41 protein-coding genes (2 of these 41 cut by a window edge) are annotated in these 57,671 nt (G+C 39.9%); 18 read left to right on the top strand and 23 right to left on the bottom strand.

Annotation, left to right across the window (positions count from 1 at the left end; genetic code table 11):
• Positions 1 to 142 carry the end of a beta-N-acetylhexosaminidase gene (gene nagZ / locus CAL6303_RS27410; RefSeq protein WP_015201096.1) on the top strand. The gene continues 947 nt to the left of window position 1, outside the view, so the window shows 142 of its 1,089 coding nt (coding positions 948-1,089); its start codon lies beyond the left edge, outside the window; it ends in the stop codon at positions 140 to 142.
• A 109-nt stretch (positions 143 to 251) separates the two neighbouring features.
• Here nagZ and CAL6303_RS27405 read toward each other — a convergent pair whose 3' ends face one another.
• The 13 genes from CAL6303_RS27405 to CAL6303_RS27340 form a co-directional block, all read right to left on the bottom strand.
• The gene (locus CAL6303_RS27405) at positions 252 to 776 is read right to left on the bottom strand and encodes a hypothetical protein (RefSeq protein WP_015201095.1); all 525 of its coding nucleotides are present in this window, start codon (positions 774 to 776) and stop codon (positions 252 to 254) included.
• Positions 777 to 1,090: 314 nt separating this feature from the next.
• Positions 1,091 to 4,057 carry a DNA polymerase I gene (gene polA, locus CAL6303_RS27400; RefSeq protein ID WP_015201094.1) on the bottom strand — a complete coding sequence of 989 codons (2,967 nt, stop codon included), beginning with the start codon at positions 4,055 to 4,057 and terminating at the stop codon, positions 1,091 to 1,093.
• Between the two features lie 53 nt (positions 4,058 to 4,110).
• Positions 4,111 to 4,941, bottom strand: a complete 831-nt coding sequence (locus tag CAL6303_RS27395) for a TlyA family RNA methyltransferase (protein WP_015201093.1) — start codon at positions 4,939 to 4,941, stop codon at positions 4,111 to 4,113.
• Between the two features lie 220 nt (positions 4,942 to 5,161).
• On the bottom strand, positions 5,162 to 5,671 hold the full coding sequence (gene apcB / locus CAL6303_RS27390) for an allophycocyanin subunit beta (RefSeq protein WP_015201092.1): 510 nt from the start codon (positions 5,669 to 5,671) through the stop codon (positions 5,162 to 5,164).
• A 579-nt stretch (positions 5,672 to 6,250) separates the two neighbouring features.
• Complete coding sequence (locus CAL6303_RS27385) at positions 6,251 to 7,636, bottom strand: UDP-glucose dehydrogenase family protein (protein WP_015201091.1); 1,386 nt, start codon at positions 7,634 to 7,636, stop codon at positions 6,251 to 6,253.
• Between the two features lie 394 nt (positions 7,637 to 8,030).
• Positions 8,031 to 8,966, bottom strand: a complete 936-nt coding sequence (locus tag CAL6303_RS27380; RefSeq protein WP_015201090.1) for a UDP-glucuronic acid decarboxylase family protein — start codon at positions 8,964 to 8,966, stop codon at positions 8,031 to 8,033.
• Positions 8,967 to 9,852: 886 nt separating this feature from the next.
• On the bottom strand, positions 9,853 to 11,994 hold the full coding sequence (locus CAL6303_RS27375) for a cation:proton antiporter (protein WP_015201089.1): 2,142 nt from the start codon (positions 11,992 to 11,994) through the stop codon (positions 9,853 to 9,855).
• Positions 11,995 to 12,329: 335 nt separating this feature from the next.
• Positions 12,330 to 12,986 (bottom strand): HAS-barrel domain-containing protein, encoded by a 657-nt coding sequence (locus CAL6303_RS27370; RefSeq protein WP_015201088.1) that lies wholly within the window; start codon positions 12,984 to 12,986, stop codon positions 12,330 to 12,332.
• 472 nt (positions 12,987 to 13,458) lie between these two features.
• Complete coding sequence (locus CAL6303_RS27360) at positions 13,459 to 13,656, bottom strand: NAD(P)H dehydrogenase subunit NdhS (RefSeq protein WP_015201087.1); 198 nt, start codon at positions 13,654 to 13,656, stop codon at positions 13,459 to 13,461.
• Positions 13,657 to 13,863: 207 nt separating this feature from the next.
• Positions 13,864 to 15,171: a rod shape-determining protein RodA gene (gene rodA, locus CAL6303_RS27355; protein ID WP_015201086.1), complete on the bottom strand. Its 1,308-nt coding sequence runs from the start codon at positions 15,169 to 15,171 to the stop codon at positions 13,864 to 13,866.
• 298 nt (positions 15,172 to 15,469) lie between these two features.
• Positions 15,470 to 16,540 (bottom strand): Mrp/NBP35 family ATP-binding protein, encoded by a 1,071-nt coding sequence (locus tag CAL6303_RS27350; RefSeq protein WP_015201085.1) that lies wholly within the window; start codon positions 16,538 to 16,540, stop codon positions 15,470 to 15,472.
• A gap of 227 nt (positions 16,541 to 16,767) precedes the next feature.
• Positions 16,768 to 16,890, bottom strand: a complete 123-nt coding sequence (locus CAL6303_RS31580) for a hypothetical protein (RefSeq protein WP_255348439.1) — start codon at positions 16,888 to 16,890, stop codon at positions 16,768 to 16,770.
• Between the two features lie 390 nt (positions 16,891 to 17,280).
• Positions 17,281 to 17,805 (bottom strand): hypothetical protein, encoded by a 525-nt coding sequence (locus CAL6303_RS27340; protein WP_015201083.1) that lies wholly within the window; start codon positions 17,803 to 17,805, stop codon positions 17,281 to 17,283.
• A 679-nt stretch (positions 17,806 to 18,484) separates the two neighbouring features.
• Between CAL6303_RS27340 and hemF the strand changes: the two genes are divergently transcribed.
• Positions 18,485 to 19,522 carry an oxygen-dependent coproporphyrinogen oxidase gene (hemF, locus tag CAL6303_RS27335; RefSeq protein WP_015201081.1) on the top strand — a complete coding sequence of 346 codons (1,038 nt, stop codon included), beginning with the start codon at positions 18,485 to 18,487 and terminating at the stop codon, positions 19,520 to 19,522.
• Between the two features lie 467 nt (positions 19,523 to 19,989).
• Positions 19,990 to 20,361 (top strand): STAS domain-containing protein, encoded by a 372-nt coding sequence (locus CAL6303_RS27330; protein WP_015201080.1) that lies wholly within the window; start codon positions 19,990 to 19,992, stop codon positions 20,359 to 20,361.
• Positions 20,362 to 20,503: 142 nt separating this feature from the next.
• Here the strand turns inward: CAL6303_RS27330 and CAL6303_RS27325 are convergent, their stop codons facing one another.
• Complete coding sequence (locus CAL6303_RS27325) at positions 20,504 to 21,106, bottom strand: chromophore lyase CpcT/CpeT (protein ID WP_015201079.1); 603 nt, start codon at positions 21,104 to 21,106, stop codon at positions 20,504 to 20,506.
• 240 nt (positions 21,107 to 21,346) lie between these two features.
• Here CAL6303_RS27325 and psb29 point away from each other — a divergent pair, with 240 nt between their 5' ends.
• The gene (psb29, locus tag CAL6303_RS27320) at positions 21,347 to 22,054 is read left to right on the top strand and encodes a photosystem II biogenesis protein Psp29 (RefSeq protein ID WP_015201078.1); all 708 of its coding nucleotides are present in this window, start codon (positions 21,347 to 21,349) and stop codon (positions 22,052 to 22,054) included.
• A 216-nt stretch (positions 22,055 to 22,270) separates the two neighbouring features.
• Here the strand turns inward: psb29 and CAL6303_RS27315 are convergent, their stop codons facing one another.
• The 3 genes from CAL6303_RS27315 to CAL6303_RS27305 all read right to left on the bottom strand — a co-directional run bounded on the left by CAL6303_RS27315 (position 22,271) and on the right by CAL6303_RS27305 (position 24,317).
• Positions 22,271 to 22,633: a phage holin family protein gene (locus CAL6303_RS27315; protein WP_015201077.1), complete on the bottom strand. Its 363-nt coding sequence runs from the start codon at positions 22,631 to 22,633 to the stop codon at positions 22,271 to 22,273.
• A gap of 153 nt (positions 22,634 to 22,786) precedes the next feature.
• Positions 22,787 to 23,470 (bottom strand): ExbD/TolR family protein, encoded by a 684-nt coding sequence (locus tag CAL6303_RS27310; protein WP_015201076.1) that lies wholly within the window; start codon positions 23,468 to 23,470, stop codon positions 22,787 to 22,789.
• Positions 23,471 to 23,546: 76 nt separating this feature from the next.
• Entirely contained in the window at positions 23,547 to 24,317 is a 771-nt protein-coding gene (locus CAL6303_RS27305; RefSeq protein WP_015201075.1) for a MotA/TolQ/ExbB proton channel family protein, read from the bottom strand.
• Positions 24,318 to 24,535: 218 nt separating this feature from the next.
• Here CAL6303_RS27305 and CAL6303_RS27300 point away from each other — a divergent pair, with 218 nt between their 5' ends.
• From CAL6303_RS27300 to CAL6303_RS27260, 8 genes are all read left to right on the top strand, one after another.
• Entirely contained in the window at positions 24,536 to 24,835 is a 300-nt protein-coding gene (locus CAL6303_RS27300) for a YkvA family protein (RefSeq protein WP_015201074.1), read from the top strand.
• A gap of 524 nt (positions 24,836 to 25,359) precedes the next feature.
• The gene (gene pipX / locus CAL6303_RS27295; RefSeq protein ID WP_015201073.1) at positions 25,360 to 25,638 is read left to right on the top strand and encodes a transcriptional coactivator PipX; all 279 of its coding nucleotides are present in this window, start codon (positions 25,360 to 25,362) and stop codon (positions 25,636 to 25,638) included.
• Positions 25,639 to 25,654: 16 nt separating this feature from the next.
• A complete protein-coding gene (locus CAL6303_RS27290) occupies positions 25,655 to 26,326 on the top strand; it encodes a YggS family pyridoxal phosphate-dependent enzyme (protein WP_015201072.1) in 672 nt (223 codons plus the stop codon).
• 406 nt (positions 26,327 to 26,732) lie between these two features.
• Positions 26,733 to 27,338, top strand: a complete 606-nt coding sequence (locus CAL6303_RS27285; protein WP_015201071.1) for a cell division protein SepF — start codon at positions 26,733 to 26,735, stop codon at positions 27,336 to 27,338.
• Positions 27,339 to 27,423: 85 nt separating this feature from the next.
• Positions 27,424 to 28,236, top strand: coding sequence for a pyrroline-5-carboxylate reductase (gene proC / locus CAL6303_RS27280; RefSeq protein ID WP_015201070.1), 813 nt, complete (start codon positions 27,424 to 27,426; stop codon positions 28,234 to 28,236).
• 200 nt (positions 28,237 to 28,436) lie between these two features.
• Complete coding sequence (locus CAL6303_RS27275) at positions 28,437 to 31,121, top strand: DEAD/DEAH box helicase (RefSeq protein WP_015201069.1); 2,685 nt, start codon at positions 28,437 to 28,439, stop codon at positions 31,119 to 31,121.
• A 485-nt stretch (positions 31,122 to 31,606) separates the two neighbouring features.
• Entirely contained in the window at positions 31,607 to 33,148 is a 1,542-nt protein-coding gene (locus tag CAL6303_RS27270; RefSeq protein WP_015201068.1) for a reverse transcriptase domain-containing protein, read from the top strand.
• A gap of 237 nt (positions 33,149 to 33,385) precedes the next feature.
• Positions 33,386 to 34,006: an SLATT domain-containing protein gene (locus CAL6303_RS27260; protein ID WP_015201066.1), complete on the top strand. Its 621-nt coding sequence runs from the start codon at positions 33,386 to 33,388 to the stop codon at positions 34,004 to 34,006.
• A gap of 320 nt (positions 34,007 to 34,326) precedes the next feature.
• On the opposite strand, the gene CAL6303_RS27255 is transcribed toward CAL6303_RS27260, so the two are convergent.
• The 4 genes from CAL6303_RS27255 to CAL6303_RS27240 form a co-directional block, all read right to left on the bottom strand.
• Positions 34,327 to 35,634, bottom strand: coding sequence for a hypothetical protein (locus CAL6303_RS27255; RefSeq protein WP_015201065.1), 1,308 nt, complete (start codon positions 35,632 to 35,634; stop codon positions 34,327 to 34,329).
• Between the two features lie 140 nt (positions 35,635 to 35,774).
• Positions 35,775 to 37,541 carry a R3H domain-containing nucleic acid-binding protein gene (locus tag CAL6303_RS27250; RefSeq protein ID WP_015201064.1) on the bottom strand — a complete coding sequence of 589 codons (1,767 nt, stop codon included), beginning with the start codon at positions 37,539 to 37,541 and terminating at the stop codon, positions 35,775 to 35,777.
• A 91-nt stretch (positions 37,542 to 37,632) separates the two neighbouring features.
• Entirely contained in the window at positions 37,633 to 38,784 is a 1,152-nt protein-coding gene (ldpA, locus tag CAL6303_RS27245) for a circadian clock protein LdpA (protein ID WP_015201063.1), read from the bottom strand.
• Positions 38,785 to 38,952: 168 nt separating this feature from the next.
• The gene (locus CAL6303_RS27240; protein WP_015201062.1) at positions 38,953 to 40,788 is read right to left on the bottom strand and encodes a GGDEF domain-containing response regulator; all 1,836 of its coding nucleotides are present in this window, start codon (positions 40,786 to 40,788) and stop codon (positions 38,953 to 38,955) included.
• A 1,687-nt stretch (positions 40,789 to 42,475) separates the two neighbouring features.
• Between CAL6303_RS27240 and leuA the strand changes: the two genes are divergently transcribed.
• The 5 genes from leuA to CAL6303_RS27215 all read left to right on the top strand — a co-directional run bounded on the left by leuA (position 42,476) and on the right by CAL6303_RS27215 (position 53,331).
• Positions 42,476 to 44,146: a 2-isopropylmalate synthase gene (gene leuA, locus CAL6303_RS27235; RefSeq protein WP_015201061.1), complete on the top strand. Its 1,671-nt coding sequence runs from the start codon at positions 42,476 to 42,478 to the stop codon at positions 44,144 to 44,146.
• 542 nt (positions 44,147 to 44,688) lie between these two features.
• Positions 44,689 to 47,064, top strand: coding sequence for an ATP-binding cassette domain-containing protein (locus tag CAL6303_RS27230; RefSeq protein ID WP_015201060.1), 2,376 nt, complete (start codon positions 44,689 to 44,691; stop codon positions 47,062 to 47,064).
• A gap of 66 nt (positions 47,065 to 47,130) precedes the next feature.
• The gene (locus CAL6303_RS27225; RefSeq protein ID WP_015201059.1) at positions 47,131 to 47,937 is read left to right on the top strand and encodes an Rpn family recombination-promoting nuclease/putative transposase; all 807 of its coding nucleotides are present in this window, start codon (positions 47,131 to 47,133) and stop codon (positions 47,935 to 47,937) included.
• A gap of 550 nt (positions 47,938 to 48,487) precedes the next feature.
• Entirely contained in the window at positions 48,488 to 52,483 is a 3,996-nt protein-coding gene (locus CAL6303_RS27220; RefSeq protein ID WP_015201058.1) for a magnesium chelatase subunit H, read from the top strand.
• A gap of 296 nt (positions 52,484 to 52,779) precedes the next feature.
• On the top strand, positions 52,780 to 53,331 hold the full coding sequence (locus CAL6303_RS27215) for a transposase (protein ID WP_015201057.1): 552 nt from the start codon (positions 52,780 to 52,782) through the stop codon (positions 53,329 to 53,331).
• Positions 53,332 to 53,709: 378 nt separating this feature from the next.
• On the opposite strand, the gene CAL6303_RS27210 is transcribed toward CAL6303_RS27215, so the two are convergent.
• Positions 53,710 to 54,504, bottom strand: coding sequence for a nucleotidyltransferase family protein (locus CAL6303_RS27210; protein ID WP_041740972.1), 795 nt, complete (start codon positions 54,502 to 54,504; stop codon positions 53,710 to 53,712).
• Between the two features lie 107 nt (positions 54,505 to 54,611).
• Positions 54,612 to 55,787, bottom strand: coding sequence for a SpoIID/LytB domain-containing protein (locus CAL6303_RS27205; protein ID WP_015201055.1), 1,176 nt, complete (start codon positions 55,785 to 55,787; stop codon positions 54,612 to 54,614).
• 643 nt (positions 55,788 to 56,430) lie between these two features.
• Here CAL6303_RS27205 and CAL6303_RS27200 point away from each other — a divergent pair.
• A protein-coding gene (locus CAL6303_RS27200; protein ID WP_041740027.1) for a serine/threonine-protein kinase crosses the window boundary here: on the top strand, positions 56,431 to 57,671 show its 5' portion. Its footprint extends 553 nt past the window's final position; the window shows 1,241 of its 1,794 coding nt (coding positions 1-1,241); the start codon lies at positions 56,431 to 56,433; its stop codon lies beyond the right edge, outside the window.

Raw genomic sequence — 57,671 nt, 5'->3', positions numbered from 1 at the left:
CTTGCATGAGTCGGTTATTTCTAGTGCAAAACAAAGAATTGATGAATTACTTGCCATCACACCTCAATATTCTGTCAGTTTATTAGATAAAAATACCCTACTAGCTCATGCCGAATTAGCAATCGATTGTATGATGAATTAGACTTTTATAGGTTCGATATAGAGACAAGACATTTACCCTGAGCGTGTCTCGGCTTCGCTCGACAGCCGTAGTCGTAGGGTGTCGCGTCTCTCTTACTATTCAATTGTTTTTAAAAATTTTCACTATCTGAAGTAACCTTTGATTCCCCAGCCTTCATAGCTTCACTTTCATTTTTTTCAATAATCAAACCGTAGATATTGACTAACATTGCCGAAACATAAATAATAAAAGCTAGCCAAAATCCTAAACCATAGCTCACTAAAATTAGACCAGCCCCTTCCTTGGCAACTGTATCATCAATTTTTGTTTTCAACATTAATAACAGAATAAAACCTGCTGCTGCCGAACCTGTCGGGATAATACCACTTCTTTTAATTTTAATAAAGCTGCTTCCTAATCCCACCAATCCTGAAAGAATTGCCAGTGCCGCTAAAGGTTCACCAGGTATTTTTTCCGATTTTGATGGTGAACCTAATATACTTGGTGTCCTAACTTCCTTACCCCCAGCTAATTCAATTCCATTAAATGTTGTTAGCTGCTGTTCTTGGCAAGAAACTGTGGTAAATGGTAGGAAGAAACAAAATAAGCCGAGACTAAATAGCGCTGGTGAAGTTTTTCTGACGGCATTATTCATAAAAATTTACCTAATTTCAGATTTTAATACTAATTAAATACCAGTTTTTAGTATATTAAACTATTTTTTTTTACATTTTTTAGACTAGATTTCAAAAATTATACCAATTCAAAAAATGATTGCAACATATAGACAACCAGTAGGGGTTTAGCACTGCAAAAGCCTCACCCACTCATCTGTCTCATTCTTTCTGAAAATTGGTATTAATTCTGATTTAAGTACCTGGACAAAAATATTTACAGTCATTATGCTCGTAATGACATTCATTGTACAATTAATTCTATCCAACCACTTAAGTTGTTAAAATCCTAAACCTACTTAGTTTCCATCCAGTTGTCACCAGCATGAACTTCCACTAGTAATGGAACTGTTAGTTTGAGTGCATTTTCCATTGCTAATTTGATTTTTGGTTCCAATTCTTGCCATTCATCCGGTGGAACTTCAAATACTAATTCATCATGGACTTGTAATAATAACCGTGCTTGATAATCTTTCAAAACTTTGTGCATTTCAATCATGGCAATTTTGATGATGTCAGCACTAGAACCTTGAATTGGTGCGTTAGCTGCTGCACGTAATAATCCAGCATCGTAGGGACCCAAATTTTTTAATTTACTCAAGTCTATTTCATCAGGATTTACACCTTTGAGACTTAAGAGGCTATTCCCATTAAACTCTAAATAGCGACGACGACCGCAAATTGTTTCTACGTAACCTTGGGAAATTGCTTGTTTTTTTACCCCTTCTAAATATACAAAGATTTGGGGGTAGCGGGTGTAAAAACGCTTAATGAATTCATTAGCAAGATTTTTATCAATACCTGTTGAACGGGAAAATCTTAAAGAACCCATTCCATAAATCACACCAAAGTTAATTGTTTTGGCAACTCTTCTTTCATCTGCTGTGACATCATCTTTTTCTAGGATTAATTTGGCGGTAATTGTATGAATATCTTGATTATTTTGATAAGCTTCTACTAATACGGGTTCTTGGCTTAAATGTGCGAGAATTCTTAACTCGATTTGGGAGTAGTCAGCAGCTACCATCAACCATCCTGATTCTGGGATAAATGCTTTACGAATTTGCCGACTAAAGGCTGTACGAATGGGGATATTTTGTAAGTTAGGATTGGATGAAGATAACCGTCCGGTAGATGTGACAGTTTGGTTAAAATCAGTATGAAGTCGTTGTGTATCTGTACGGACTAATAATGGTAAAGCATCAACATAGGTAGATTTTAGTTTTGCTAGGGTGCGATTTTCTGTAATTAACTCAACTAACCCACTTTCATCAACATCACGTAACTTTTCTAATGTTGCTGCATCTGTAGAGTAACCTGTAGGAATTTTTCGAGAGTATTTAGTACTTAAACCGAGTTTTTCAAATAGAATTTGACTAAGTTGTTTGGGTGAACCTAGATTAAATGCTTCCCCTGCAATTTCGTAAGCTTGGATTTCTAGTTTTTTTAAGTCTGTTTCTAGTTGTTGAGAAAGTTCTGCTAAATATGCAGAATTTACCCTAATTCCTTGATGTTCCATTTCCGCTAAAACTGGTTCTAGGGGAATCTCGATTGATTCTAATAGTTGTTGCAGTTGGGGAAGTGTTTCCAGTTCAGCTTTTAATTTTCCTACAAGTTGGTATGTTGCATGAACTTGTAAGCAACAATAGTATCCAACTTTGGCAATATCAACATCACCTATGGTTTTACCTTTGGGAACTAAGTCTTGATAGCTAATTAGGGTTAAATCCAAATAGCGGCTGGAAATTTCATTTAAACTATGTTTTGCATCAGGGTTAATTACATAACTTACCAGCATGGGGTCAAATATGACTCCAGCTAAGTTAATTCCTTGACAACGAAATATTGAGCGGTCAAATTTTGTATTCTGAAAGGTTTTGGGATATTTTTCACTTTCGAGGATCGGTTTGAGAAAATTTAGAACAACTTCTTTATCTAAGTTATTACCTGCCGTGTGGGTAATAGGAATATATGCAACTTGATTAGGTTCGCTTCCCCAACAACAACCGACTCCAACTAATTCAGCATCACGAGGTTCTAAAGCACTGGTTTCTGTATCCCAAGCAACTGGTGTTTCTCGATTTATTAGTTTTTTGAGGATTTTAACTAATTCTAATAATTGATCCTCTGTATCAACTATCCAAGGTTTAACTAAAGCTTGAGTTGCAATGATGGAATTTCTCGCTTTATCGGTTTCTTCAGCACTCCAAAACCACAAATCAAAGTCATTACTATCGTTATAAATAACATCTTTTTGAGGTTGCTTTTCCTCTTCAGCTTTTGCAGTTGTACCCCCAAATCGTTGCTGAATCTGATTAATCTTCCCTAAAAAAGAGTTTAACTCTAGCTTTTCTAAAATGGGAATCAAATGACTTTGATCAAAACCTTGTAATTTCGTTTTTTCCAAATCGATATCTAAAGGTACATCTAAAATTATTTGTGCAAGATAACGGGATTTTTCCGCATCTTCCTTACCTTCTTGCAATTTCTTTTGAGTTGCACCTTTAATTTCATTTAAAGAAGCATAAATATTTTCTAATGAACCATAGGTATTGAGTAGTTGAACTGCTGTTTTGTCTCCAATTCCCTTAACACCTGGAATATTATCTGAAGTATCACCACAAAGAGCTTTATAATCAACTACCTGTGAGGGTAAAATACCCATGCTTTCTTTGACATCATCGGGACTAAATTCATTTCCTCCAGTTCCGTTGCGTCGCAGTCCTTCTTTATTCAGATAAAGAACAGTAATTTTTTGATTTGTATCTATGAGTTGAAATAAATCCCGATCGCCTGTGAGAATTTTAACTTGATACTGGTTTGCTACGGCTTTTTGAGCTAAAGTCCCTAAAACATCATCTGCCTCGTAGCCAGGAGATGTAATAATTTGGATATTTAGAGATGCTAATAACTCTTGGAGATTTGCCAAGTCAATAATAAAGTCTTCAGGTGTCTCTTTACGGTCAGCTTTGTAAGTTTCAGCAGCCTCATGGCGGAAAGTTGGTAAACTGAGATCGAATGCGATCGCTATATTCGTCGGTTGATGTGTCGCTATGACTTCTAGTAGAGATTTGATGAAGCCAAAACAAATACTCGTCGGAATTCCCGTCTTTGTCCGCAAACCGCGATCGCTTCCCTTTGCAAAGGCATAATAGGAACGGAATGCCAAGGAATGTCCATCTACTAAGATGAATGTGGGTTGGGGTGAGGAAGGAGAATCAGAAGTCAAATGATTTTCGTTGGTTGTTAAGGATATGTTCATATTTTAACCGTTACCTGTTCCCTGTTCACTGTTCCCTGTTCCCTGTCACCTATTCACTGTTTCCGAATTTCCGCGACAGCAGATTTTGTCAGTTCTTTAATTTCCCCTAACTCTGGAGATGGAATTACACTCTCCATCTTCAACCATAGTAAGTATTCGATATTACCCGCTGGACCAGTAATTGGCGACCAAGTTAAACCTTGATAACCCCAACCTAAGTTTTCTGCTGTTTGCCAAACTTGAAAAATCGCTTCTGCATGGTCGTTAGGGTCGCGGACAACCCCCTTTTTTCCCACACGTTCTTTACCGACCTCGAATTGTGGTTTCACCAGTAACAGGGCTTCTCGTGGTGCTTGGGAAAGTTGCCATAAAGCGGGAAGAATCTTGGTAGCCGAAATAAAAGATACATCTACGACAATTAAGTCTGCGTATTCTTCGGGATTCGAGTGCTGATTATTATATAAATCTGCGGCTGTCAAATGCCTGATATTAGTCCGTTCTCGTAGAACCACCCTCGCATCATTACGTAACTTCCAATCAACCTGTCCATAACCAACATCGACACCGTAAACCAACTTCGCACCAGCTTGCAGCAAACAATCTGTAAATCCTCCAGTGGAGATGCCTGCATCCAAACAGATACGTCCTGCCACATGAATATCAAAAACCGTCAAAGCCTTAGCTAGCTTCTCTCCACCACGAGAAACAAAACGGGATTTTTGCTTGATTTTGATTTGCGCGATCGCATTCACTTCTGTACCAACTTTATCCACTACCATACCATCAACCGTCACCTCCCCAGCTTGAATTAGTCGTTGTGCCAAACTCCGAGAAGGGCAAAGATTTAGTTCTACCAGTAAAGTGTCAAGCCGTTGTTTAGCCATTTGCGATGGAATGCGAAAAGCATTAAGTAACTTAAAGTAATATTCACACCAAATCCAGATAAAAAAGGGTACAGCATCACTGTACCCCCACAATTAGCTGACATAAGTAATCGCGCAGAATTATTTACACACAAGTATTTAGTCTGGATAAGGGTTTCATGCCTTAATATTGTGTAATTAATTTTGTTTAACTACTTACTATGTGCAGCTAACCAAATATCTAAATATCGGTCTCGCTCAACTCACGAGTAATATAATCAAAAGGCTCATCCACAAAGCCAGTATCAGCCACACCACTAGCTGCAACCTGCGCTTTGACAATATCCTTCATAATTTGGATTCCGCGAACCGTAGGACCGATGGGAACACCCAAAGAATTATAAGTTTCCCGCAAACCTTGTAACACGCGCTCGTTAAGTACATCCATATTTCCGGCAACCAATGCATAAGTTGCATAACGGAGATAATAATCCATATCCCGCAAACAAGCCGCATAACGACGAGTTGTATAGGCATTACCACCTGGACGAATCAACTCAGGCAGTTCATCAAATAAAGCTAAACCAGCTTGCTTGACAATTGCCGCAGCACTCCCATTTACTGTCGCTGCTGCCTGTACCCTTTCAGTACCGCTAGCAAAATAGGATTTGAGGCTATCAATGGCAGTGCGATCGAAATATTTCCCCGCAACGTCATAATTCTTAATTAAACTTGTGATTGCATCGCGCATTCCTTTATCTCCCAATCATTCCTATCTGTATGATGTGATATTCATTTAGCTGCTTTGATACAAAAAATGCATCCGCAACTGTTTTTATGCTGCTTTTGTGCCAGCCAATGTGAATTTTAGGCACAAAAAAATCATTGGTCTACTAAGGATTTTAAGGCAAAGTTGGTTCCGGTGAAATGCACTGAGATGATTTGTATGGTTATAGCCGGGTAAAGCTTAATATAAGCTTTAGAAAAAAATTCTGTATTTAGAAGTACAAAAGAACTCACTATTAATCTTTACCGTGGTTAAGGGTAGAAGGTCAATCTACTCATCAATTAACCAGCCTGCCATTTATCATTGGTGTCAATTTAAGCTACAGATGTCTTATTTGCTAGCTTCCATACCCGCCGAGGAGTTCATTCCTAGTCGGTATCTGGGTTTCGCGTTAAGTTTACACGTATGAGCATTGTTAAACCGCTACAGATTGTCTATGTGTTGCAATGATTTTTCAATCAGTATAATTACACATAAATTCACATAAATTATAAAGACGTAGCACTGCTACGTCTCTACGAAGTTTGTGGGGAAAAAATCAGTTTATCTGCCAACCCCAATATATTGGAAACCTGCTCTTGTCATAACTTCAGGATCGAGGAAGTTACGACCATCAATCATTACTGGGTGACTCATTAATTTTGCCATTTTGGCGTAATCCAAGTTGCTAAATTGCTCCCATTCTGTGACTAATACCAAAGCATCGCAACCATCAGCGAGTCTTTCGGCATCAGTTTCTACCAAAACACCAGAAAGTCCGTGACGCATACCAGTTTGGGAGATAATTGGATCGTATGCTTTAACTTTTGCACCTAGACGGTTGAGTTGTTCAATCAGATTCAAGGCTGGAGCATCGCGTAAATCGTCTGTGTCAGGCTTGAAGGTTAAACCAAGTAAACCAACGGTTTTTCCTTTGAGAATTTTTAGTGCTTGTTGGAGTTTTTCTAGGGCAATTAAGCGTTGACGTTCATTAACGCTAACAGCAGCTTTGAGAAGTTGGGCTTCATAACCGTAGTCATCAGCGGTATGAACCAATGCTGAAACGTCTTTGGGGAAGCAGGAACCACCCCAACCGATACCAGCATTGAGGAATTTGTTACCAATGCGGGAGTCTAAACCGATACCTTTGGCAACTTGGGTGACATCAGCACCAACGCGATCGCATATGTTGGCAACTTCATTAATAAAGCTAATTTTAGTGGCTAAGAAAGCGTTAGCAGCATATTTAATCATCTCAGCAGAGCTAAGATCTGTGGATAATATTGGGACTGGAGGTAAAGATTGATTCTCCGCAAATTTCCGCTCAACAATGGGAGAGTAGAGTTTCTCCATTAATGCGATCGCTTTCTTGCTATTACCACCTAAAACTATGCGATCGGGATTAAATGTGTCGTATACTGCTGAACCTTCACGTAAAAATTCAGGATTACTAATCACATCAAACTCAGCACTTTCTGGGAGACGTTCTGCGGGTGCGCTTCCAGCTGTAACTAGTTGTTTTTGGCGTTCAGCAATGCCATCTAGGACAATCATCCGTACCCAGTCACCAGAACCGATGGGAACTGTGGATTTATTTACAACGACTTTGTAACCACCTGTTAAATTAGCACCGATACTGCGAGCTACAGCTTCAACATAACGGGTATCACTTTCACCAGTTGGTAGTGGGGGTGTTCCTACCGCAATAAATAAAATTTCACCATGGGCAACACCCGCAGCAATATCACTACTAAACTCGATTTTGCCACTTTGAATCGCAGCCTGCATAATCTCTGAAAGTCCTGGTTCAAAAATGGGTGATTGCCCAGATTTCATTAACTTGACTTTCTCTTCGTTATTGTCGATGCAAATTACATCATGTCCAACATGTGCTAAACAAGCACCTGTCACCAAGCCAACATAACCGGTACCAATAACGCAAACACGCATGTTTTATTCCTCGCTGTTTAGGGGTGGTATTCAATAGACGGTTTTTCACTCGCCAAATTTTGGATAGAGTTGAATTCCCGCAGACAATTTAAGGATCTTGGGATCTAATGGATTGAAAATAGGAGATTGGAGTTAGGGTATTTCGACAAACTTCTTAGGATTCACAATTGAATAATATACATATCTTGTGGAATGGGCAGCGTTCGATGGTTCCTGAGCCTGTCGGAACGAAGTGTACCGGAGGTAAGGACTGAGCGCTCCTAGTTATGGAGATAGGATTGCCTACTCCACAAAATCAAAACTTGCATTTTATTTAATATGTATTCCTTAGTTAGATTGGTTGCCCTTTTGCTTGCTTTAGTGTACCCAAGTGATTGCCATTACTTCCCATCAATTACTGACTATTTTCGATCCGAGAACGGAAATCTTCTATTGTCAGTTTTAATCCTTCTTGGAGAGCAACAGTAGGTTCCCAATCTAACAAGGTTTTTGCCTTGGTGATATCGGGACGACGACGACGCGGATCATCGGATGGTAAAGGTTCAAAGTTGATATCTGAACCTGGATTTACCAAATCTCGGACAGCTTCTGCTAGTTGGAGTATTGTGTATTCTCCAGGATTCCCAATGTTGACAGGACCAACATAGTCACTGTTCATCAAGCGAATAAAGCCTTCAATTAAGTCGGAAACGTAGCAGAAACTCCGGGTTTGTGAACCGTCACCGTAAACTGTTAAAGGTTTTTTACGTAATGCTTGGGCAATAAAATTACTGACTACGCGACCGTCATTTTCTAACATCCGTGGTCCGTAGGTATTGAAAATTCGGACTACGCGAATATCTACCTTATTTTGGCGGTAATAATCGAAGGCTAAGGTTTCTGCAATACGTTTTCCTTCGTCATAACAGGAGCGTATACCGATGGGATTGACATTACCCCGATATTCTTCGCTTTGGGGATGAACGTCAGGATCTCCGTAAACTTCGCTGGTGGAAGCTAAGAAAAATCTGGCTTTGACACGCTTTGCCAAACCCAGCATATTCATAGTCCCCATGACGTTGGTTTTCACGGTTTTTACTGGGTTGTACTGATAATGTACCGGGGATGCGGGACAAGCCAAATGGTATATTTGATCTACTTCTAACCTAATTGGTTCTGTAATGTCATGACGGATCAAATCGAAGTGGGGATTTCCTAGCCACTTCATAATATTTTCCTTGTTACCTGTATAAAAGTTATCTAAGCAAATAACTTCATGTCCGGCATTCATCAATCGATCAATAAGATGGGAACCCAGAAAACCAGCTCCACCCGTCACCAAAATTCTCATAATTTCCTTACTGCGTATAGAAGTTCGAGCTAGCGCGATCGCTTAGTAAATCCCAAGGAGTATCGCTTTTCCTTAGAATACCCAGCTATGTCGTAAAAATACAGCATAAACACGGTGTTCTTACTCATTTCTCTAGGATGACTTATGAGTAATGACTGTGGTTTTGTACTTTTTTTACTAGTATAGCTAGTCACCATAGATGCTAAAATAAATACTACTTAGGCAGTTAAAAAACAAGTAATGAGTAACAACCAATAAGTCTCCTTTGTAACCGGGATTTAGACAAGTTGCATCTGTGGGGGAAGTTTCCCACAAAAAGCCACCGTCCCTACCCAAAACGATCTGCTGTCGTTAGGCAGAGGCTTAAACCCGCAAAATTTACAGTTATTTATGTTATTAATTTTGACGGAGTGGTAAGACTATTAATCTCACCACTTCACTAAGTCAGATGAAGTTCCTCACCGAAAAACGCTGAGGTCTTTGTGACACGTCATAAATAATTACATAGATGGTAGGATTTTAGACAAATTTGATTTGATATCAACCTCGTCTACTTTAAGAACTGTAGTTTTTCACAAAGACCCTCAGTAGGCGTAGCCAGCCCTACGGGCTTATGTTAGTCTGCAACAAGCCGCTTTGCGTCTAGCTTACGTCACAATGACGCATTTGAATAGTTAGCAACTACAGGTTTCATCATGGATGAGGTTTAGTTGTGTTTTGAAATTTTGTTTTGAATGAAATATCACTAGCAAAATACCAAATATCACTGACCCTTGACCTCAAAAATTGTGATAATTTATAAAGTCTTTAACTAGATAAAGTTCAGGTAATTTATATTTAAATTTTCCTGATGATTAAATTCTAAATATCTTGACAAAATTCGTACTTACTGATAACCAATAACTGCCGTAGTGCTGACAACTCCGGGAGATTGTGAAGGAATTTGATGGCGTTGTGGCTCTCCCAGCATGATAATTGAGCAAGTAAGTTGTCGGGCTAACTGGGTTGTGACATCACTGATTCCCAAACCATCCGAGATAGCGCGGTTACGGGTAAAGGGTAGTACCACCAAATCATACAACCTTGCAGCTTGAAGAATTGCTTGGGAAGCATTTTCATGGGCAATAATTTGGATATCTGGAGGGTTGGTCAGTGCCAACTTTGATATGATTGAGGTTAAATGCGATCGCGTAGCTGCAATCTTGCTAGAACTGGTTCGGCGATCGCATACATTTAAAACAGTAACCTGGGCTTGGTTTGTTTCTGCCAAAATCTGAGCCAGTTTAACAGGTTCTAAAGTTGGAGAGGTCAAATTTTCCACTGGTACCAAAATTCGCTGAATTTTGCTCGGTGACTCCACTAAGCGTGTCACCGCTACCGGGCAGTGTGAAGCCCAAAGTACACTATCAATCACATTTCCAAATAATCGCGCTCTAATTCCGGTGCGTTTTCCCCACCCCATGATAATTAAATTTGCCTGCTGTTCCCTAGCAGCGTGACAAATTCCTTGAGCAAAAGCATCATCAATTCGTAATAACGGCTCCGATTTTACCTCCAAAAGCTGTGATAATGCCGCAGCCTTAGTCAATAATCTTTCACTGCGCTGTAACGAAATTTCCAGATGTGGTGCATCCATATGCGCCGCCGCAGTAGCGATCGCTAAAGGTATAATCTTACCATTTCTGTGTTTTGCCACTAAGGCTGCCATCTCAATCAAATTTTGATGGGTTTGGGGATTGGAAATTGGTACTAAAATTCGATAATTGCTCTCTCGGACTGCTGCTGTTGCATATCCTGGATGTGGCTGAGACTGTAACTTGCTTGCTGGAATAACTAAACCCACTGCAACTTGACTGGTAATCAAAGGTGCCAAAATAGATGTCATCACCATGACTGCAATCACGCTATGAAAGACTTCTGATGATAGTAAACCAACTTGATAACCAACAAATGTAATTGCTACTGTGGCACTAACTTGAGGCAGTGATAATGACCACATTGTAATAGTTTCTCGCCAATTATACTGATAAATTATTTTGGCTAGAAATGCTGCAACGAATTTACTAATAATTAATCCTAGGCTAATTATTAAAACCAGTTTTAAATTATCAAATTTCTGAATAAAACTAGGAAAATCAAGTATTAAACCTAAGTGGACAAAGAAAATTGGTATAAATAGAATTCTTCCCACAAATATAACTTTTTCTTTAACGGCTCCTTCTCCCAAAGTTTCATTAACAACTAAACCCGCAAGGAAGGCTCCAATAATTTTTTGAATTCCCAGTATTTGTGTCCCTACTTCTGCCAGTAATATTACTACTAATATAAATAATAATTGGTTGCTCTCGTCTTCACCGCTACGTCGAAAAAACTCCTTTCCAGCCCAATCAAAGCCAACTAAGATAGTAGTTCCGTAGATAATTAACCAACCAAATAATGTCAGCAATGAAAAAATATTCAGTTGATGGGTATAAGCGGCTATACATATAGCAAAGACAAATAAGGAACTAATGTCAGTAACAATATTTGCTCCAATTGCTACTTTTACTGCTTGATTGTTCACTACTCCTAAACGGTTGAGAATCGGATATGCTAACAGCGTTTGAGAAGCCAGTAGGGAACCCAAGAGAATGGCTGTACTCCATTCTAAATTCAGAAAACGTCCAATCACTAACCCGACAAATAGGGGTATGGCAAATGTAAAACTACCAAATCCCAAAGATAAATTTTTAGTTTGACGAAATTTGGTAATGTCAATCTCTATTCCGACGACAAACATTAGGTAAACTAAGCCAATATTGGACATTAGCTCAATAATTTTTAAGTCAGCTTGCAGTAAATTCCAACCGTGGGGACCAAGTACAATTCCCGCAGTCAATAACCCAATAAATCTAGGGATTCTCAAGCGTTCAAATAGGATCGGTACCGCTAGAATTACCACCGACAAGATCGCAAATGGAACAATGGGTTCCTTGCTGAGAACTTGAGAGCTAGGTTCTAACGCCAGAACTTGTAAAATTAGTTCCATGGGTAGGACTGAGAGGAATAACGATAAAAATGTAATCAGTAGAATGCTGGAAATAAACAGAAGTCTTTAACTACAAGCTAAATAAGATTTAATCAGTTATCAGTTATCAGTTACCAGTTATCAGTCAAGAGTGATGTGTTTATCGTTGGGAATAAGAGTCCCCCACAAAGAAGGTGGTGGGCGTTGGTGGCGGGTTTAAATCCCCCACCATAAGCCTTGATAACTTTTGACTGTTGACTGTTCACTGATTTAATACTTTTTATTGTTTGTACTCCAGAAGCCACGATGATGTGTCTACTGCTGTATCACAATAATCATTTTCCCATTTTTGGGTTCTATGGATGAATTTGACTCAAAATAAACCGCAAACGGTCATAATCATCTTTAAGCAAGACATTGAGAGTACGTCCAGCTTGTACTAACCATTCATGATCAGCTTTCCGCAATTGATATACTTCACGAATTGCTGCGGCAATCAAAGATTCCACGGGTGCGTTACTAACTGTTAGTAATGTCCGCAAAAAGTCGAGTTTTTCCGTGAATCGGATAATTGCTTCTGGTTCGCACTGATAAACTGCTTGGTGAATTTGCGGGGGTCTGGGGGGTAGATACTGATATATTCCACTACCAAAGTTTTCATTGTCTCCGCTCGACTCAAAACCGACAATCGCTGCCCTAAATTCGGTTTGAAGCATTGCAAATATTTGAGGTTGTTCCTCTCGCAAATCTTCTAAAGACAATCCTAAAGCTCTAGCGCGATGTACTGAATCGATTGGAGAAGTAGTAGCATAATATACTATAGCATAGACCTTATTTCCGGATTCTTCGTCCTTTGCTTCAATCCAACTACCAAAAGGTGGCATTGAAGGAAAGCTCAAATCGTCAGGTTCTAAACACTGAGCCAAGAATTCACGGGTAGAAGTTTCGATGACTTCACCGATATGATTAGGATGGCGATCGCTTCGATCAAATTGTGGCAGTGGGAGGCGCATATTGGTAAAAAATCAAAAATTATAGATACATAAGCATAGATACATAAGGTAAGTAACGTAGGTGGTGGGTCGGCGTTAAAAGTACATAGTTATGATCAGGCAACGGACATTAGATAGTCCTTACTACTCCCTTACAAGTGACTAGGGATAAGCACAAATATTTGAGGTAGCTCTCTCCCAAATAGTTTTGAATAGGTTGTATTTATTCCCGTTTACTTACTTAAATCTGACTTAAATCTGAAATTGCAAGTTGCTAAACTGCCAGCGAATCCTCACGGAATAGCTTGCAGGCAGATACTACATTAGCTTTTGCTATTTGTATTATTGCCTGCAAACCGATTACTACAATTCGCTATATCGCCATGAAGTATTTGCTTGTTGAAGGTGTTTGGTTGAGTTTGAACTCCACAAAATCTTCTACATTAACAATTGACAACTTAAAAGAGATAAATAACCCTTTGTAGTTTCCTATCTATTTAGCTTTTTTACGTCCTGCTGTTGTTTCTACAAGTTCTAACTCGGATAAACGGAAGGTAATTAATTTATCCCAGTTACCACCTTCAAACAGCACGGCAACCCTGCCATCACTCACCCGTTGAACGAGTCCTTCGTAACGATAGTAGGTATCTGCGACGTTCTTAACGCGGACAGTTGTTCCAGGCAAAATCATGATTACTACTCTTGAGGTTTCCTTTATCTAGCTTAGGTGATTTCTAAAAATAATTTTACCAATTACGATGGCAAACAACTGTTTACCATCAGGCACCTGATGAAAATTGTGTGGTAGTTTCGAGATTTCCAATTCAAAAATTATCCCATCCTCAGGGCGCAAGGCTTTGCGCTCCTACAGCTTAATTTGGGCTTTGGATGATATTTCTCAATATCTAGAACGGGGGCGAAAATTTGCTACCGACTCAACGATTCCCAAGGAAATAAAATTGGTTAGCATAGCTGAACGTCCATAACTCATCCATGGGAGGGGAATCCCTGCAACTGGTGCTAAACCAACGTTCATTCCCACGTTCACAATTACTTGGAAAACAATCATTGACAACACACCAATTGCTAACAATGAACCAAAGTTATCTTTGGCAGTTTGGGCAACATGTAACAAACGTAGACAAATTAGAGCCAGGATAGATAGTACGATTAAACAACCAATAAAGCCAAATTCTTCGCCAATTGAGGAGAAAATGAAATCTGTATGCTGTTCTGGAACAAAGTTGAGTTGAGTCATGGGACCTTTATTCAGTCCCCACCCGAACCATTCACCTGCACCAATAGCAATGCGTGACTGATGTTGGTGATATCCGGTGGTAAGCAGGTTACTATCTGGATTCAAAAATGATGTCAATCGCCCTTTTTGATAGGGTTTGAGAACGTGATTCCAAGTTAGAATTCCTAATTCTCCACCCAACATATTTAAGCCCCACGCACCAAAACCACTGATACCAAATCGTCGCCAGGGCAATGTTTTCCAACCAACAAAGCCCATGAGAATAGCCCAAATAATTCCTAAGATACCAAAGGTCAAATCATCGGAAATGATTATGCTGAAGGGTAATTTGATGCTAAATAAAATGGCGGCAATAATGGGGGAAATCATCAGGATTAACCAACCGGGATTCGCATTAGCCCAGTACAACATTCCTAAGACTATCGCACCAAAGACTAATGATGTTGCCAAATCGGGCTGTATAAATACTAATGCCCAGGGTACTGCTGTAAATGCTAGGGCGCGGAATACTGCGGGTAGGGTTGAAGCGGTACTTTTGTGAAGTAAAGCCGCTAATGTGATGATCATTCCAACTTTAGCAAATTCCGAGGGTTGGACGTTAAAACCAGCAATACTAATCCAGCGTTGGGCACCTTTAGCACTAGTTCCGGCAATCATAACTGCAACTAGGCTAAAGTTGGTAATACCATAGGTGAACCAGTGGAATTTGAGTAAATTTTCATAACGCATACGACAGAAGCATAGTGCGATCGCAGAACCGATCCCAGTCACAAGCCAGTGCCATTGCCAATCGATGAGTTTCTGGTTTAATTCGGTACTACGGATCATCACACCGCCGAAGACGCTAATGCCAATGACGAGTAAAAATAATAGCCAATCGACTTGTTGCCAAGGTTTGATCCAATATTGCCAGCGGGAAGAATTACGTGAAGACTTTTTCAGTAACATTATTCTGTGTGATTTTAGATTTTATTATTTATGTATGAATATAAAATAGCGCGCCTCAACTGCGCTCTGTGGTTTTTGTGGATACGTATTTCAAGTAAATATACTTAAAATAATTTAATCAATAAAATTGGAACAATACTATTTTGTTTGTTCCAGTGGATGTAGCCCTGAGAAGGTTTTTACTAAATCTCGATTAAATATTACTTATTAAACATCATCTACATAGTTTTAAATTTAGCCCCTTGATAAAGTCTGTATTCCCAGCTCAAGCACTGGGAACCAGACAAAAATCAAACTTTTAGGATAAAGCTACAACCGATACTTTACCTGCGATGGCTAGTGCGATCGCTCTCAAGGCAGAAGCACTGGCTGAATCGGGTTCTCCCACCACTATTGGTACACCCGTATCACCACCGATTCTGGTAGAAATTTCTAGGGGTACACACCCAAGTAATGGTACACCCAGTTCTGCCGCAGTTTTGGAACCTCCACCAGAACCAAATATGTCATATTTTTTATCGGGCATATCGGGGGGGATAAAGTAACTCATGTTTTCCACGATTCCCAAAACAGGAACATTTAGCTGCTGGAACATTTTTAAACCTTTGCGTGAATCCAACAGGGCTACTGTTTGCGGTGTGGTGACAATTACGGCACCTGCCATCGGTACTGCTTGGGTGAGGGTTAATTGGGCATCCCCTGTACCAGGAGGCATATCAACAATTAAATAATCTAGTTCTCCCCATTCTACTTGGTAAAGAAATTGACGAATCACCCCATTTAACATTGGTCCGCGCCAAATTACAGGTTGATCTCGGTCAATTAAAAACCCCATAGAAACTAGCTTGACTCCGTGGTTAAAGGCTGGTTCTAGTATGTCCTTGCCTTCATGCGGTCGCACTACAATTGCAGCGTCACTTAGTCCTAACATTGTCGGGTCATTAGGACCGTAAATATCCGCATCCAGTAAGCCAACTTTGGCACCTGTTTGTGCAAGTGCTACCGCCACATTCACCGCGATGGTGCTTTTCCCAACACCACCTTTTCCGCTAGATACCGCAATAATGTTTTTGACACCGGGTACGCTATTGCGATTGGGCAAATCTTTTTGTTTTGGTGTTTCCGCAGTTACTTCTACAGCCACATCCGTAACACCTGGGAGGGTTTTTACTGCTTTTTGGCAGTCTTCAACAATAAATTCGCGCAGAGGACAAGCAGGTGTTGTAAGTACCAATGTAAAACTTACCTTACCACCCTCAACTGTGACATTGCGAATCATGTTGAGTTCCACCAGACTTTTGCGGAGTTCTGGGTCTTGTACTGGTCGCAATACTTCTAAAATTGCTTGAGAATTAAGGATACTATTCATTATGTGTTTTCCACCCTACTGCCGCAACAAATTTAGACAAACAGTAATTATTATCTAATTCGGATTTTAACTGGCATCGGGACAGTAATAAATAACGATTTATTGTTGAAGCAATGCGATCGCTTTCACCAAGCGACAGAGACCCCGCCGTAAAACGATGAGGTCTCTGTCTACCTAAAAATGAAGTTTAATTTGATTTCCGGTATAAAATCAACAGGCGATCGCCTTTATTTAATATCCACCACCGTCGCAGCCACTGCTATATCCACCACCGTCAGAACCGCTGCTATATCCGCCACCGTCACAGCCACTGCTGTATCCACCACCGTCGTAACTACTGCTATATCCACCGCTATCAATGGTGTTACTGAAACCTTCCCAGCCAGCGGTACTAGAAAAATTGTTCTGTCTCTTAGTAGAACGCTTCTGGGATTTGCTTCTATGACCTCTTGAGGAACTCCTGGGAGCAAATAAAATCAGTAACACCGCCACCGTAACTGCAAATAATATCAAAAAACCCGTCATGAGCATTCTCCTTGGCAATAGTATGTGATATCTTCAAACATCTTCCCTACTCTTAAGGAATACTTTTATACTGAGCTTATTAGCTGTTTAAAGCATCTAAATTTTTAAGTAATACAGTTAGCTACCAAGTCAAGCGAAAGTATTCCAGAATTTTTGCCAAAGTTAGGTGGTTACACAAAATTAAAAAATTAAATATAGTCGTTCTGCTGTTTCAGCTAAAAATCAAAACAACTATCATTTAAAGATTTACGCTGACCTGAAACTGCCTGCAACGCAGCTTCTTCAGCCGATTCCACCAGCGCACGAGCCACACGATCGGCATAAGGACGAGAAAATGACCAAATCAACGGTGATAACCAACCTCGTAGGGTGACTGAATAAGATAAACAAGTACCACACACTGTGGATTCTACTTGGTATGTAATACGTTCTTCGATACCCGGAATTGCTAGAACTCGAATACTTAGTAATTCCCTAGGGTTAACGCGTTCAACAAAGATACGGATGGGAATTGGTGATAAACGAGTTACAGCCTGAAAGATTAACCCTGGCTTAGGTACTAATCCGTATGGAACATTAGTACTTTTTAAAAGTGGGTGCCAGGACACATCTGCTAAATCTACTACTTTTTGCCAAAGTTCATCTACAGAAGCCGGACTAATTTCTCGATATGTTCGCACTAATGAGGCGCAAAATCGACGACGTTTAATGCGAATGAATTTTAACCACCAACCCTGCATTTTCCTAACCCTCCTCATCGCTACAGGCTTTCTGATCACTCCTCGGCTGGATCAACAACGATCAATACACAACTTTTCACGCATCGCCTACTAGTAGCATTTGTTTGATTCGGCTTACTTGAAAATTTTGGCTGAGTGCTGGACTGGCAAAATTAACAACAACTTTAATAAGTACGCTTGTTGATATCGGCATATCTTCCTCCTTAAGGAAGAACAGTCACACATTGGGATTCAATTCGTATCTTACCAGGAGGCAAAAATATAAATTTTCCTAAAGTAAAAATCGAAATATATTGCTCCTAATTATCTTTTTAGCCAGTACTTTCGCCGGAATGATCATTAATTAAGGAACAAATATTGAGCTTTATTAAGCATTATGTAGAAATCAAAACCTGAAGTATTTCTCCTCATTCCTCACCAGTCAGTGTTTATAACAAAAATATTCACACAAACTTGTCTAAAAAAAATAAATCGTACACAAGTCCATACACAATTTGAGGGACAATGATTTTGATGATGTTAAATCATCGTGTCAAATTTTAGTGTGTCAACGCTGGTGCCGACATGAAAGTCGCTGGGAAAGCTGAGAGGTTGCCGCTCAGGCTGACTCATAACTTTTGCCAAACTTTAGATAAAAAAAGTTTATTGGTGGAAATTGTAATTTTAGGTTTCAAAATTTATGCTGACTAACTCCCATTCTCCCGCTGTACAAGGGCAATCAACCAGATCTCTACCGCCATCTGACGCGAAAACACGAGTCAGTCAGTTTATGCGTCAGTTGCAAGATGACATTACCCAAAAGCTAGAACAAGTCGATGGCAAGGCTAAGTTCAAAGAAGATCATTGGGAACGTGCAGAAGGTGGCGGTGGGCGATCGCGTATTATGTCAGAGGGTAATATTTTCGAGAAAGCTGGTGTGGGCTTTTCCGAGGTTTGGGGTGACGAACTACCTCCATCAATCCTCACCCAACGTCCCGAAGCTAAAGGACATAACTTTTATGTAACTGGAACTTCTTTGGTTCTCCACCCCCGTAACCCTTATATCCCAACAGTTCACCTCAATTATCGCTACTTTGAAGCAGGTCCTGTATGGTGGTTTGGTGGTGGTGCCGATTTAACTCCCTACTATCCTTTTGCCGAAGATGCAACTCATTTCCACCAAACTTTTAAAACAGCTTGCGATCGCCATCACTCAGAATATTACCCAATATTTAAGCGTTGGTGCGACGAATACTTTTATCTGAAGCATCGGGACGAAACACGCGGTATCGGCGGTATTTTCTTTGATTATCAAGACGGAACCGGAGATTTGTATCGTGGTCCCCACATAGATAGTTCAGCAGCAATTTATAACAATCAAATTGGCACGCCACCAACCCGTACTTGGGAAGAACTCTTTGCATTTGCCCAAGAATGTGGTAAGTCTTTCTTGCCTGCATATGTTCCCATAGTTGAAAAACGTCAATCAACTGAGTACGGTGAACGTGAGCGAGATTTTCAACTTTACCGTCGGGGTCGATATGTAGAATTTAACTTGGTTTTTGACAGAGGTACTATCTTTGGTTTACAAACCAATGGACGCACCGAATCAATCCTCATGTCCCTACCACCGTTAGTTCGTTGGGAGTATGGGTACAAACCTGAACCCAATACTCCTGAAGCTGAATTATACGAAACCTTCCTCAAGCCCCAAGATTGGGCTAATTGGCATAAATAGCGATAGAAAACTGCCAAAAGGTCAGTTAAAAATGCACTAGTCAACCACTAACTCCAAATATTAAAAGGGTTAGTGACTGACTCATATACCGGATAGAGCGTGAATAAAGGAACAAAAGTCTACACAGCTTTATCTTCAGATTTCACTGCGAGAATTTTTCTTGAGAATTTTTCTAGTATTACAATGCTGGTACGCATCCGACAAGCCAGTAAGATATTTGATTAACTAAGCTGTTTTTGCTAAATTTCTTGGTTCTGAAAATCAAATTATCTCCAAGTGATACACTTTACCTTTGATAAAATGAAAATTTTATAGTGGCAAAAATATTACTTTTGTTATACTGGTGTTTCGGGTCATAAAAGGATATAAATGTTGCTATGGAAAGTAATCTTTGCGGTCTTAACCCATTCTGGGCTTTACTTAGAAACCGCATCTAATTTTAGTTAAGAGTGTCAAGGGGAAGATCAGTGATTCATATCGAGCAAAAATCTTATACTAGCCAAGATGGTAATACTGTGATTGTTTTGACACCAACTGGTCGTCTGGACATCACTACAGCTTGGCAATTTCGTCTTAAATTACAAGAATGTATTTCTAAACTTAGTCATCATGTTGTGGTTAATCTGAGTCAGGTTAACTTTATTGATAGTTCTGGTTTAACCTCTCTTGTTGCCGGAATGCGAGATGCAGATAAGGTTAAAGGTAGTTTTCGTATTTGTAATGTCCATCCTGAAGCAAAGCTGGTATTTGAAGTCACGATGATGGACACAGTTTTTGAAATTTTCGAGACTGAGGAAGAGGCTTTGGAAGGTGTACCTCGTAATATTATTGCTAGTTAGTTGATTGACTACAAGTAGTGCATGGTTTCGGAACTCAGAATAGACAAAGTGTTGAAGAGCTAAATTTTTCCTATATTCACACTGTTCCCTATTTTTATCAGTGCTGCACTACCTTGAATTTGTTATTAATTTTAAGGGAATTTTAAGAGAGGGACGATTGCTTTCGTTTTTGATAGTGATATGGTCCTAAAATTGCTCCCCAAGTTGCTCTACCAGTTTCTGGATCTATACCTTTGTCGTAGGTCTTAAGCTCTTCTTGCGTTACCTCGAATCCGAGTGAAACCCTTACTATATTACCGTTGTATCTAAAGCTGCAAATGCTATTTGCGACTGGTGTGGCAATAAACTGTAAGTGATGTGATGTTTCTTTAATTTCTACTTCCAATACACAACCTGGTAAATCTTCTAAATCATCTGGAGTCAGATTTTTTAGTCTACCAGGCTCTTTTCCAGCACCAACTAAAGAAATATAGTCTTTCAATGCATAATACTGAACTTGTAGTGAAGATTCGACATTACCTACCTGACGGATACGAATAATACGCTGACGATAGGGTTGATCCAAGTTAACAATATTAGCCTGTTCCGCAAAGAAAGTGATACTATCTTCGGGAAATAATGGTACAGGTATATGCCATAAACGCAAATGTACAAACCAAGCAGGTTCAGCTAGGGATTGCTTGCTATTATCGAATTCGCCAGCTAGATAATTACCGAGAGTGAGCAACTGGGAGGAGCAGTTCATAATAGTTAATTATTCGTTATGATGTATTATTGTTGCTGAGTAGTTGTGTTCGATATGGGGATCAAGCCCTAAGTGATTGTTTTGGTTCTATTTGTAATTATCCTATTACAAGTTGAATCAATAAGAAGTAATTATTGGTTTCGATAGCAACTAATACTCAGCCTATGTCAATTTACTGTAACTTGGCAAACTCGCCTCAATAGCGAGAGAATAAACATACGTCGCCCTATAATTAACTTTGTGAATAACGTTCGTACTGTCTCCGATACAAAAAAGACTTTCTATAGTATCCATACTCGCCCCATCAACACCATTTACCGCCGGGTTGTGGAAGAGTTAATGGTGGAAATGCACCTGCTTTCTGTAAATACTGATTTTACTTACAATCCGATTTATGCTTTAGGTGTTGCCACAGCATTCGAGCGGTTCATGCAGGGTTATGATCCAGAAAAAGATAAAGAGCAGCTTTTTCATGCTTTGTGTCAGTCTGTTGAAATTGATACCCAAAAAATCAAGCAAGAAGCTCACAGCTTAAAAGATGTAGCAGCAAGTATGTCTGTCGGTGATTTGATTAGTTGTTTGAGTCGAGCAAAGCGCTTTGATAATGCAGGTGAATTGCAAAATCAGTTGGACGCGATCGCATCCAATCCCAAATTCAAGTATAGTCGCTTGTTTGCTATTGGCTTGTTCTCACTCCTAGAAGCTGCTAGTCCAGAAACTGTCAAGGATGAAAAGCAGCGTAATGATGCCTTAGTTAGCATTGCCAAAGGTTTAAATATCTCCGAGGACAAACTCAGCAAGGATTTAGATCTATATCGCTCCAATCTAGATAAAATGGCACAAGCGATGGTGGTGATGGCAGATATGCTAGCAGCAGATCGCAAAAAACGCGAGCAACGCGCTCAACAAAAATCAAGTGTTGCCGCAACTCCTAGCAGTGAGCAGTGAAAATTAAGATAACTGAAAACTGATGACAAGTTTAGGGAATGGGAAATTTAGAATTTAGAATTAATAACTCAAAATAGAAAACTCGGAATTACAAATTAGAACTCAAGATTCAAAATTTGGAGTTCAAGATTACGCTCTGATGAGTTAGCAGGAAAAACCTATTGATCTTCTACATTCTGTATTTTCCCTCCTTCCTCTAAACTCTAGTTAATGATTTTAGAAAGGTATAATTTGATAAATTAGGTTTGTCACAACAGATAGTGAAAATGCTCCTAAAATAGCACTCCAGGCTCCAAAACGCAGACGAAAGCCCTGGACAAAAGAAGCTGCAAGTCCAAAGCACATTGCTGAGATTGCAAATGTGAAAAATGCGGGAAAAATATTAAATGTTAAAGCATTGGGAACTTGAAATATAAAGCTCAATAATGGTCTAACTAATGCTGATATGATACCTAGTACAGCAGCCGAAACAAATGTTTTATCTGGGCTATCAATATCTACTCCAATTGGTAGTTTACTAATAACAAAAAAACTGGCTGAGGTGACTAGCCAAGCAACTAAAATTGATGTGATATTCATTGTTCAACCTATTATTTGGTTGAAGCAATCATAAAATTTAAATTTAGAGATAAAAGTTAGCTGTGAACGGTGAAATTAGGCAATATGTAGCAGATTTCAGGCATTATCTGAGTGTATTTCACTTCACCTGAAATCTGCTATAAACTGTCAACACTAAGGGCTACTTGGACTAGAAGGAACTGGAACTCCTGGCTGAACTGGAGCAACTCCAGAATTAGGAACATATTGTGGGTTGACATTTTGCCCCGGTTGTGTATTTGTAGTCGGGGGAAAATTGGGGATAGCTGGTTGGGGATTGCCTAGTTGGGGTGCGCTTCCAGGACTTGCGGGGAAAAGTGGTGCGGGTGGTGCGGTGGTGGTAGTAGGTTCTTCAGTTACAGATGCATTTTGGATAACTCCCAAGGATACGCGATCGCCTCCTACCTGGCGCAGTACATTTAGCGTTTCAATTACATCATTGTACTGGGCTGAACGGGCTGCATTTAGAAGTAAAGTACCACTGGGGTTTTGTTTAAGGTAATTTCCCAAGACTCCCGGCAGTTGTTCACGAGTAATTAATCTTTGTCCCTGTGGCTCAATCACATAAAGTTGATTAATGGGGTCAATGTGGATAATTAAACGCTGCGGATCAGTCTTATTCGTATCTCCTGGCAGTGCTGGTGATGTGGTTGCTGTGGAGGCTTTGGGTAAATCCAAATTAATCGCTTTAATAGCCTCTTTGCGAGAAAACTGTAATGCAGCCAAGATAAAAAACGTCAAAATACAAAAAATAACGTCAATTAACGGGATAATTTGGACTTGTGCATCTTCACTTGTGGTTTGGGAACTAATTTTCATCGGTTCAAGTATATGTCTAATTGACAAATAATTAATTAACTAAATCATGTCGTGAGGAGTAATTAAAAATCTGGTTTTAATTTTCCGGTTGTGAAGGTTTAGTTTCATCGGAGATTTCAGTTGGGGAATCAGAACTGAATCTATTTTTAGCTGGACGACGGGGAAAACCAAAGTTGTTGGGGTTAGATTCAACCGTAATTGCCGTAGATGTTGCCAAACTGCTGGCAAAACGTTCTGGAGACTCACGATAAATTAACTCTAACTCATTCCCCGCCTTGCGGAAAATACGTACTTGGTTGACGATAAATGCTTGAAATAAGCGGTAAAAAACCAAGCTAACAATAGCAACTACCATCCCAGCCGCAGTACTAATTAGCGATTCTCCAATTCCGGTTGTCACCTCAGCCGATTTTTGCACCACATCATCAATGCGAAGCGATCGCAAAGATTGATAAAGTCCCCAAACAGTACCAAATAATCCTAGCAGGGGCGCGAGTGCGATCGCAGCTTCCAAAAACTTCTCTCCCTTACGCATTCCCGATAGTTCATCCTCGGCGCTTGATTCTAAGGCAAGTTTAAAGGTTTCCACATCTGCCTTGGGCAAACTCAAGGGCGCGTATAGAAATCTACCAATAGGTTGATCCGTAGCTCTCTGGGCGATATCCCTCGCTAAACCCCAATTTTCACTAGCTGCACTCAATATACGGGTAACAATTTCCTTCTCCTGGTTCAATATCCGTAACCAAAACCACAGACGTTCAAAAACTACACTTACAGTCAAAACAGATAAAGCCAGCAACGGGTACATCGCTGGTCCACCTTTTCTTAATTCGTTGATAATTTCCACAGTTATCTTTTTCCTCGCTTAATTTTTAAATCAAAATATTCCAAACCATTCTAATTCTGAAGATACATGTACAAACTCCATACTTATGATAAATATCAATAAGCTAAAGCTTTACGGAAGAGCACTTGTAGCATCTACCAGATAAAATGTGACGGTTATTCCCACAGGAAGTTTAGGACATTATTTGCAAAAATTAAAGACAACTAGAGGATCAAAACATGAAATTTTCAATTCAATCTGTGTATAACTGGTACCGCAGCACAATTCGTAATCCCAAATATCGTTGGTGGGTTGTCTTAGGAACACTGGTATATTTTATTAGCCCAATCGACTTAATTCCAGATATCTTATTCCCTGTTGTGGGTGAACTAGATGATGTTTTTCTTTTGACATTGTTAGTAACAGAAGTATCTCAAATGCTAATCGAAGGTTTCAAAGCACGACAAGCTACAGTTTCCACAGAAAACCCCGCCCCTCCAGCAAATACAATTGATGTTGATGCAGTTCCTGTTAAGTGATGCTGCGGGATACTTCAGACAACAAAAAAAAATATGAGATTGCTAGGAACCTAGGAATACTAGGTTTCTACAGCCAGTTACCTACATACAACAATAAAAGCCTTCCAAAGCCCCGTAGATTGAATTCTACGGGGTTTTCAATATAAATGCCAGCCCTTAAATTCTAAATCCCGAATCTATCTCCCTCACCATTAGTTAAAAAAAGCTAAATTTTAGACAGCAAAACCGCATCAATTATGGCAGGATGGGAAAGGCAGTAATGTCAAAGCGGAGCAGATAAGCAAGTTAAGATATTTTGCTTTCCGATCTCTTAACTTTTGCCGCCTTTGATAGTCGTGGCGAATACCGCTACCATATTCCCACTTCTCTGGAAACTGACCAATGTAGATATTGGTGGATGCGAGTTTGCACAAAGTCAGATTTTTGTATTTTAAGCAAATCTTCCATTGAGGTGGGTCACTATCGTCTGTATTGAGGAAAGTGATCACGAACAGATATACATGTAATTGAACCTTCAGCCATAAATGAATTCAGAAAGCCCAGAAACTTACATCAACCATCCCACTTGGGGTTTGCTCTACAGAATTAGTATGGTAGATGAAAACCAAGAGCTATTCACCACACTTTATGCTCAACGCTTATTTTTTGTAGTAACAACCGAAGCTAAAGCCATGAAGTTTCAGCCGATTGGACGTACTGAAGCTAGGATGATGCTGGAAAATAGGATGCGTACCCTTCGTCGCAGTGGACCCCCGCAAGAGTACGATCAGCTACAGAGTGTTTTTCAACGCACTTTCCAATGAATTCAGTATTTGCTAGATGACAAGTCAACAGTTACGCGAACGCATTTCTACTACAATCTCGCAGCTACCATCATCTGTCCGTCTCATTGCTGTCACGAAAACAGTTCCTGCGGAGATAATTCGCATCGCTTATGCCGCAGGAATTCGTGATTTTGGTGAAAATCGGATCCAAGAAACTGCCTTAAAACAAGCAGAGTTAGAGGATTTACCTGATATTACCTGGCACCTGATTGGGAATCTTCAAAGTAATAAGGCTAAAAAAGCCCTGCAATTATTTCAATGGATTCACTCTGTTGACAGTTTAGCGATCGCTCAACGTCTCAACTCCCTCGCAGCCGAATTAAAAGTAAGTCCCCAAATCTGCCTTCAAGTCAAAATTCTCCCAGATCCCACTAAATTCGGCTGGAATCCATCCCAACTTCTAAATGACTTACCTGCCCTCAATGATTGCAATAATTTACAATTTCAAGGTTTGATGACAATTTCCCCTCTGGGATTAAACGATAATCAAATATTAGATGTATTTAATGCTACTAAAAATTTAGCCAAAGAGGTTAAATTACGCAATTTTATCAATATGCCCATGACCGAATTATCAATGGGAATGTCTGGTGATTATCACCTGGCAATTGATGCAGGTGCAACAATGGTAAGGCTAGGAACCATTCTATTTGGTAGCAGAAGCTAAGAAATATATTGAATTTATTTCATCTACTTTGCTGCCAGATATAGGCATCTACTATTTTGAATTATCAATATTTACTTATACTGATACTTCTTTATACCGAAAATTATTATTTAACCCCAGTTCACTAAAGCACATTAAATATAGTATTTACATTTGTACATCCAAATAAAATTTGGGTGAAAAAAACTTTGCCGAATAGACTGCTTAGGATATAATTTTGACTCATTAATTCCGTGTATGTAACACTTGACGACTAATAAAGTTAGTTAATTAACAAAAAGTCGTGATAAATGCTACAAACAGCGATAGAATTCCTAAATTGTTTGTGTGTCTTCATGGTCAAAGAGAAATAACCAATCACTTTGCCAGTTTCAGTCGCAGTAATCAGCACCAGGAGCGTGTAAAAATGAACAATATATTTTCTAAATTGCGAGACTTTGTTGGTTTAAATGAACCTGTAGAATATGAAGAATACTACGAAGAAGTAGAACCGGAAACTTATCAGGCTCCATATGCGGAGCAAAATCCCCCAGCTGCCGCACCTCAAACTCAAGAATCTGCTGCTCAGAATCGACGTTGGCGCGAACCCATGACTACAATGAGTACTGATGTCGCAACAAGTTCAAAAACAATGAGTAATGTGATCGGTATGCCAGGAGCACTTAACGGAATTTCAGAAGTTTTAGTGTTAGAACCTCGTACCTTTGAAGAAATGCCCCAGGCAATTCAAGCATTGCGCGAACGCAAATCGGTAGTATTAAATTTGACAATCATGGATCCAGATCAAGCACAAAGAGCCGTGGATTTTGTTGCTGGTGGAACCTATGCTCTCGATGGACATCAAGAGCGAATTGGGGAAAGTATCTTTTTATTCACACCCAGTTGTGTCCAAGTTAGTACCCAAGGTGGTGTCCTTCATGAAGTACCTGTACCTCAAACTCCAGTCCGGAATCGTTCCGCATCCGTTCCAAATCCAGCTTGGGGAACAGATGCCGCTCGTATGGCACAATAGAAGTGGTGCTTTGGGATTTTAGATCCGGGATTACATCTAAAATTCCAAATCCCATGCTTGTAGTGTTAATTTGAGGAAATCCAAATTGTCTGTAAAATTTGGCTTAATTGGTGGCGGGGTAATGGGGGAAGCGCTATTATCTCGTCTCGTTAATTTGGGGATATACCAGCCTTCAGAAATCATTGTGAGTGAACCTGTTGCTTCTCGTCAGGATTTTCTCAACCAGAAATATGGCGTTGGAGTTACTGGTGATAACTGCCAAGTATTTTCGACAAGTGAAGAAGTTATATTTTTAGCCATAAAACCTCAAATATTTGCTGGCATAGCTCAGGAAATATCCCACCTGTTACCATTTAGTAGTTTTCCCTTGTTAGTATCAATTTTGGCTGGAGTGTCTTTATCTCACTTGGAAACAGCTTTCCCCAACTTCCCCGTAGTTAGGGCAATGCCAAATACACCTGCCACCGTTGGAGCGGGAATGACTGCTATTTGTCCAGGTAGCCATGTGGAAGCAAATCACCGAGAAACAGCACGGCAGCTATTTTCCGCAGTGGGAGAAGTGGTGGAGATAGCCGAAACCTTGATGGATGCCGTAACTGGCTTATCTGGAAGTGGTCCAGCCTATGTGGCGTTGATGGTGGAAGCTTTAGCAGATGGAGGTGTGAGTGTGGGATTGCCTCGTGCGGTAGCGTCTCAACTGGCTTTACAAACCGTCTTCGGGACAGCAAAGTTGTTACAGGAAACAAAAATACACCCAGCAGAGTTGAAAGATCGGGTGACAAGTCCTGGAGGAACAACCATTGCTGGAGTCAGCGAATTAGAAAAAGCTGGTTTTCGTTCAGCTTTAATTCAAGCAGTTAAAGCTGCCGCTAACCGTTCTCAAGAACTGGGAAAGTAAAGTCAAAATTAAACAGCCAACTGTGGTCAATAAATATTTAAGATAAAAATCCCCACGCAGTTAGATATAATTACTTTTTACATCTTCAGCGAAACAAACATCATCTGTTAGAGTTTTGATTTGTTGCGTCTAGGTGAATTGCAGGCGAATCCCTGATAGAACTTGAATAATATATATAACGTGGTTGTAATTAATATTGAGTGAATTATCCTGCACCTTCTTCCGGAGTAGACCCAAAAAATATATTTCCATTTGAACTTGACCAATTCCAACTGGATGCGATCGCATCTCTCAATGCTGGTAGTTCTGTCGTTGTTTGTGCCCCCACTGGTTCGGGTAAAACTTTAATTGGCGAATACGCCATCTATCGTGCCCTATCACGGGGGAAACGGGTCTTTTATACCACCCCACTCAAAGCTCTCTCCAATCAAAAACTCCGTGATTTCCGCGAGACTTTTGGACAAGATAACGTTGGTTTGTTAACAGGTGATGCCTCCATCAACCGCGATGCCTCAGTTTTGGTGATGACTACTGAGATTTTTCGCAACATGCTCTATGGCACCCCCATCGGTCAAGTTGGTATCTCTTTGACAGATGTTGACGCTGTAGTCTTAGATGAATGTCACTACATGAATGACCGCCAACGCGGTACCGTTTGGGAAGAATCTATTGTCTACTGTCCCCACGAAGTCCAATTAGTTGCCCTCTCAGCCACCGTCGATAATAGTGATCAACTTACCGACTGGCTAAATCAGGTTCACGGACCAACTGACCTCATTTATTCAGATTTTCGTCCGGTTCCTCTAGAATTTTACTTCGGCAACACCAAGGGGCTTTTTCCCCTTCTCAACGACTCCAAAACCCACATCAACCCCCGCCTAGCACAACGGAAAAAACGCAAAGGTGATGGTGATCGAGGTCGCAATGGTAGACCAGAAGCCCCCAGTATTAATTATGTCTTGAGCCATCTCCAACAGCGAGATATGCTACCAGCTATTTACTTTATCTTCAGCCGCCGTGGCTGCGATAAATCGGTGGCGGATGTAGGGGATATGTGGCTGGTTAACCCTGATGAAGCCTATAAGTTGCGGGTGCAAATTGATGACTTTTTGACCCGAAATCCAGATGCTGGACGCGCTGGACATGTAGGTCCACTGTATCGAGGGATAGCAGCACACCACGCGGGAATTTTACCTGCGTGGAAGGTATTGGTGGAGGAACTGTTTCAGCAGGGTTTAATTAAGGTAGTTTTTGCAACTGAAACCCTGGCAGCAGGAATCAACATGCCCGCCAGAACCACTGTAATTTCAACCCTTTCTAAACGTACAGATAACGGACATCGCCTACTCAATGCGTCAGAATTTTTACAAATGGCTGGACGTGCCGGACGTAGGGGAATGGACGACCGGGGTTATGTTGTCACCCTGCAAACACCCTTTGAAGGTGCCAAGGAAGCCTCCTATTTAGCCACATCCAAACCAGATCCCTTAGTTAGTCAATTTACACCCAGCTACGGCATGGTGTTGAATTTGCTCCAAACCCACACTTTAGAGCAAACCAGGGAACTAATTGAGCGCAGTTTTGGACAATATTTAGCCAATTTTCACCTCAGACCTCAGTATGAGTATTTAGCAGAACTCCAGCGTCAACTGGGTGAAACCCAAGCCCAAATTGATGCTGTGAACGAAAATGAACTTGCCCTTTACGAGAAATTACGGCAAAGGCTGAAAGTTGAACGACAACTGTTAAAAACACTCCAAGAACAAGCAGTAGAAGCCAGACAGGAAGAATTGGGGATGATGTTGGGGTTTGCTGTGGCGGGAACAATCTTAGGATTGAAAGGTAAAAATATTCCCGTTGCCACACCCGTTACCGCTGCTTTAATTACCAAATCCGCCAGTTCGGGACAAGCACCCTACCTAATTTGTTTGGGAAGCGACAACCGTTGGTATGTCGCAACAACCGGAGACGTGGTGGAATTGTATGCTGAGTTTCCCAGAATTGACGTGCCAGAGAACTTACTGCCACCTGCGGAGATGCAAATAAAACCCGGACACTCACGCCGTGGTAATTTGGAAACGAATGCGATCGCATCATCGATTCCCGAACCAGAAGGTTTATCATACTTAGCACCAGAAGTCAGGGAACAACTCAGCCGTGTCACCGCAATTCAGGCACAAATCGAAGCACACCCCCTCTATCAAAGTGGGAATGCAGCTTCACTATTTAAACGTCGTAACCGTGTTGTAGAACTAACAGTAGAAATCGAAGAATTAGAAGCACATGTTCAACAGCAATCCCAACGTCACTGGGAAGAATTTGTCAATTTAATAGACATTTTGCAGCAATTCGACTGTTTAAGTAACCTAATTCCCACCCAACAAGGACAAATAGCCGCCGCCATTCGCGGTGAAAATGAATTGTGGCTAGGTTTAGCCCTTTCCAGTGGCGAAGTAGATGCCCTCGACCCCCAGCAATTAGCGGCAATTGTCGCTGCACTGGTGACAGAAACACCTCGTCCTGATAGCTTTGTGCGCTTTGATTTATCTGCCGAAGTTGACGAAGCTTGGGGAAGACTGCAAAAAATCCGCAAAGCAGTTCTTAAAGTTCAATATCGTCACGGGGTTGCCCTTCCCGTCGGTTTGGAAATCCGTTATATCAACATAATTTCTTTAGTGGAACAATGGGCGCTTGGTGTTGAATGGGTAGAACTTTGTGAACATACTAGTTTAGATGAAGGTGATGTAGTGCGAATTCTACGCCGTACCCTTGATTTACTATCTCAAATTCCCCACGTACCACACCTTTCTGATGCCCTCTATCGTAACGCTCGGCGGGCAATGCAGTTAATTGATCGATTCCCAGTTAATGAGGTGATGGAGTGAGTAACTTAATCCATCAGTTTTGATGGCGAAGTTATGGGCTTCCGGGAAAATAAAATACCAGCTTGTAGGGTGTGTGACGCTACGATAATCTGATCGTAGATTAGTATTTGTAGCGTCACGCATGGACGATAACTGCGCTTAGATTGGTACTTTATGCTTCGATTAGTACAGAGTGCGATTCTCCTCCAGAAGACTGCGCTTTTGGGATTCGGGTATTTTTTAGAACAGTGGATAACTGTCGTAAACGTTCACTTACTTCAATATTAGACTCACGCGATCGCTATGAGCAAAAGGACTCGCATTGATGTCGAGTGAGTGTAACATTTATATCGGGTGGAAAAACTTTTGTTTACACTGAACGCTATCTTTGTCAAGTTGACAGCAATTAACTATGTGATTTTAAATTGACAACGATAATCCCCTTCTCAAGGTAAGATTTAAAAATCAATCTGATGTTCTTAATAATGCTCTGATCTGTAGCTAAAATGGGTAAATATGTTGATAGCCCAAAGTTATCTATTTTTTCTAAGATGAGCAATACATCCCAAATACAAGTGGCATTAGATTTGCCAGAAAAAGTCGAGAAAGACAAGAATGTCTCTCATCCTAGTTCCTTATGTTCGTCCCATTTCTCTCAAACACCTTATGAATTACTAAAATCTTCTGTCAAAATAAAATCTTTGAAGAAAATTTATGATGACAAATTTGAATCGAGCACAACTAAAGGTATTGACCGACTTAGCGGTATTCAATTTAGAAAGCAAAGTAAGTCACAGTTTAAAGTAATCAAGAAGAAGTGTTTGAATGGAACATATAGATTTTCACCCTATCTAGAATTACTGCGATCTAAAGGAAGAGATAAGCCTCCAAGGCTCCTAGCAATTCCAACAGTGCGTGATAGAATTGTTTTATATGCATTAAAAGAAATTCTATTTCAAATATTTCCAGACTGTGTTCCACGTAAATTAGCTAATACCTATATTTATGATATTAAAAAATTTGTTTCTAGTAGATCACCTTCCGAAGTTAGTATACTTCGCGCAGACGTAGAAAATTTTTATGGATCAATTAATAGAGAAAAGTTATTCATAAAATTAAAAAAACGAATAAAATCATATAAACTATTATCATTAATTAAAAAAGCTATCGAAACACCTATTGTTCCTAATAATTATAGCCGAAAAGACAGAAAAGAATATGTTAAGGAATCTAAAGGTATAGGTATACCACAAGGTTTATCCATATCAAATATTCTTGCACATATTTACTTGTATGATTTTGATCATCTCATAAAAAATCATAATTGCGTTAATGTCTATTATCGATATGTAGATGACATATTAATTTTCTCTGAAAAAGATAAAATTGACAAAATAGAAATATTATTTAAAAGTGAATTGAAAAATATCGACCTTAATTGCAACTTCAATAAAACATACAAAAAGAGCGGTCAAGAAGAGTTTGAATATCTTGGATATCGCTTTAAATTACCTACAGTTACAATTAGGTTATCTACAATAGAAAGGTTTATTCATTCAATAACTGCTAAATTTAGCAGTTACATCCATAATCGAACAAAAAATTTACAGTCGAAGTATGCTGTGGATAAGTTAAAAGAAAATTTTGTTGTTAATTTAAATGAAAAAATTACCGGTGCTATTAGTGAAAAACGAAAATATGGTTGGATCTTTTACTTTAGTGCTATTAATGACATGTCTGTACTCTACAAGATAGATAATATAATTGCTGGCTTATTTAAGAGATTGGAAGATTTTGATAGAATTCCTCCCGCTAACTTAAAAAAAATTTCACGAGCTTTTTATGAGGCTAAGTATAATCCTGAAGGTGGTTATATACATGACTATAATAGTTACCAAACAGTCAAGCAAAAAAGCGATTTTCTTGGACAAAGAGGGCATCTTGAGCCTGAGAAAGAATACTCAGGAGAAGAAATTGAAAAGTTATTTGAGGCTATTAAGCAGAGAAATTTATCAGAGTTAGAGAGAGATGATAGTTGGTTATATTGATGAGTGATGTTAGAATCATTACAAGCGAGTCTGTCTCCTGCATTCGTATGATTGCAGGATCTCCTGGATATAATAGTTCAGGGGCGCATGTAATCAAACTCCCTTTGGGGCTTGACCTCCTAAAGCTTATTTTAGGAGTGGTTGTCGTTGTTATCATCACTAGGCAGGCTCGCCTTTGAATTTACAAACTATGCTTCTATTTCTATTGTATAACTGCATAGCATATACCTCTGATAAATGAACAGTAATAGCGACTCAAAAGAATACGCTGAATCATTAAGCAGAAGAATTTGGATAACTAAAGGTTCTCGTTTCAATGCAGCGCGAAGACTAAACAATAAGTACCAATTTTCACTTAACAGTATTTCAATACTATCTGTATATGGTATAGCAATTCCAGTTATTCAAGGTATTGTGAGAAATCCTCAATGCCAGAAAATAAATGAGATATACAATGCTATTTCTTTGATTTTATCTGTATTTACGTTAGCTATTAGTTTGTTAGAAGGGGCAAAAAATTATCAGCTTAAAGCAGAAAAACTACATAAAAATGCAGTAGAGATATCAAACTTGCAAAGAGAACTTGAGTACTTGATCATCAGTAAATCAGGGGATGCAGATTTTCTTCAAAAATTGGGCGATATGTCACTTCAATACGAGCATTTAATCGAAAAGTGTTCTGAAAATCATGAACCAGAAGACTATGATTTTTTCAAAGCACAAAACAGAAAAGACTTTAACATAAGTAGGCTTGCTGGATTTTATATAAGAATGAAGCTGATTATTAAAGATTACTGGTTATATATTTTTGTCTTAGGAATACCTCCAATTTTATTTTTATTATATTCATCTTGTTAATTTTTTTACGACTCTACCAAAAGAAACTAAAGAGCCAAATGATATACTCAGATTCAGCGTGAAATTTAAGGAGTTTATCAAAAAGTTTTAGTAAAAATATTGAAAAATCTAGAGCGTTACATCACGCGATCGCTCTGACCAAAAAAATCACTGTAGAAAAGAAAATATCAGAAGGCTTGAAGAAAAACAAATACATTTTCTTGAAGTTGATTTTTCTAAGCTACACACTGAGCGCAGCTTAGAGGTTGCAGTCGAACTACGTCCAGGTATAATATCTTACTTCTACAGTGTCTGAGATTTTATTTGGGTAACTTATTAATCTAAAATCTGCTGTAATTATCTAAGTTATTCTCTTCATTATTATCAAAATCGTCATCTCCTGGTTCTAAGCTCTTAAATTCTTGATCTAGTAAGTCAGTTTCAGTGGAATATGCTAAATCTTTTCTAGTGATGATAGTTTCTGATGCGAATTGGCTAGCGTAGGCAATTTTGGCTTCTAAATCTGGATTTGCAGTAGCTAATAGCTTTGCACGGGAGATGCGATCGCGGTTTCGTTTCGCTATCTTAGTATTACGCCACTTGATCCAAAAATACCGCATCAAAGGCACACTGATAAAGCCAACACCATAAAATAATAATACCCAGTAAATACTCTGGACAAATGCCACCAATCCACCTAATTGCGCTGCCAAAGCACCACCTTTAAGCAAACTACCCAACACCAAAGCACCACCTAGGTTGAGTATACCTAAGCCTGCACTGAGAAACAGTTGACCAGAAGTTGCATTACTAAATTTGAAGGGAATTTCTTCTAAAAATGTCGAAAATCTTTGCTGTTGTCTTTTTACAGCACCCACTTGTAACTTGGGAAAATAATAAACTAACTGTCCTTCGGGACTAACTTCCGGTTTACCATCAAATCGAATTAGTACAGGCAGCATATAATCTTCATATTCTTGCTGATAAGTCTCACCGATATTATCTAAATATGGGGAAATTTGTTCAGCTATCACAGCACCGCGATTGCTGCGAATTACAGCACCAATTTGTTTCCAGCGTTTTTCCTCTAACCTAGCGTTAGGATTTCCATCCCCGAATAAGAATGAGAAAACAGCTTCAAAAAAATTGAGTTCTTTTTTCTCCCGCTGACGTTTTTCGTAGTCATTTCCATAATTTGGGCTGGTGTACCACCAAAAATCGGGAAAAAAGAAGAAATTGCCCCAGTTTCCTCCACCTCCAGAACCACCATTATCATTATCGTTACTAAAGGTTGCAGCGATACTGATGGCAATCAAGGTGATGGAAATCAGAACCATTGATGCGATGAGAAATATGCCAAACGATAACCTAATTAAGTAAAATAAAACACCCCAAATTTTCTGCCACCATTCCTGTAGCTTGATTTGAAAGTATTTGTTCCGTAAAACATCGCGGAAATTCTTAGGAAAAAGGTAAACAACATCACCAGAGTTGGATACCTGCATATTTCCCCCAGCATCCGCAGCTAAAGCCAATAAACCCTGACTTGCTAGTTCGACATTTAACCCCGCTTGGGTTGCCACATCACCAATAGTGACGCGATATCCCAGCTTTTCCACTGCTTGCATAATGGCAGGATTGGGAGCCATTGCTTTGGTCTCCTATTGAAAGTAATTTGTGACTTCCTCTAGTATAAAGTTTGATTCTCAAAGTCGCAGAAGATGCTATTAAGATCCCCGACTTATTTAAAAGTCGGGGCTCTATAAACCTGTGGATTAAATGAAAGAAATTATGCCGGATAAATCCTTAAGCGACGGTTAGGTTCTTCACCAAAGCTGTCAGATTTGAGGCGGTAATGTTCCACTAACTCGTGTTGCATTTTTCGCACTTGGGCAGAACGAGGTAGTAATTCCACTGGTTGTCCTTTGGGGATGACAATTTGCTCTACAGCTAGTCTTGCCTCTTCTAGGGCATCAACTTCATCATCGGTGCCATTATGTAGCATTAGTTGTAGTTCACGCTCATCGCCAAATTCCGGGTCATCCATATTTAACATTCGTCGCAAACCACGGGTGATTTGGGGAATGGTGCTGGATTTGATCATGTGCAAAGGCAGATGACGTGACTTTGCAAGTTGCCGTAGTTTGGCGTGATTTTTAACATGCGATCGCAATGCTAAAATAGAGTCGGCATTATCTAGTTCTTTGGTTAAAGCTATGGGCAAATTCAGGACACTAATCACCTGTTCGAGTTGGCTACGACTCACCCCATAGGGATACACATGTAACGGTAAATCTTCACCATTTGGTCCTGCTTGACGAGGGTTGAGTTCCAGTTCAAAATCATCCAAACCCCATGATTCATCTAGTAGGCGGTCAAATTCACTACGTCCTGAAGTTCCATTTCCATGACCATTGAGTCTAGCGCCCACTGGCTGTAGTGGCACCATTTTTCCTGATGTTCGCCAGCCGTTACTGGGACGTGGAGGGGCAAATGCTTCTTCTACATTTGTCATGCTGACCATACTGCCACTACCTGCGTTACCACCGTTTACAGCGGTGAGATGACGGGCAATCGCAACTTTCCCATTCTCATCCACTGTCCGGGTTTGGGGACTGGGTTGACGACCCCGCAACAACATATCTACTGTATCCGCGACGCTTTCGTGGACAACCCACCGTTGTCTTTCATGCATCTCTACAGCAATTTCAAAGGTTGGTAGTGCCTTGCGTTCCAAAACTGTCTTTTGGCTACCTCGCCGTCTGGCTTCATCATCTCCCAATGTTACAGCTTGGATTCCACCCACTAAATCTGAGAGGGTCGGGTTTTTAATCAAATTTTCAATCTGATTTCCATGTGCTGTGCCCACTAATTGTACACCTCGCTCGGCAATTGTCCGGGCTGCTAAGGCTTCTAGTTCCGTCCCAATTTCATCAATGACGATTACCTCTGGCATGTGGTTTTCCACTGCCTCAATCATCACTTGGTGTTGTTCTTCTGGACGGGATACTTGCATTCTCCGGGCTTTACCAATTGCTGGGTGTGGCACATCACCGTCACCAGCAATTTCGTTGGAGGTATCTATAATTACCACACGCTTATTCAATTCATCAGCTAAGACGCGGGCAATTTCCCGTAAGGCTGTGGTTTTACCCACCCCAGGACGACCTAACATGAGAATTGATTTACCTGTTTCCACTAAATCCCGAATCATGCCAATGGTACCGAAAATCGCTCGACCAACGCGACAGGTTAAGCCGATAATCTTTCCTGTACGGTTACGAATAGCACTAATTCTGTGCAGGGTTTGCTCAATCCCGGCACGGTTATCTCCACCAAAGATTCCTACCCTAGAGACGCATTCGTCAATTTGTTGCTGGGTGATGGGTTGTTCGCTTAAATATTCGGCGCTACCAGGAAATCGGGCTTCTGGACGACGACCTAAATCTAAGACCACTTCTACTAAACTATCTCGTTGGGGATGATTTTCTAGAGCCTGTCGCAGGTCTTGGGGCAAAACATCTAATAATTTCTGGAGATCGTCTGTCATCGTCATGCTTTTTGTGGTGACGTTTGGAGAGATAGTGGGTGGATATTTGACGAATCAGTTTTACTGGTTCAAGCAAGTTATCCAAAAATATGCGGAGTTAGCACGTTTGCTGTAATTTGAGTTGGGAAGTGAGAGACTGGGCAAGTTCTACTGCTTGCCAAAGTAATTCCGGGTCTGCTTCTAGACTAACAGTTGGTTTTACACTACCTTGGTTTACCTCCGTTACTTCTAATTTTTCGATAATTGACGACAGTAACACCCTGGCATAACTGCCATAGGCAATGCCGGATATTTTTGAGTTATGTGTCTGTGGTGTTAAGTTCTTAGTGGTGAATTCATACTTAGGACTTAGCACTTGAGATTCTTTACTCTTCAACATCCCCATTGATTTTAGTTTAGCAACAGTGTAATCATTTGTACCTCCTGCCAATTGCACATATCCAGGTAGTTGTGCCGCCAAAACTTTTTGCCCTAACTTTACTGCTGCTAGGGTTGTACCATCCCCAATATCACCACTCATGGGACGACCATCAGTTTGCCACACCAATGCACATTTAAGTGGATGAATCAGGTCTGACAAAGATGACAAATATTCAATTACATTATCGTCTCCAGGACAACTAATAGCTATCAACTTTAGATGCTCAACATGGGGCAATATTGCTTGCCACAGTCGTCGAAATTCTGTCAATCGACCTACTTTTGTATGAATTTCTACTGCATCGACTCCAGCTGACAAAACCAATGGTGCAATTGCTCCGGGCGTTGATACATATGACCTAGCATAAATTATACCATAGGGGCAAATGGGAATACAACGTCCGCAACCGTAGCACTTTTCTGAGGTGACACCGGAGAAGTCATCTTGTTTTTGTTGAAAAACAATGGCTTGGGCTGGGCAAATTTTTTCACAAGGTCGGTGGCAATTGGTTGGACATTGGTTGATGTTAAATTCTGCTTTCCGAAAGTGTGGGTCTTCGCCATCATTAAGGCTGACCATTAGAAAAGGTGGACTTTTATAGAGTTTAAAGCCGCGTGCATGGGCAGCGTCGGCTAAGTTTGCGGCTATTTTCAAGGCTTCCTGAGCGGATGCGATCGCAGCGGGGTCTGCTGCTACATCAATACAATCTGCCCCTGCCAAAGTGTAGGCAAGTGTCAGACTTTTAACAGCAGGTAGATGTTGGAAACTGGCTCCGCAAATGAGCTTGAACCAATGACCTTCCTCAAGTGAGCGCAAGGGGTTAAACATATCAGCCACATTTCTATTATGCTACTAGTGACTGAAAATAGTCGCGTCTAATCAAGAAAATATTTAATCTTTGTTACAAATCAGATCAAATTTGATTCCACTGAAAACAATTCGTGGTGGTGATCCGATAGGGAACAAAGCCAAATTTTGTACACTGATATGCAAATTTTACCATTGCGGGTTTGCGGTCAATAAGTCGATCACACGAGTTGCTTCTACTGCCGGTGAGAAGAGATATCCTTGACCTAAATCACAGTTTAAGCTTCGCAACTGAATTAATTGTTCAGGAGTTTCAATTCCTTCGGCGATGGCTTTCATCCCCATGGAGTGGGCAATACCAATCATGGCTGGCACTAAACCCATATTTTCTTTGTTTTCCTGCATTCTCCTGACAAAAGATTTATCAATTTTGATTGCATTCAGAGGAAAACTATGTAAATAGCTAAGTGAAGAATAACCTGTGCCAAAGTCATCAATTACTAATCGGAACTCACGCTGTTTGAGTTGATAAAGAACGTTTCTAACTGCCTCACTGTTCTCCATAATTACACTTTCGGTAATCTCTAATTCTATGTTGGCAGGATTTACTTGAGATTCGTGAATAACTGCATCTACTTCGCTTAAAAAGTTAGGATTGGAAAATAGTCGAGCCGAAAGATTGATGCTAATTGTTAGAGATTCACTACGTACTGGACAGCTTTCCCATATACGCAATTGTTTACAAACAGATTTCAACAGCCAAGTTGTCAGTGGATAAATCAAACCCATTTCTTCGGCAGCAGGAATAAATTCGGTGGGTAAAATTAAGCCATGTTGCGGATGCTGCCAACGTATCAAGGCTTCAAATCCGCTAATTCTACCTGTTGGTAGTGAAACTAGTGGTTGATAGTAAATTATAAATTCTTGACGTTCCACTGCGCGACGCAAGTCATTTTCTAACTCTAATAATTTGATGGCTTGACTGTGCATCACCGGGTCAAAAATATGGTATCGAGCGCGACCTGAGGCTTTAGCGCGATACATTGCTGTATCAGCATCACGCATGATAAACTCTGGCTTTTCATAGTTGCGATCGCCCCAATTAATGCCGATACTAGCATCCATGAAAACTTCATAGCGTGAAAGCTTAAAAGGTAAAGATAATTCTTGGATAATTTTCTCTGCTAAATCTTTAACCATGCCTAAATCAGTGACATTTTCCAGTAAAACTGCAAACTCGTCACCACCAAACCGAGCAAATGTATCAAAAGGACTTAAAGTCGCTTGAATGCGACGAGCAATGGCAATGAGTAATTCATCACCGACAAAATGACCCAGGGAGTCGTTTACAACTTTAAAGCGATCGCAATCTAGAAATAAGACTGCAAATTGGTAGTTATCGTCCTGCTTAGTCCTATTAAGGGCAGATTCCAGTTTCCGCAGAAATAAAACTCGATTTGGTAAACCAGTTAAAGAATCATGTAAAACAATATTTAATAGCTTAGTCTGTAATTCTTGCCGCGAATTTATCTCTGCCTGGAGTTTTTGCATTGCATCTTCTAACTCCTTGGTTCTTCTTTGAACTCGTTGCTCTAATCGGCTATTGAGATTCAAAATTTCGATTTTGGCATCCCGTAAAGCCAAATGATTTTGTACCCGTACCAATACCTCTTCAAATTCAAACGGCTTGGTGATGTAATCGACCCCACCAGCTTGAAATGCCCTTACTTTATCGAAAACATCATCTAAAGCACTGACGAAAATTACCGGGATATCAGCAGTTAAATTCCAAGCCTTGAGACGTTGACAAACCTGATAACCGTCTATTTCTGGCATCATGATATCCAATAAAATCAGGTCAGGTACCACTGCATGACAAGCAGTCATCGCCATTTGCCAGTTCAAGGCTTTGCGAACCGTGTATCCTTCCCTAATCAAAATTGATGATAACACTCGCAAATTATCTGCTGTATCATCAATGATTAAAATATCTTTTTTATGATTCTTGATTCTTATTTCTCTCATTCTAAATTTACTCGATTAGCTTAGTCGGACTGAGGTGTATAAGATATTTAAAAGATTTAGTTTCCGTTAGTATATTAAATTCGCTCTCCTCAATTCACATTTTCTATTATGCATTTTTCCCCACAGATCCTGGATTGATAATATTTTGTTTCTATTGTCCGCCAAACTAAGTTAATTTCTCAAAGTAAATCGCTCTACTGTAACATTCGTTGCCGATTTTTGGAGATTTTTTTTTTAAAGTTATCACCACCTAAGTCAAAAATATATTCAGTGATTATACGTATTTAATATCTTTTTCTGTATAGTTTTTTTTATGCCTACTGATGTTTGTAACTCATAAAGTGAATTTAATCAGTACATCAACTAGCATATTTATTGAGGAATCAAAAAGATTTTTAAGTCATCAACTAAATATTTTGCTCCAACTAATACCATCATTCAATGTAGCAAATACTACTTCTATTCTATAAATGGTCGATTTCTCCTCTAAAAAGGTATTGACAAATTGCTACAGTCAAGGGACTGAAGCTTAATATGCTTGGTGAGAATTTGGCTTCGTTAAAAGAATGTTTCCCGCTGCTGATTATGATAGGGTTTTGACTCAATTTAATGTGTTAAAGGTTACAAAACTGTTGTATCAAAAATTTTACCACTTTGTCTAATTACGTAGGGTCAGCTGTATAGCCCTTTCGGGCATCCAAGAAAGGCGTAGCGCAGCGTTAAAAGAATACGACATAGGTTAGGGGTTTAATTAAAACAAGTCGCAAGTAAGTTTTGTGTCAGGGTAAAATCCCCGTCACAAAACGGACTGACTGTAGAGGCAGGGGACTTAAACCCTCAAAGTTCGTTAAGCGTACTCTGAGGCAGAGAAGCAAGCTATGTCCTTACCAAGCATTTTGAGTCGAATAGTTAATTTTGAGGCAGTGTCGGATTTATCCCCCTACCTTTTTAGTTGTATATAAAAATTTACTTGACAAAATAACTAATTTTGTGTTTAGTATATTAGCTATGTTATTAATCACTAAAGTCATGTTTACTAAGCAGCTATCTCTACAAGTAGTTTCCAGCCTATTACTAGGTTCGGTACAACTACTATGCTTGTAAATTTGCGGGTTAATTAAGTTTTTTCCAATTGAATAGTGATTAATTAGAGTTGAACAAATATTTGATTGGCTTATAATTTTCGCTATTAAATATGAGTTTAAAGGCTTTAATTGTCAAATTCTGGTAGTGCTAGAGCTAAAGAACCTATATACATAGATAGGGTGCTATCGTGCGTAGTGCAGGTTAGTAAAATTTTTTAGGCTCGTTCATCTATTCACCCTAATGTAATTTCTTGTTTTTAGATTCAATATTTTAAGTTAACGAACTGACTCGAAAAAACTAAAAAACTGAGAGGGTAAAATTTAGCAGCGAGATATAAAGAAAGACGCGATACATCCCGTCTCCACGGGTTGATTGATTTACCTAAAATCTGCTGTATGTGATTTTTTTGATTGCTATTACTTATAACTAGCTTGGAGAATTTTATGCAACTATATCTAAACCTAAAATTTGAAGTATTACTACGACTAATTATGGGTTGTCATGTGCGGTCTTTGTGGCAATTTGACAACCCGATTTACTCTTTTCAATATTTCGCCACGTCTTCTATTTACCATCATCAAAAAAGAAAGTATAAACGAATATGTTGACTCATCCTGCGACTAAATACCGTTCATTTAATCCAGTTAACTTAACTGATAGAACCTGGATAAATACTACTATTACACATCCTCCAATTTGGTTGAGTACCGATTTAAGGGATGGAAATCAAGCGTTAATTGAACCGATGAATATTCAGCAGAAATTAAAGCTGTTTAGCTTATTGGTTAAGATTGGATTTAAAGAGATCGAAGTTGCTTTTCCATCCGCTTCACAAACTGATTTCGATTTTGTTAGATATTTGATTGAAAATAATTTAATTCCCGATGATGTGAAAATTCAAGTATTAACACCTGCAAGGGAAGAGTTAATTCGTCGCACATTTGAAGCTTTACGGGGAGTTAAAAAAGCAATTGTTCATTTGTATAATGCAACTTCACCTGTATTTCGGCGTGTAGTTTTTGGTTTAGACCGGGAAAATACAATTAAACTGGCAGTTGATGCCGCGAAGTTAATTACCGAATTAGCCGCAAACCAACCGGAAACCAAGTGGCAATTTCAATATTCCCCAGAAACCTTCACGGGTACAGAATTGGAGTTTGCCAAAGAGATATGCGATCGCATTATAGATGTATGGCAACCTACAGCGCAACAAAAGGTGATTATTAATCTCCCAGCAACTGTGGAGATGGCAACTCCCAATATTTTCGCAGATCAGGTGGAGTGGATGCATCGTCATATCAAACAGCGGGATCACGTAATTCTCTGTGTCCACACTCACAACGATAGAGGTTGTGCTGTTGCTGCTGCCGAACTTGCCCAAATGGCAGGTGCAGAGAGGGTAGAGGGTTGTTTGTTTGGGAATGGAGAAAGAACTGGAAATGTTGATTTGGTAACTTTAGCTTTGAATTTGTACACCCAAGGAATTCACCCTGGTTTAGATTTTTCCAATTTGGCTGAAGTGGCAGAAATTGCCACCAGTTGTACCCAGTTACCTATCCATCCACGACATCCCTACGCTGGTGATTTGGTATTTACGGCATTCTCCGGTTCTCATCAAGATGCCATTAAAAAAGGCTTTGCTGTGCAAAAACCAGGAGATATCTGGGAAATTCCCTATTTACCACTTGATCCTGTTGATGTGGGGTCAAATTATGAGTCGATTGTGAGGGTAAATAGCCAATCTGGTAAAGGAGGATTAGCGTTTTTGCTGGAACGGGATTATGGTTTGATTTTACCGCGAAATTGGCAAATTCAATTTAGTCGAGTTGTACAAAAATTTGTAGAAATACATGGAAAAGAAATTTCTTCAAGTGATTTGTGGAAATTATTTGAGAGTGAATATATCCAAACCGGGACATCATGGAGATACATTTCTCACCAAATCAACGAAACTGATACTAATCAACAGGTATTAGTGGCACAATTACAAATGTACGGGGAAGAAATTACCATTCATGGTGTTGGTAACGGACCAATTGATGCCTTTATAAACGGCTTAAATGATAGTTGTAATCGAGAAATTCAGGTAGTTAATTACGAAGAACGAAGCTTACAGGATGTTTGTAATTTGCCTGTTAGCGGTAGCAATTCCCAAGCAGTAGCTTTCCTGGAAATCACAACTAATTCCTCGACAAATATAAACTATGGAGTTGGCATCCACTCTAACATCGTTACTGCTTCCTTCCTGGCTATCCTCAACTGTTTAATTTAAAAACTTCTTGCGGATTTGAGAAACCCAATTTATCGAATCCGCAACGATTTTGAAAAACTTCAAATTAGGTTTAATTTAGTTAAGCTGCTACGCAGCTAAATCCTATAAATATCAAATAAATATCAAAAATTATAATCTTTGTGGTGCGGGCAGCGTTCGATGGTTCCTAAGCCTCTCGGAACGAAGTGTACCGGAGGTAAAGTAGCGCTCACGCCGAAGTATTGCCCGCTTTAGATATACAAATTAGACGCTTGAAAGCTTACCAGCAAGTTGCGTTCTGTTGTGTTAGTATCTTTCCAAAAAATTTTAGTATTTTAAAATACTCATTTATAAGTACAAGTAACTAGTTAAACGCTTAAGTATAATATCCAGTTTTCAGTAACGCCATTTCAATATACCCTTAATACTAAGGAACTTTTTGACATTTCAACTGAATAGTTTCTTTTGGCTATATATGACTGTATATGCTTGAATTCAAAACTTAATGTTATGTTCAGAATCGCTATAAGTCTCTACTGCAAGAATAAATATCGAAAACTATTATGTTTAACTCAGCGGCTAATACAATTAATCCCGGTGAAAAAATTTACATTGAATTGAATTCCCAAGGAAAAACTTTACAGTTTCAACTGAGTAAACCGCAGCATATCATGGGACGCGATCGCGCGATCGCTGATCTGAATGTTCCTGAAGATTGGCAGGTGATGGGACGTTGCCAAGCCATATTACGTTATGAGGGTGATAATTACCGGATTTATGATGGTAATGGCAAAGAACCCAGTACAAATGGAATTTATGCCAACCATACCCGGATTACTCCAGAAATTGGGTTTCTCCTGAGAAATGGTAGCGAAATTAAAATCGGTCAAAATCCCAACAACCTCATTGAGTTAAAGTACTATAACCCCGCAGACCAAGTATCGATTAACACCAATACTCCAAAATCTATTTCCCTCAAAAATGGTGCTGTGTCGCTAGGAAGAGATAGCGGTGCAACTCTGAGTTTAGACTCTTCCATAGTTTCCCGCCGTCATGCCACAATTAATTCTGATGCCCAAGGACGCTACGTACTTCAAGATCACAGTACAAACGGGGTTTTTGTCAACGGGCAGAAAATCAATGGTTCTACCGTGTTGCGGGAAGGTGCAACTGTACAAATTGGTACTCACACGTTGGTGGTTCGTGGTGACGATTTACGGGTTATCGATGAAGGTAATCAAATCCGGCTGGATGCAAATAAGTTACTACTGAAGACAAATGGCAAAATCAGGCTAGATGACATTTCATTTGGGATTGAACCTGGTCAATTTGTAGCTTTGGTGGGGGGAAGTGGTGCTGGAAAATCAACCTTGATGCGGACTCTTTTAGGCTTGGAACAACCAACAGAGGGGGTAGTCTATTTGAATGGGGGAGATTTGCGGAAGAATTTTAACCTCTACAGAACCCAAATTGGTTATGTTCCCCAAGATGACATTATTCACCGTGATTTGACGGTAGCAGAGGTATTAACTTACGCAGCAAAATTACGCTTACCCCCAGATACTGACATCAATTCGGTGGTAGAAAAAACCCTCCAAGATGTGGAAATGTCCCACCGTCGGAGTGCATTAATCAGTGAATTGAGTGGGGGACAAAGAAAACGGGTGAGTATTGGAGTAGAGTTGTTAGCTGATCCGAAGTTATTTTTCCTCGATGAACCAACTTCAGGTTTAGATCCTGGTTTAGATAAAAAGATGATGCAGCTATTGCGGAAACTATCTAACCAAGGAAGAACAGTTATTTTAGTCACCCATGCCACCGCTAATATCAAGTTATGCGATCGCGTGGTGTTTTTAGGGCTTGGTGGTAGGTTATGTTATTTTGGCTCACCAGATGACTGTTTAGCCTATTTTAGTGTCAAAGAAGACTTTGCTGATATCTATAATTTACTAGATAAACCTGATAATGTAGTTGATCAAGCAAATAACTTTGTCCACTCAAACGATTACCGTCGCTACGTTACCAACCATTTAAGCATCGGCAATCAATCATCCCAATTCAACGTTGGCAACCAAGAAGGTAAAAGTACCTTTTTTGCCAAGCAGCTAAGTATTTTAACACAGCGATACTTCCAGATTCAAAAGCGCGATCGCATCAACCTAGCATTGGCACTTTTAACTGCACCAATTGGTATTAGTCTAATTAATGTTGCCCTCAAAGACAAAATTCCCTTTGTGATTCCCGAACCATTAGATCCAACTCAAGCACCTTTAGCATTAAGGGTACTATTTGTATTTACCTGTGCATCACTTTGGGTAGGGCTTTCCACTTCACTCCAAGAAGTTATTAAAGAAGCTGCAATTTATATTCGAGAAAGATTAGTAAATTTAAGCTTACTCGCTTATCTTGGCTCCAAATTAGTAATTCTTGGTGGGTTAGCATTTCTCCAAACTATCTTAATTTCTCTCATAATTTTATTGTTTTTCAAATCTCCAGAATCAAACTTAATTTCCTGGCAATTAGGACTAGTAATTACAACATTTTTAACACTTTTTGCCAGTATGAATTTGGGTTTAATGGTGTCAGCAATTGTTAAAAATGGCAATCAAGCAAATAGCGCTTTACCACTATTGCTAATTCCCCAAATTATCTTTTCTGGGGTGTTATTTAAAATGGAAGGAATCGCCAGTAAAATATCTTGGTTTATGCTTAGTCGCTGGTCAATAGGGGCTTATGGAACATTAGTAAATGTGAATGGTATGGTTCCAGAAGCAGCTAAATTACCCGATGGAAGTTCAATTGCTCGACCATTTGAACCCACAGCAGTTTATGATGCAACTTGGGGAAATTTAACCTTAAATTGGCAAATTTTATGTCTCCACATAGCGATATATTTGGGAGTCACCTTGTATTTACAAAAGCGTAAAGATATCTTTTAGCAACCAGAACATAGGAAAATATCAAAGACGCGATCGCACTATCAACTGACAACTGATTAATTGCCTATGTTTGATAACGTTTGCAAATTTCTCGCAGAGTCATTTTCAGCAGACTTTGCATCATGGTTACTGGGTGAACCAGTCACTCTCACCGAACTTAGTCCATCAGAGTTATCCCTCGAGCCTATCCGAGCGGATGCCTTAATTTTATTACAATCGGATCAACTTGTTCTGCATCTGGAATTTCAAACTTTACCGAAAGCCGAGATTCCCTTTAGAATGATTGATTATCGCTTGCGGGTGTATCGAAGATTTCCCCATAAGCGAGTAAGTCAAGTTGTAATTTATCTCAAACCCAGCGATTCTGACTTAGTTTATCAAACAGAATTTGTTCTGGAAAATAGCTTTCATCGATTTGAAGTCATCCGACTTTGGGAACAACCAACCGAGGTATTTCTCAAGTTTCCCGGTTTACTCCCATTTGCAACTTTGAGTCAAACCGAAGACAAAACCCAAACTTTAGAACAAGTTGCCCAAATAATTGAAGCAATCCAAGACACTAAAATCCGAAGTAACGTTGCTGCATCAACAGCGGTATTAGCTGGGCTAGTATTAAATAAAGACCTAATTAAAAAAATTCTGCGGAGTGATATTATGCGGGAATCAGTGATTTATCAAGATATTCTGCAAGAAGGTCAAGCAAAAGGACTTGAACAAGGAATTGAACAAGGAATTGAACAAAAAGCTCAAGAAATAGCAATAAAAATGATTCATAAAGGTATCGACATTGAAGTAATTGTTGATGTAACTGGTTTGACTATTGAGCAAGTTCAACAATTGCAGGCTAAAGCTTCCAATAATCAAGCTGAGTGATACAGCAGCGTGTATTTTCATAGAGATGTTTCGGTAGAACGTCTCTAAAATCATCCCCTGAGAAAGAATTTACGGTATATCTCTAAGAGACTTCCAAATAAAAAATATCCCAAAATTTCTTGTGGTGGAGGCATCTTGCCTGCTGTTGTATTAGTAGCAGGCAAGATGCCTATTCCACAATATTGGATCATCTTTTTTTGTGCAGTTCTCTAATGCGATCGCTAGCACGAAATTACCCAACCCCTGACAAGGCTAATATATTTACACTTAACAAAACATACTTAACAAGCTATATAATCCTTGTGTAACGAAATATTTACATATATTTAAGCAAACACTTCCATAATTGGTAACTTTTTGTAAAAATATATATCAGTTTTTATATCGAATTGTGTCAGATGAGCCATAAAATCGCCACTGAGCAAGGATTTCTGATAAAAAAAACTCATAAGTAATTATTTTGCCAAAATTCTAAGGAAGTCCAAACTGCGGTTTTATGCCTGTTGGAGTTCCACTTCAAGAACAAGCATCTAATAGGAGTTGAGAAAGCATGTTCACTCACGTCAAGTCCACCATTAGGCACATTGCGCCGGACAACCTCAATGGGCGTAACTTCATTAAGGTGGTCTATGTCGTGCTAGAGTCCCAGTACCAAAGTGCTTTGTCACAAGCTGTTCGGGAGATTAACGCTAACAATCCCGATGTGGCAATTGAGATTAGCGGGTACTTGATTGAGGAACTCCGTGACGCGGAAAATTACGCGGAGTTTAAGCGGGATCTAGAGACTGCCAATGTTTTTATAGCATCACTTATTTTCATTGAAGATTTAGCCCAGAAGGTTGTGGATGCTGTGACACCCATTCGGGAACGTTTGGATGTTGCGGTAGTATTTCCATCGATGCCGGAAGTTATGCGACTCAATAAAATGGGTAGCTTTTCTTTAGCGCAGCTGGGACAATCGAAAAGCGTTATCGCCCAATTTATGCGGAAACGCAAGGAAAAATCTGGCGCTGGTTTCCAAGATGGGATGTTGAAGTTGTTACGGACGCTTCCCAATGTTTTGAAATATCTGCCGATGGAAAAAGCACAGGATGCACGTAACTTTATGCTGAGTTTTCAGTATTGGTTGGGTGGTTCTCCAGAAAACCTGGAAAATTTCCTTTTGATGCTGGCTGATAAATATGTTTTTAAAGATAATCCTGAAGCCGAAGCGAGAAATGCAGGTGCTCTACAATACGAACAACCTGTTACTTACCCAGATATGGGTATATGGCATCCCCTCGCACCAAACATGTTCGAGGATGTACGGGAATACTTGAATTGGTATGGTAGTCGCAAGGATATTTCAGAAGATTTGAAAGACCCCCTTGCCCCTTGTGTTGGTTTAGTATTGCAGCGGACTCACCTGGTTACAGGGGATGACGCGCATTATGTAGCGATGGTGCAGGAACTAGAAGCACTAGGTGCCAGGGTACTTCCGGTTTTTGCTGGTGGTTTGGACTTTTCTAAACCTGTTGATGCCTACTTCTACGAACCAACTACGCAACAAACTCAAGTAGACGCGGTAATATCTTTAACAGGTTTTGCTTTGGTGGGTGGACCAGCTAGACAAGACCATCCAAAGGCGATTGACTCGTTAAAGCGGTTGAATCGTCCGTATATGGTGGTATTACCTTTGGTATTCCAAACTACTGAAGAGTGGTTAGATAGCGATTTAGGTTTGCACCCAATTCAAGTAGCGCTACAAATCGCCATTCCTGAGTTAGATGGGGCGATTGAACCGATAATTATGTCAGGAAGAGACGGCGCAACCGGAAAAGCGATCGCACTTCAGGATCGAGTGGAAGTTGTGGCGAAACGGGCGTTAAGATGGGCGAATCTCCGCCGCAAGCCCAAGCTACATAAAAAGGTGGCAATTACTGTTTTTAGTTTCCCTCCCGATAAGGGAAATGTGGGAACTGCGGCATATTTGGATGTATTTGGCTCTATCTTTGAAGCCCTCAAGGGTTTACGGGATAACGGCTACGATGTCCAAGATTTGCCGGAAGACTCAAAAGCTTTGATGGAAGCTGTGATTCACGACGCACAAGCACAGTACAGCAGCCCAGAGTTAAATGTAGCTTATCGAATGTCGGTTCCCGAATATGAGGAATTAACACCATATTCCCAGCGTTTGGAAGAAAACTGGGGCGCACCTCCAGGACACCTCAACAGCGATGGGCAAAACTTACTCATCTACGGTAAGCACTTTGGTAATGTGTTTATTGGGGTACAGCCTACATTTGGTTATGAAGGCGACCCCATGCGGTTGTTGTTCTCCCGTTCAGCCAGTCCCCACCACGGTTTCGCAGCATATTACACCTACTTAGAAAAAGTTTGGGGTGCAGATGCAGTTCTCCACTTTGGTACCCATGGATCTTTGGAATTCATGCCAGGTAAACAGATGGGAATGTCGGGTGATTGTTACCCAGATAATTTAATTGGCAACATTCCAAATCTGTATTATTACGCAGCTAATAACCCCAGCGAAGCCACAATTGCCAAGCGCCGGGGTTATGCGGAAACAATTTCCTACCTCACTCCCCCAGCGGAAAACGCCGGACTATACAAAGGTTTAAAGGAACTCAGCGAGTTAATTGCTTCCTACCAAACCCTGAAAGATGGTGGACGTGGTATCCCCATTGTCAACACCATTATGGATCAAGCCCGGATAGTGAACCTTGATCAAGATATTAATTTGCCGGAAACAGACGCGAAAGATATGTCCCAGGAAGAACGGGATAATATCGTCGGTATCGTTTACCGCAAACTGATGGAAATCGAATCCCGGTTGTTACCATGTGGTTTACACATCATTGGCAAACCACCCACAGCCGAAGAAGCGGTTGCCACCTTGGTAAATATCGCCAGCTTAGATCGGGAAGAAGATGATATCTTGGGTTTACCGCGAATCATCGCCAACAGCTTATACCGCGATTTAGAAGAGATATATAAAAATAGCGATCGCGGTATTCTCAAAGATGTTGAATTGCTGCAACACATGACCTTGACAATTCGGGAAGCAGTAGGCTCATTGGTACAAGCCCAAACCGATGCTGAAGGCAGAGTTTCCCTAATTTCCAAGTTGAATTTCTTCAACATGGGTAAAAAAGAACCTTGGGTAGAAGCACTGCACAAAGCAGGTTACACCAACGTTGATACCGATCCTTTAAAGAAACTATTCCAGTATTTAGAATTCTGCCTCGAACAAATTTGTGCAGACAAAGAACTGGCAGGTTTACTCAAAGGTTTAGAAGGTGAATACATTTTACCTGGTCCCGGTGGCGACCCCATCCGTAACCCAGATGTATTGCCCACAGGTAAAAATATCCATGCTTTAGATCCCCAATCAATCCCCACCCAAGCCGCAGTTCAATCAGCGAAAATCGTTGTTGACAGGCTCCTGGCGCGGAATATGAGCGAAAACAACGGCGAGTATCCCGAAACCATCGCCTGCGTCCTGTGGGGAACAGATAACATCAAAACCTACGGGGAATCCCTAGCACAAATCATGTGGATGATTGGTGTGCGTCCAGTTGCCGATGCCCTGGGTAGAGTCAACAAGTTGGAATTGATACCACTTTCTGAATTGGGAAGACCTCGCATCGACGTAGTAATTAACTGTTCCGGCGTTTTCCGCGATTTGTTCATCAACCAAATGAACCTACTAGATCAAGGCGTGAAAATGGCAGCAGAAGCAGACGAACCCTTGGAAATGAACTTCGTCCGCAAACATGCTTTAGCCCAAGCTGAAGAAATGGGGATTAATCTACGTCAAGCAGCCACCCGTGTATTCTCCAATGCTTCCGGTTCCTACTCCAGTAACATCAACTTGGCGGTAGAAAATAGCACTTGGGAAAACGAAGGCGAATTGCAGGAAATGTATCTGAAGCGGAAATCCTTTGCTTTCAGTGCGGATGACCCTGGTATCATGCAGAACTCGCGGGAAATCTTCGAGAAAACCCTAAAAACTGCCTCAGTCACATTCCAAAACCTCGATTCCAGCGAAATATCCCTCACCGACGTATCCCACTATTACGACTCTGACCCCACGAAGTTAGTAGCAAGTCTGCGTGAAGATGGGAAAATGCCAGCATCGTACATGGCAGATACTACCACCGCTAACGCCCAGGTTCGCACCTTGTCGGAAACCGTCCGTTTAGATTCCCGTACCAAATTACTGAATCCCAAATGGTACGAAGGGATGTTGAGTCATGGTTACGAAGGTGTACGGGAATTATCCAAGCGCTTGGTTAACACAGTTGGTTGGAGTGCGACAGCAGGTGCAGTCGATAACTGGATATATGAAGATGCTAATACCACCTTCATGGAAGACAAGGAAATGCAGGAAAGGTTGTTAAACCTAAATCCTAATTCCTTTAGAAAGATGGTGACAACACTTTTGGAAGCAAATGGACGTGGATATTGGGAAACCAGCGAGGAAAATCTCGATAGGTTGCGTGAATTGTATCAAGAAGTTGAGAATAGGATTGAAGGAATAGAATAAAGTCGGTTTTTAAAAACCCCCAGTGTAGAGACGCGATACATCGCGTCTCTCTTTATTTTATTATTGACGTTGGTAAAGTGATGCGCATTATCGCATAAAAATTTGTATGTAAAATAATAAAGACGCGATGAATTCAAATGGGTGGTTAATAAAAGAGAGACGCGAAATTTCGCGTCTCTACATTTGTGCTTTTGGTTTTGTCAGAAATTTATATATAGCAACAAAATATTAATTTTCCGTTAATCGAATAATATTAGGTTATAAACGTGTTGATATTCAGCATCTATTCAATCAACATGACTTTATATAGAAATAAATATCGGGTTGAATCTACACGTTTACCAAGCCGAGACTATGCAGCAAATGGATTATATTTCATCACAATATGCACTGATAAACGACGACATTTTTTTGGTAACATTCAAGAATTTGCAATGCAATTATCAGATGTAGGAAAAATTGCTGAACAATTTTGGTTAGAAATTCCTAACCATTTTCAACATACGAATATTGATTCATTCGTCATCATGCCGAATCACGTACATGGAATTATCATCATCGATAAACTGGACAATGATAATATCGTGCATTCTCGAAACGTACCAGACGAATCGAATCAATTTGGTGGATTAAAACCTGGTTCATTACAAACTATTATTCATTCCTACAAATCTTCCGTTACCCGATGGTGTGGAAAAAATGGGTACGAAAATTTTCGTTGGCAACCACGATTTTACGAAAATATCATTCGTGCGGATTCTTCTTTAGATAATGTTCGGAAATATATCAATAACAATCCGATAAAATGGGAATACGACAAAGATAACAAACCTAATTTGTGGATGTAACATTACTGGTTTTATGACAATATTTCAATAAATGTAGATTAATAAATATAGAGAGACGCGATGTATCGCGTCTCTACATTTTTTGTGTGTTGCGTTAGAGGTAGTTTTAGTATCATCCTCTGTTTACAGTACAATGTTTATTGTTGTTGGAGAAATAAACCCGATTTCTAGAGAATATTGATTCTGTGTTTTATGGCTTGATTAATTTTGCTTGGGATTTGCGATTAATTGACGACGTTTCAATGGTGGATATAGCAGCATTGCACATAGGGGCAAACTTGTTCTATTATTCCTGAAGCGAAGCAACGGCTAATATCAGCGTAAAGTTTGTAAATTTGTTGATATTTGGGTATTGCATCTGAGACTTTCAAATATCCTCTAAAATTCCTTCACTGCACGTATTAAATCGTGGGGTGTGCCAATATCTAAATAACTCCCATCTGTAAAAGTTTCTGCTTCCACATGTAAACCTGCTTTAATCCCAGCTTGGATGACATCACCGATTGGTAACTCCGGTAAGTTAGATAAATCACCCTGGCTTTTCAATTCATGAATATATTCGTGCAAAAATTCTGTAAATATGGGATTCCAGACTGCAATTCCCCACATGTAGCGTAAGTTTGATTGGAGAGGTTTCTCCACAATTGAAAGTACTTTCCCCTCTACATCAAAATCAACCATACCTGCTTTTTGTGGTTGTTCGGTAGGAAATAAACCTAACACAACATCCGCATTATGAGCTTTTTGTCTTGCTAAAATTCGGGTAAATGCATTTTGAGGTTGAAACAAGATATCTGGAAATCCCAAAGCAATTATATGATTGCGAACAAAGGGATAAGCTTGATCTAGTGTAAATGGAACTCCATAGGGCAAACCTAACATCAGGTATCCCAAATTCATAGATAGCATTGCACCATCACCAAAATATGCTGGAATATCCCATTTTCCCTGTCGGAGAATAAAATAAGCTTTTTCAATTCCTGCTAGCTGCATTCTCTCTAATAAGTAGTGAGAAACAACCTTGGGACGCAAATTATCTGAGGAATTCTCTAAATTTGCAGAATTGAAATTATCAAATCCAATTGGATATAATTCTTTGCTTAAAGGTAGTGGTGAAATGCGTTTTGCCAGTCCACCAGCAGGTATTAGTCCAATTACTTGAGATTGTTCGATGATCTCCATGAAATTTTTGGCAATATTATGGTACCGCGATCGCTCTTTCGATTAAACCTAGATCTTTAGAGGTTAGACGTTCCGGTGGAACGTCTCTACAAAGGATATTACTTTGTTTTAATTGGCGAGAGTGATACTCCTCGGAAATAATACGCCAAAATTTGCAGATGGTTAGCCCGTTGCTTGGCTAAATTATAAGCACCCCATTGACTCATCCCAATTGCGTGTCCGTAACCTTTCCCATCTAACGAAAAGATTCCAGATGTGGGTTTCACGGTGAAACGGGTGCTTTTAAGCTTTAACGCTGTTCGCACATCTTCCCCACGGAGGGTTTTTGTGCCTTTATCACCAGTAATTAACAAAGTTTTGACACTGCCAAACTTAGAAGTTTCCTTCACTTCCATACTTTTGACATTTCCAACTTCTGGGAAACGCTGACTGATTTCCACTGGAGTGAAAGTACGTTGCCAGGTACATTCGGGAATATTTTGATCAAAGTCGGGAACTGCCCGTAGGTAATCTTCCCTACTACCCCACACATCTTCAACATTTTCGGTATGTCCCCCAGAACAAGCGTGGAATACCGATAGAATCAGGCGATTTTTATAGGTTAATACTTGTCCGGCAGTTTTATCAACAGCGTTGAGGGTGGGAGTTGATTCGCTGACTACACCCTTATAAATTTGCCATCTATCAGGGGTATCGCCTAAATCAAAGACGGGGTCATTGCGACGTTTTTCACGTTCGTATAGGGCATAGGTACGAGCTGCGATCGCTTGAGCTTGCAAAGCCTCTTGGGGCCATCTGGGATTCATTTCCCCGCCAATTACACTGTAAAGATATTCTTCCAAATCAACCCAATTAACTGCTGTCAAACCTTTGGCTGTAGGTACCACCAAAGTCCGACCACGATACCATTTATCTCCGATATAAACAAATCCTTTGCCTGTCGGTTCAATCCAAAATAAACCGGAACGCCACTTATCTAGGGCAACACCACCACCTGGAATTGGTTGAGCATAGTAAGCGCTCATTGCCGGGAATTGTCCCAAAGTTTTACCAGTACCATCCTTGATGATTGCTGCTGTGGAACTACCCACTTTTACTTGATTTACATCACGTTCAATGGCTATCCGTAAAATAACTGATGCTTGAGCAGGAGCAAGTAAAGCCAACCACATAACTACACTCAGCCATAAGTGGCGTGTTTGTAGGGGAGGAAACAGGGAAGTTAGTAATAGTTGGATTTTCATGCAGCGTTTGTATTGATCATTATCACTCATTGACTTAACTTGATGATACTCAAATATTCGGGTTCCTGAATCAAGATTATAAATTCATTAAATCAATATTTTAAATCTTCATTTTGAGAATTAGACCTAATTTTTCAACACAAAATCCTTAGGTAAATATTCTCTCTACGCCGGAATAATCCGTACTTTGCTCTAGTAGTCTGTCAATTTTATTTTGACGGTTGTGTACCAATCCACAATTCGGTAGAGACGTAGCATTGCTACGTCTCTACAGCCGTCAATTTTATCTTGACAGACTACTAATCAGGTCAACTTTTTCCATCTTTGTGATAGTTAATTGGTAATTTTTTTTGCTGCTGATTTTTGCTCACATTATTACCAGCAATACTTTACACAGTATTAACACTCGCATGTCAGCAACAATAACTGTCACACCTAATTAGATTCTGCCAATTTATGTATTTATAAGCAGGTGCAACATTTCATACTAAAATTCGTCATTGCTGGCAGTGTAACTAAAATGATAAATTTAGTTTAAATATATCAGTATAAACCAGGAGAAAATTATATTGATATCATAAAAAAAAATAATTTTCCCCGAATTTGTAAGGGATTCCGGAATTTAGCCAGAATGGCAGGATATTAGAATAAGGAGTGATTAGATAACCAACTCATGATCCACCACATGATCGGTAGAGTACTGCAAGGACGTTACCAAATCGTCCAAAGCCTGGGTGCAGGGGTATTCGGACAGACATATATCGCGGTAGATATTAACCACCCAGAGAACCCTAAGTGTGTTGTTAAACAACTTAAGGTGACAAACTCGCAACCGAGTCATCTGGAAACCCTGCGATTACGTTTTCTTACGGAAACTGAAACTTTAAAGCAATTGGGACACCATGACCAAATTCCCCAATTGATCACTTGTTTTGAGGAAGAACAGCGTTTTTACTTAGTTCAAGATTTTATTGAGGGACATTCCCTAACAGCCGAGTTGCCTGTAAATCAAGGACTCAGCAGTTGTTGGAGTGAAAGCGAAGTAGTTCAGTTTCTCATTGATGCTTTGAGTATTTTGGAATTTGTTCATTCCCAAGGAGTAATTCATTGTGATGTTAAGCCGGAAAATTTAATTCGGCGAGCAGCAGATGGGAAACTGGTGATGATCGATTTTGGTTCGATTCAACCAGTTGATTTTATGAGTGATAGCGCATTACCCATATATCGAATTCCTGTCACCTCGTTAGGATATATTCCTCCAGAGCAATTTATCGGTCAAACTCAACCCAGCAGCGACATATATGCACTAGGGATGATTGCGATTCAGGCTTTAACAGGGCTGATGCCATTGCAATTAAAAATTGACCCACAAAGCAACGAAATACTTTGGCGATCGCGTTATACTCCCGTAGGTGATTATTTGGCTGCTGTCATTAGTCGCTTAGTTCGTTATAACCACAAAGAACGCTTTCAATCGGTTTCAGAAGTGATTCAGGTGCTGAAACAGATGCCTCTGGAATTTCAAGAATCCCCCGTACTTGATGCTAAGTATAGTGTCATAAATGGCGTAAATTCACCCCGTCAAACTTTGGCGAAGCCGAAGCAATCACCATTATTAACTGGAGTTAGAGTTGGACTAGCAGCAAATTCTTTAGTTTTGGGATTTGGTGTCTACTCTCTGGTGAATAACTCACCTGCCTATTCGGAAACTGAAACTTTATACCGAGCCACTGAAAATTACCAATCCGGGGATTTAGATGGTGCTATAGCCCTAGCAAAAACAATTCCTACCGATAGTAATGTTTATCCAGAAGCCCAGGTAACCATTGAAGAATGGCAAAAACAATGGCAATTGGCGGCTCAAAACTACCAAAAAGCAGAACTAGCTGCAAAAGACAACCGTTGGTCTGATGT

The sequence above is a fragment of the Calothrix sp. PCC 6303 genome, from assembly GCF_000317435.1.
Taxonomy (GTDB): Bacteria; Cyanobacteriota; Cyanobacteriia; order Cyanobacteriales; family Nostocaceae; genus PCC-6303.
The sequence above is the reverse complement of the archived record's forward strand: the minus strand, read 5'-3'. Positions and strand labels throughout refer to the sequence as shown.

What these genes read in the sequence shown, in the direction of transcription:
- pipX (WP_015201073.1), top strand. Translation starts at nt 25,360, where the DNA reads ATGAATTCAGAAAGCCCAGAAACTTACATCAACCATCCCACTTGGGGT.
- CAL6303_RS27240 (WP_015201062.1), bottom strand. Translation starts at nt 40,788, where the DNA reads ATGAGAGAAATAAGAATCAAGAATCATAAAAAAGATATTTTAATCATT.
- CAL6303_RS27205 (WP_015201055.1), bottom strand. Translation starts at nt 55,787, where the DNA reads ATGAGTGATAATGATCAATACAAACGCTGCATGAAAATCCAACTATTA.
- CAL6303_RS27260 (WP_015201066.1), top strand. Translation starts at nt 33,386, where the DNA reads ATGAACAGTAATAGCGACTCAAAAGAATACGCTGAATCATTAAGCAGA.
- CAL6303_RS27405 (WP_015201095.1), bottom strand. Translation starts at nt 776, where the DNA reads ATGAATAATGCCGTCAGAAAAACTTCACCAGCGCTATTTAGTCTCGGC.
- CAL6303_RS27395 (WP_015201093.1), bottom strand. Translation starts at nt 4,941, where the DNA reads ATGGCTAAACAACGGCTTGACACTTTACTGGTAGAACTAAATCTTTGC.
- ldpA (WP_015201063.1), bottom strand. Translation starts at nt 38,784, where the DNA reads ATGTTTAACCCCTTGCGCTCACTTGAGGAAGGTCATTGGTTCAAGCTC.
- CAL6303_RS27255 (WP_015201065.1), bottom strand. Translation starts at nt 35,634, where the DNA reads ATGGCTCCCAATCCTGCCATTATGCAAGCAGTGGAAAAGCTGGGATAT.
- CAL6303_RS27230 (WP_015201060.1), top strand. Translation starts at nt 44,689, where the DNA reads ATGTTTAACTCAGCGGCTAATACAATTAATCCCGGTGAAAAAATTTAC.
- CAL6303_RS27215 (WP_015201057.1), top strand. Translation starts at nt 52,780, where the DNA reads ATGACTTTATATAGAAATAAATATCGGGTTGAATCTACACGTTTACCA.
- CAL6303_RS27350 (WP_015201085.1), bottom strand. Translation starts at nt 16,540, where the DNA reads ATGAATAGTATCCTTAATTCTCAAGCAATTTTAGAAGTATTGCGACCA.
- CAL6303_RS27220 (WP_015201058.1), top strand. Translation starts at nt 48,488, where the DNA reads ATGTTCACTCACGTCAAGTCCACCATTAGGCACATTGCGCCGGACAAC.
- CAL6303_RS27380 (WP_015201090.1), bottom strand. Translation starts at nt 8,966, where the DNA reads ATGAGAATTTTGGTGACGGGTGGAGCTGGTTTTCTGGGTTCCCATCTT.
- CAL6303_RS27315 (WP_015201077.1), bottom strand. Translation starts at nt 22,633, where the DNA reads ATGAATATCACATCAATTTTAGTTGCTTGGCTAGTCACCTCAGCCAGT.
- rodA (WP_015201086.1), bottom strand. Translation starts at nt 15,171, where the DNA reads ATGTTACTGAAAAAGTCTTCACGTAATTCTTCCCGCTGGCAATATTGG.
- polA (WP_015201094.1), bottom strand. Translation starts at nt 4,057, where the DNA reads ATGAACATATCCTTAACAACCAACGAAAATCATTTGACTTCTGATTCT.
- CAL6303_RS27385 (WP_015201091.1), bottom strand. Translation starts at nt 7,636, where the DNA reads ATGCGTGTTTGCGTTATTGGTACCGGTTATGTTGGCTTGGTGACAGGT.
- CAL6303_RS27290 (WP_015201072.1), top strand. Translation starts at nt 25,655, where the DNA reads ATGACAAGTCAACAGTTACGCGAACGCATTTCTACTACAATCTCGCAG.
- CAL6303_RS27285 (WP_015201071.1), top strand. Translation starts at nt 26,733, where the DNA reads ATGAACAATATATTTTCTAAATTGCGAGACTTTGTTGGTTTAAATGAA.
- CAL6303_RS27360 (WP_015201087.1), bottom strand. Translation starts at nt 13,656, where the DNA reads ATGATTTTGCCTGGAACAACTGTCCGCGTTAAGAACGTCGCAGATACC.
- CAL6303_RS27225 (WP_015201059.1), top strand. Translation starts at nt 47,131, where the DNA reads ATGTTTGATAACGTTTGCAAATTTCTCGCAGAGTCATTTTCAGCAGAC.
- leuA (WP_015201061.1), top strand. Translation starts at nt 42,476, where the DNA reads ATGTTGACTCATCCTGCGACTAAATACCGTTCATTTAATCCAGTTAAC.
- CAL6303_RS27310 (WP_015201076.1), bottom strand. Translation starts at nt 23,470, where the DNA reads ATGAAAATTAGTTCCCAAACCACAAGTGAAGATGCACAAGTCCAAATT.
- CAL6303_RS27375 (WP_015201089.1), bottom strand. Translation starts at nt 11,994, where the DNA reads ATGGAACTAATTTTACAAGTTCTGGCGTTAGAACCTAGCTCTCAAGTT.
- CAL6303_RS27325 (WP_015201079.1), bottom strand. Translation starts at nt 21,106, where the DNA reads ATGAACTGCTCCTCCCAGTTGCTCACTCTCGGTAATTATCTAGCTGGC.
- CAL6303_RS27250 (WP_015201064.1), bottom strand. Translation starts at nt 37,541, where the DNA reads ATGACGATGACAGACGATCTCCAGAAATTATTAGATGTTTTGCCCCAA.
- CAL6303_RS27340 (WP_015201083.1), bottom strand. Translation starts at nt 17,805, where the DNA reads ATGCAGGGTTGGTGGTTAAAATTCATTCGCATTAAACGTCGTCGATTT.
- apcB (WP_015201092.1), bottom strand. Translation starts at nt 5,671, where the DNA reads ATGCGCGATGCAATCACAAGTTTAATTAAGAATTATGACGTTGCGGGG.
- CAL6303_RS27270 (WP_015201068.1), top strand. Translation starts at nt 31,607, where the DNA reads ATGGGTAAATATGTTGATAGCCCAAAGTTATCTATTTTTTCTAAGATG.
- hemF (WP_015201081.1), top strand. Translation starts at nt 18,485, where the DNA reads ATGCTGACTAACTCCCATTCTCCCGCTGTACAAGGGCAATCAACCAGA.
- CAL6303_RS27300 (WP_015201074.1), top strand. Translation starts at nt 24,536, where the DNA reads ATGAAATTTTCAATTCAATCTGTGTATAACTGGTACCGCAGCACAATT.
- CAL6303_RS27370 (WP_015201088.1), bottom strand. Translation starts at nt 12,986, where the DNA reads ATGCGCCTCCCACTGCCACAATTTGATCGAAGCGATCGCCATCCTAAT.